General features: G+C 74.5%; 47 protein-coding genes and 2 pseudogenes. 28 read left to right on the forward strand and 21 right to left on the reverse strand.

From position 1 onward, the window contains the following. Positions 1-434: 434 nt before the first annotated feature. The 9 genes from FB454_RS29515 (at position 435) to FB454_RS29555 (ending at position 11,156) form a co-directional block, all read left to right on the forward strand. Positions 435-2,183 (forward strand): ATP-binding protein, encoded by a 1,749-nt coding sequence (locus tag FB454_RS29515; RefSeq protein ID WP_013474546.1) that lies wholly within the window; start codon positions 435-437, stop codon positions 2,181-2,183. 11 nt (positions 2,184-2,194) lie between these two features. Next, the gene (locus tag FB454_RS29520; protein WP_145823909.1) at positions 2,195-3,343 is read left to right on the forward strand and encodes a metallophosphoesterase family protein; all 1,149 of its coding nucleotides are present in this window, start codon (positions 2,195-2,197) and stop codon (positions 3,341-3,343) included. Then, entirely contained in the window at positions 3,343-5,817 is a 2,475-nt protein-coding gene (locus tag FB454_RS29525; RefSeq protein WP_145823910.1) for an AAA family ATPase, read from the forward strand. The genes FB454_RS29520 and FB454_RS29525 overlap by 1 nt, the downstream gene beginning before the upstream one ends. A gap of 25 nt (positions 5,818-5,842) precedes the next feature. After that, positions 5,843-6,814, forward strand: coding sequence for a hypothetical protein (locus FB454_RS29530; RefSeq protein WP_013284849.1), 972 nt, complete (start codon positions 5,843-5,845; stop codon positions 6,812-6,814). Further along, entirely contained in the window at positions 6,814-7,671 is an 858-nt protein-coding gene (locus FB454_RS29535; RefSeq protein ID WP_013474544.1) for a spermidine synthase, read from the forward strand. The genes FB454_RS29530 and FB454_RS29535 overlap by 1 nt, the downstream gene beginning before the upstream one ends. A gap of 82 nt (positions 7,672-7,753) precedes the next feature. Next, a complete protein-coding gene (locus tag FB454_RS29540; RefSeq protein WP_047893132.1) occupies positions 7,754-8,452 on the forward strand; it encodes a sigma-70 family RNA polymerase sigma factor in 699 nt (232 codons plus the stop codon). Continuing rightward, on the forward strand, positions 8,449-9,228 hold the full coding sequence (locus FB454_RS29545; protein WP_013284846.1) for an anti-sigma factor family protein: 780 nt from the start codon (positions 8,449-8,451) through the stop codon (positions 9,226-9,228). The genes FB454_RS29540 and FB454_RS29545 overlap by 4 nt, the downstream gene beginning before the upstream one ends. Positions 9,229-9,433: 205 nt before the next feature. Continuing rightward, positions 9,434-10,093 (forward strand): COG4315 family predicted lipoprotein, encoded by a 660-nt coding sequence (locus tag FB454_RS29550; RefSeq protein WP_013284845.1) that lies wholly within the window; start codon positions 9,434-9,436, stop codon positions 10,091-10,093. A gap of 148 nt (positions 10,094-10,241) precedes the next feature. Further along, positions 10,242-11,156, forward strand: a complete 915-nt coding sequence (locus FB454_RS29555; protein WP_013284844.1) for a DNA-3-methyladenine glycosylase family protein — start codon at positions 10,242-10,244, stop codon at positions 11,154-11,156. 4 nt (positions 11,157-11,160) lie between these two features. On the opposite strand, the gene FB454_RS29560 is transcribed toward FB454_RS29555, so the two are convergent. After that, positions 11,161-11,682 carry a DUF1990 domain-containing protein gene (locus FB454_RS29560; protein WP_013284843.1) on the reverse strand — a complete coding sequence of 174 codons (522 nt, stop codon included), beginning with the start codon at positions 11,680-11,682 and terminating at the stop codon, positions 11,161-11,163. A 55-nt stretch (positions 11,683-11,737) separates the two neighbouring features. On the opposite strand from FB454_RS29560, the gene FB454_RS29565 reads away from it, so the two are divergent. Beyond that, positions 11,738-12,226 (forward strand): GNAT family N-acetyltransferase, encoded by a 489-nt coding sequence (locus tag FB454_RS29565; protein ID WP_013284842.1) that lies wholly within the window; start codon positions 11,738-11,740, stop codon positions 12,224-12,226. A 60-nt stretch (positions 12,227-12,286) separates the two neighbouring features. Here the strand turns inward: FB454_RS29565 and FB454_RS29570 are convergent, their stop codons facing one another. Together FB454_RS29570 and FB454_RS29575 are read right to left on the reverse strand one after the other, a co-directional pair. Then, positions 12,287-12,709, reverse strand: a complete 423-nt coding sequence (locus FB454_RS29570) for an SRPBCC family protein (protein WP_145823911.1) — start codon at positions 12,707-12,709, stop codon at positions 12,287-12,289. Between the two features lie 253 nt (positions 12,710-12,962). Beyond that, entirely contained in the window at positions 12,963-13,175 is a 213-nt protein-coding gene (locus tag FB454_RS29575) for a hypothetical protein (RefSeq protein WP_013284840.1), read from the reverse strand. A 136-nt stretch (positions 13,176-13,311) separates the two neighbouring features. Between FB454_RS29575 and FB454_RS29580 the strand changes: the two genes are divergently transcribed. Further along, positions 13,312-14,424, forward strand: coding sequence for an ATP-dependent DNA ligase (locus FB454_RS29580; protein WP_091329494.1), 1,113 nt, complete (start codon positions 13,312-13,314; stop codon positions 14,422-14,424). A 19-nt stretch (positions 14,425-14,443) separates the two neighbouring features. Beyond that, positions 14,444-16,048, forward strand: coding sequence for an alpha/beta hydrolase (locus tag FB454_RS29585; RefSeq protein WP_186461677.1), 1,605 nt, complete (start codon positions 14,444-14,446; stop codon positions 16,046-16,048). Positions 16,049-16,093: 45 nt separating this feature from the next. On the opposite strand, the gene FB454_RS29590 is transcribed toward FB454_RS29585, so the two are convergent. Further along, on the reverse strand, positions 16,094-17,371 hold the full coding sequence (locus FB454_RS29590) for a beta-propeller fold lactonase family protein (RefSeq protein WP_145823913.1): 1,278 nt from the start codon (positions 17,369-17,371) through the stop codon (positions 16,094-16,096). Positions 17,372-17,543: 172 nt separating this feature from the next. On the opposite strand from FB454_RS29590, the gene FB454_RS29595 reads away from it, so the two are divergent. Together FB454_RS29595 and FB454_RS29600 are read left to right on the forward strand one after the other, a co-directional pair. Next, entirely contained in the window at positions 17,544-18,692 is a 1,149-nt protein-coding gene (locus FB454_RS29595) for an RsbRD N-terminal domain-containing protein (RefSeq protein ID WP_030274702.1), read from the forward strand. A 47-nt stretch (positions 18,693-18,739) separates the two neighbouring features. Next, positions 18,740-19,192, forward strand: coding sequence for a GNAT family N-acetyltransferase (locus FB454_RS29600; RefSeq protein WP_030274704.1), 453 nt, complete (start codon positions 18,740-18,742; stop codon positions 19,190-19,192). Positions 19,193-19,238: 46 nt separating this feature from the next. Here the strand turns inward: FB454_RS29600 and FB454_RS29605 are convergent, their stop codons facing one another. From FB454_RS29605 to FB454_RS29620, 4 genes are read right to left on the reverse strand one after another with little or no spacing between them, the layout of a single operon-like run. Next, the gene (locus FB454_RS29605) at positions 19,239-19,964 is read right to left on the reverse strand and encodes an ABC transporter ATP-binding protein (RefSeq protein WP_030274707.1); all 726 of its coding nucleotides are present in this window, start codon (positions 19,962-19,964) and stop codon (positions 19,239-19,241) included. Then, the gene (locus FB454_RS29610) at positions 19,964-20,998 is read right to left on the reverse strand and encodes an ABC transporter ATP-binding protein (RefSeq protein ID WP_013284833.1); all 1,035 of its coding nucleotides are present in this window, start codon (positions 20,996-20,998) and stop codon (positions 19,964-19,966) included. The genes FB454_RS29605 and FB454_RS29610 overlap by 1 nt, the downstream gene beginning before the upstream one ends. Before the next feature lies 1 nt (position 20,999). Next, complete coding sequence (locus FB454_RS29615) at positions 21,000-23,729, reverse strand: FtsX-like permease family protein (protein ID WP_145823914.1); 2,730 nt, start codon at positions 23,727-23,729, stop codon at positions 21,000-21,002. After that, on the reverse strand, positions 23,726-26,911 hold the full coding sequence (locus FB454_RS29620; protein ID WP_145823915.1) for an FtsX-like permease family protein: 3,186 nt from the start codon (positions 26,909-26,911) through the stop codon (positions 23,726-23,728). The genes FB454_RS29615 and FB454_RS29620 overlap by 4 nt, the downstream gene beginning before the upstream one ends. Positions 26,912-27,136: 225 nt before the next feature. On the opposite strand from FB454_RS29620, the pseudogene FB454_RS29625 reads away from it, so the two are divergent. From FB454_RS29625 to FB454_RS29645, 8 genes and pseudogenes are all read left to right on the forward strand, one after another. After that, positions 27,137-27,331: pseudogene (locus FB454_RS29625) on the forward strand (DivIVA domain-containing protein); the annotation flags it as partial. A 65-nt stretch (positions 27,332-27,396) separates the two neighbouring features. Next, positions 27,397-27,825 carry a hypothetical protein gene (locus FB454_RS35545; RefSeq protein ID WP_486485478.1) on the forward strand — a complete coding sequence of 143 codons (429 nt, stop codon included), beginning with the start codon at positions 27,397-27,399 and terminating at the stop codon, positions 27,823-27,825. Continuing rightward, on the forward strand, positions 27,788-28,120 hold the full coding sequence (locus FB454_RS29635) for a hypothetical protein (protein WP_145823916.1): 333 nt from the start codon (positions 27,788-27,790) through the stop codon (positions 28,118-28,120). The genes FB454_RS35545 and FB454_RS29635 overlap by 38 nt, the downstream gene beginning before the upstream one ends. 246 nt (positions 28,121-28,366) lie before the next feature. After that, the gene (locus FB454_RS35070) at positions 28,367-28,900 is read left to right on the forward strand and encodes a hypothetical protein (RefSeq protein WP_186461678.1); all 534 of its coding nucleotides are present in this window, start codon (positions 28,367-28,369) and stop codon (positions 28,898-28,900) included. After that, the gene (locus tag FB454_RS35075; protein WP_186461679.1) at positions 28,897-29,145 is read left to right on the forward strand and encodes a hypothetical protein; all 249 of its coding nucleotides are present in this window, start codon (positions 28,897-28,899) and stop codon (positions 29,143-29,145) included. Before FB454_RS35070 ends, FB454_RS35075 begins: the two co-directional genes overlap by 4 nt. Continuing rightward, positions 29,142-29,630, forward strand: a complete 489-nt coding sequence (locus FB454_RS35080) for a hypothetical protein (RefSeq protein WP_186461680.1) — start codon at positions 29,142-29,144, stop codon at positions 29,628-29,630. The genes FB454_RS35075 and FB454_RS35080 overlap by 4 nt, the downstream gene beginning before the upstream one ends. Continuing rightward, positions 29,627-30,277, forward strand: coding sequence for a helix-turn-helix domain-containing protein (locus FB454_RS29640; protein ID WP_145823917.1), 651 nt, complete (start codon positions 29,627-29,629; stop codon positions 30,275-30,277). Before FB454_RS35080 ends, FB454_RS29640 begins: the two co-directional genes overlap by 4 nt. Before the next feature lie 23 nt (positions 30,278-30,300). Next, a pseudogene (locus FB454_RS29645) lies at positions 30,301-30,771 on the forward strand (DUF2637 domain-containing protein); the annotation flags it as partial. Between the two features lie 289 nt (positions 30,772-31,060). On the opposite strand, the gene FB454_RS29650 reads toward FB454_RS29645, so the two are convergent. The 9 genes from FB454_RS29650 to ligD form a co-directional block, all read right to left on the reverse strand. Then, positions 31,061-33,196: a hypothetical protein gene (locus FB454_RS29650; protein ID WP_145823918.1), complete on the reverse strand. Its 2,136-nt coding sequence runs from the start codon at positions 33,194-33,196 to the stop codon at positions 31,061-31,063. A 365-nt stretch (positions 33,197-33,561) separates the two neighbouring features. Continuing rightward, complete coding sequence (locus FB454_RS29655; RefSeq protein ID WP_145823919.1) at positions 33,562-34,134, reverse strand: hypothetical protein; 573 nt, start codon at positions 34,132-34,134, stop codon at positions 33,562-33,564. Positions 34,135-34,145: 11 nt separating this feature from the next. Continuing rightward, on the reverse strand, positions 34,146-34,463 hold the full coding sequence (locus tag FB454_RS29660) for a hypothetical protein (protein WP_145823920.1): 318 nt from the start codon (positions 34,461-34,463) through the stop codon (positions 34,146-34,148). A 20-nt stretch (positions 34,464-34,483) separates the two neighbouring features. Continuing rightward, positions 34,484-34,876, reverse strand: coding sequence for a hypothetical protein (locus FB454_RS29665; RefSeq protein ID WP_145823921.1), 393 nt, complete (start codon positions 34,874-34,876; stop codon positions 34,484-34,486). Between the two features lie 2 nt (positions 34,877-34,878). Further along, the gene (locus tag FB454_RS29670) at positions 34,879-35,103 is read right to left on the reverse strand and encodes a hypothetical protein (protein WP_145823922.1); all 225 of its coding nucleotides are present in this window, start codon (positions 35,101-35,103) and stop codon (positions 34,879-34,881) included. Then, the gene (locus FB454_RS29675; protein ID WP_145823923.1) at positions 35,100-36,173 is read right to left on the reverse strand and encodes an HNH endonuclease; all 1,074 of its coding nucleotides are present in this window, start codon (positions 36,171-36,173) and stop codon (positions 35,100-35,102) included. The genes FB454_RS29670 and FB454_RS29675 overlap by 4 nt, the downstream gene beginning before the upstream one ends. A gap of 117 nt (positions 36,174-36,290) precedes the next feature. Further along, positions 36,291-36,566 carry a hypothetical protein gene (locus tag FB454_RS29680; protein WP_145823924.1) on the reverse strand — a complete coding sequence of 92 codons (276 nt, stop codon included), beginning with the start codon at positions 36,564-36,566 and terminating at the stop codon, positions 36,291-36,293. A gap of 293 nt (positions 36,567-36,859) precedes the next feature. Continuing rightward, positions 36,860-37,789, reverse strand: coding sequence for a tyrosine-type recombinase/integrase (locus FB454_RS29685; RefSeq protein ID WP_145823925.1), 930 nt, complete (start codon positions 37,787-37,789; stop codon positions 36,860-36,862). Between the two features lie 52 nt (positions 37,790-37,841). Then, positions 37,842-38,876 (reverse strand): non-homologous end-joining DNA ligase, encoded by a 1,035-nt coding sequence (gene ligD, locus FB454_RS29690; RefSeq protein ID WP_145823926.1) that lies wholly within the window; start codon positions 38,874-38,876, stop codon positions 37,842-37,844. Between the two features lie 47 nt (positions 38,877-38,923). Here ligD and msrB point away from each other — a divergent pair, with 47 nt between their 5' ends. Next, positions 38,924-39,334 carry a peptide-methionine (R)-S-oxide reductase MsrB gene (gene msrB / locus FB454_RS29695; protein WP_013284828.1) on the forward strand — a complete coding sequence of 137 codons (411 nt, stop codon included), beginning with the start codon at positions 38,924-38,926 and terminating at the stop codon, positions 39,332-39,334. Positions 39,335-39,342: 8 nt separating this feature from the next. Here the strand turns inward: msrB and FB454_RS29700 are convergent, their stop codons facing one another. After that, on the reverse strand, positions 39,343-39,618 hold the full coding sequence (locus FB454_RS29700; protein WP_013284827.1) for an isoamylase early set domain-containing protein: 276 nt from the start codon (positions 39,616-39,618) through the stop codon (positions 39,343-39,345). Positions 39,619-39,773: 155 nt separating this feature from the next. Between FB454_RS29700 and FB454_RS29705 the strand changes: the two genes are divergently transcribed. From FB454_RS29705 to FB454_RS29720, 4 genes are all read left to right on the forward strand, one after another. Beyond that, positions 39,774-40,034 carry a hypothetical protein gene (locus FB454_RS29705; RefSeq protein ID WP_013284826.1) on the forward strand — a complete coding sequence of 87 codons (261 nt, stop codon included), beginning with the start codon at positions 39,774-39,776 and terminating at the stop codon, positions 40,032-40,034. Positions 40,035-40,087: 53 nt separating this feature from the next. Beyond that, complete coding sequence (locus FB454_RS29710) at positions 40,088-40,759, forward strand: hypothetical protein (RefSeq protein ID WP_030274521.1); 672 nt, start codon at positions 40,088-40,090, stop codon at positions 40,757-40,759. 137 nt (positions 40,760-40,896) lie between these two features. Next, positions 40,897-41,340, forward strand: coding sequence for a GNAT family N-acetyltransferase (locus FB454_RS29715; protein WP_071096216.1), 444 nt, complete (start codon positions 40,897-40,899; stop codon positions 41,338-41,340). Between the two features lie 104 nt (positions 41,341-41,444). Beyond that, complete coding sequence (locus FB454_RS29720) at positions 41,445-42,545, forward strand: lytic polysaccharide monooxygenase (RefSeq protein ID WP_145823927.1); 1,101 nt, start codon at positions 41,445-41,447, stop codon at positions 42,543-42,545. Positions 42,546-42,640: 95 nt separating this feature from the next. Here the strand turns inward: FB454_RS29720 and hemQ are convergent, their stop codons facing one another. From hemQ to hemE, 3 genes are read right to left on the reverse strand one after another with little or no spacing between them, the layout of a single operon-like run. Further along, a complete protein-coding gene (gene hemQ / locus FB454_RS29725; RefSeq protein WP_013474527.1) occupies positions 42,641-43,342 on the reverse strand; it encodes a hydrogen peroxide-dependent heme synthase in 702 nt (233 codons plus the stop codon). Further along, a complete protein-coding gene (hemG, locus tag FB454_RS29730) occupies positions 43,339-44,748 on the reverse strand; it encodes a protoporphyrinogen oxidase (RefSeq protein WP_013284821.1) in 1,410 nt (469 codons plus the stop codon). The genes hemQ and hemG overlap by 4 nt, the downstream gene beginning before the upstream one ends. Before the next feature lie 9 nt (positions 44,749-44,757). Continuing rightward, complete coding sequence (gene hemE, locus FB454_RS29735; RefSeq protein ID WP_030274526.1) at positions 44,758-45,849, reverse strand: uroporphyrinogen decarboxylase; 1,092 nt, start codon at positions 45,847-45,849, stop codon at positions 44,758-44,760. Positions 45,850-46,022: 173 nt separating this feature from the next. Between hemE and FB454_RS29740 the strand changes: the two genes are divergently transcribed. After that, positions 46,023-46,595 (forward strand): DUF3000 domain-containing protein, encoded by a 573-nt coding sequence (locus tag FB454_RS29740; RefSeq protein ID WP_013284819.1) that lies wholly within the window; start codon positions 46,023-46,025, stop codon positions 46,593-46,595. Positions 46,596-46,756 lie beyond the last annotated feature (161 nt).

The raw sequence follows: 46,756 nt of genomic DNA on the forward strand, positions 1-46,756 counted from the left end.
TGGAACGCCATGGGTGTCATCGGCCTGCGGAGGCACCCGTGGTGTTCCACCGAGCGGCCGGGCCGGGCCGCGCCGGGCCGGGCCGGGCCGGGCCGGGCCGCATCTCGGCCACCCGACGGCATCGCTGGCGGTTATCGGGCGGGCCGCCCGGGAGCCGGCAGCGTTGGCGCGGCAGACGGCCCGCAGCGGCGGGCGGCGGGCGGCGCGGCAGGCTGCGGGCGGGGCGGCCCGACGGGCTGCGGGCGGGGCGGCGGGCGGCGGAGGGGTGAACGTGGAGGAAAGGCACGCATCGTGATCGGGCGGATTCGGGTGGCTACCGTTCGGCGCACGGGTGACGTGGCGTCCGCCGCGTCGCGTGGCAACCTGTCGCATCCCTCGGGCAGGATGCACGACGTGCACCGCCAACGGTACGACCAGCCGACCGGAGACCGCCGATGACCGACGATCAGCTCGACGGGCCCGGCGAGGGTGTCGGCCGGGTGCTCGGCACCGCCGACGCCACCCCGCTCACCTTCTGGACCGCCGTCGCGCCGGGCAGCTACCTGCAACTCGACGACGTGGTGGTGACCCGTCGCGACCTGCCCGACCGTGAGCCGGTGACGATCGCCGGGGTGGTGACCCAGGTGCGCGCCCGGCACGAGGGGGCGCAGTTCGACTCCGACGTCTTCGCCATCGCCGACGGCACGCTGCCGGCGCAGGTGCAGGAGGCGGCCGAGGTGACCACCACGCGGGTCGACCCGGAGTTCTACGTGCCGCCCACGCCGGGCGCGGTGGTGCACCGGGCCGAGGGTGACGCGCGGGCGCGGGCGCTGCACTTCGACCGGATGGAGCGGCGGATCCCGATGGGGATGGGCCGCGACGGCGTGCCGGTCTACCTCAACGCCGACTTCCTCGACGGCACCCGCGGCGCGCACGTGTCGATCTCCGGCATCTCCGGTGTCGCCACCAAGACCAGCTTCGCCACATTCCTGCTCTACTCGGTGTTCCGCTCCGGCGTGCTGGGCGGCGACGCCGTGAACGCCAAGGCGCTGATCTTCAACGTGAAGGGCGAGGACCTGCTCTTCCTCGACCACCCGAACAGCCGGCTCGACGACCCGACCCGGGCCGCGTACGCGAAGCTGGGCCTGGACGCCGGGGCGTTCCCGGACGTGCGGGTGTACGCCCCGCCGCGGGTCGGCGACTCCTCCGGCACGCCGGATGTGAGCAGCCGGCTCACCGGCGTGGACAGCTTCTACTGGACGCTGACCGAGTTCTGCGCCGACCGGCTCCTGCCGTACGTGTTCGCCGACGCGGACGACGAGCGCCAGCAGTACACGATGGTGGTCCACTCGGTCGCCGCGCACCTGGCCCGCTACGCCCAGCCGGCCGACGGCGGGGTGAGCATCGACGGGGTGCGGCTCGGCTCGTACGCCGATCTGGTCGACCACGTGGTCGAGCAGCTCAACGACGACGAGACACGCGGCGAGTGGGCGGGCAGCGCGGTCGGGCTGGGCACCGTCAACGCGTTCGCCCGCCGGCTCATCGGCAGCAAGAAGGACCTGGGCCGGCTCATCCGGGGCGACCTGGCGATGCGCCGCCCGCACTCGATCAACACGGCGGAGAGCGCCCAGGTCACAGTGGTCGACCTGCACAACCTGCCGGATCGCGCGCAGCGGTTCGTGGTCGGCGTGACGCTCAAGAGCGAGTTCGAGCGCAAGGAGAAGGCCGGCACCGCCAAGCCGCTGCTGTTCGTCGTGCTCGACGAGCTGAACAAGTACGCGCCACGGGAGGGCTCGTCGCCGATCAAGGAGGTGCTGCTCGACATCGCCGAGCGGGGCCGCTCACTGGGCGTGATCCTGGTCGGCGCGCAGCAGACCGCCAGCGAGGTGGAACGGCGGATCGTCACCAACTCGGCGATCCGGGTGGTGGGCCGGCTCGACCCGGCCGAGGCGTCCCGCCCGGAGTACGGCTTCCTGCCGCCCGCCCAGCGGCAGCGGGCGCTGCTGGCCAAGCCGGGCACGATGTTCGTCAACCAGCCGGACATCCCGGTGCCGCTCTGCCTGGAGTTCCCGTTCCCGGCGTGGGCCACCCGGGTCTCGGAGGCGGGCCGCGCGCCCTCGGAGACGCTACGGTCGATCACGCAGGCCGCCGATCCGTTCGCGGTGGTCGGCTCCGGCTCCTCCGACGACGACATCCCGTTCTAGGCGGCACCCAGATGAAGATCCTGCACACCTCGGACTGGCACGTCGGCAAGGTCCTCAAGGGGCAGTCCCGGGCCGAGGAGCACAAGCAGGTCCTCGCCCAGGTCATCGACATCGCCCAGCGTGAGCGGCCCGACCTGGTGATCGTCGCCGGTGACCTGTACGACACCGCCGCGCCGACCCCGGAGGCGACCCGGCTGGTCACCCGGGCGCTGACCGCGCTGCGGCGAACCGGGGCCGACGTGGTGGCGATCGGCGGCAACCACGACAACGGCGCGGCGCTGGACGCGCTGCGGCCGTGGGCCGAGGCCGCCGGGATCACGCTGCGCGGCAGCGTCCGGGAGAACCCGGACGAGCACGTCGTCGACGGGGTCACCGCCGGCGGGGAGCGCTGGCGGCTCGCCGCGCTGCCGTTCCTGTCCCAGCGGTACGCGGTGCGCGCGGTGGAGATGTACACGCTCACCCCGGCCGAGGCCAACCAGACGTACGCCGACCACCTGGGGCGGGTGCTGGACCGGCTCGCCGAGGGGTTCACCGAGCCGGACCGCGTGCACCTGGTGACGGCGCACCTGACTGTGGTCGGGGCGAGCACCGGCGGCGGTGAGCGGGACGCGCACACGGTGCTCGGATACGCGGTTCCGGCGACAGTCTTCCCCGGCAACGCGCACTACGTGGCGCTGGGTCACCTGCACCGCTCGCAGCGGGTCATCGGCCCGTGCCCGATCCGCTACAGCGGCAGTCCGCTCGCCGTCGACTTCGGCGAGCAGGAGAACGTCGGCTCGGTGACGATCGTGGAGGTGACAGCCACCACCGCCGCCCGTATCCGCGAGGTGCCGGTGCCGGGCGCGGTGCCGCTGCGCACGGTACGCGGCACGCTCGCGCAGCTCGCCGAGATCGAGGCGCCGGAGGGCTGGCTGCGCGTCTACGTCCGGGAGCAGCCCCGGGCCGGGCTGCGCGAGGACGTGCAGGAGCTGCTGCCCCGGGCGCTGGAGATCCGGATCGATCCGGAGCTGGTGCCCGCTCCGGGCAGCGGGACACGGACGGCTCAGCGGGCCGGCCGGTCGCCGGGCGAGTTGTTCGGCGACTACCTGGACAGCCGCGGGCACGCCGACGAGGGTGTCCGGGAACTCTTCGACGAGCTGCTCGAGGAGGTGGAGCACTGATGCGGCCGATGCGGCTGGACATGGCCGGGTTCACGGTGTTCCGCGACGAGACGACTGTCGACTTCACCGACGCGGACTTCTTCGCGCTGGTCGGGCCGACCGGTTCGGGCAAGTCGACGGTGCTCGACGCGATCTGTTTCGCCCTCTACGGGACGGTGCCGCGCTGGGGCGGCGCCCGGGGGCTGGCGAACGCGCTGGCGCCGTCGGCGACCGAGGCGCGGGTCCGGCTGGTCTTCGAGTCCGCCGGGGACCGCTACGTGGCGACCCGGGTGGTGCGCCGCGACGGCCGGGGCACTGTGAAGACCGCGAACGCCGGTCTGCAGCTCATGCCGCCGGGGTTCGACGTCACCAAGCTCGACACCGGGCTCAGCCCGGACGATCTGGGCGAGGTGGTGGCGGGCACCCCGGCCGAGATGGAGCAGGCGGTGCTGGACGCGGTGGGGCTGCCGTACGAGCAGTTCACCTCGTGCGTGGTGCTGCCGCAGGGACAGTTCGCCGACTTCCTGCACGCCAAGCCGGCCACCCGCCAGCAGATCCTGGTGAACCTGCTCGGGCTGGGCGTCTACGAGTCGGTGCAGAAGAAGGCGGTCGAGCGGGCCGGGCAGGCCGAGGCGAAGCTGGAGACTGTCGACAAGATGCTCGGCGGGCTCGCCGACGTCGACGACGAGAGTCTGGCCGCCGCCCGGGAGCGGGTGGACGCGATGCGGGAACTGGCCGCAGCGGTCGCTGCCGCCGTACCCGAATGGGAGCGGGCCCGTGCGACGGCGGGTGAGCGGGCCGCGGCGCTTGCCGCCCTCGACGCCGAGCTGGGTGTGCTGGCCGGGGTGCGGCCGCCGGACGGCACCGCCGAGCTGGCGCGGGCGGTGGCGCAGGCCCGGGTCGCCGCCGACGAGGCGGCGGCCGCGGTCGGGCTGGCCGAGGAGCGCGAGGAGAAGCTGCGCGGGGAGCTGGCCGCCGCCGGTGACGAGAGCGCGCTGCGGCTGCACCTGAAGGCGTACGCGGACCGGGACCGGCTGACCGCGGAGGCGGCGACGGTCCGCGCGGCGGTGGACGCGGCGCGGACCGAGCACGAGGCGGCGGTGGAGGCGCTGGCGGCGGCGCGGGCGGACGCGCAGCGGGCCGAGACGGAGCTGGAGTCGGCGTTCCGCGCGCACGAGGACGCGAAGGCCGCCGACCAGGCGGTGGCGCTGCGGGCGCACCTGGTCGGCGGCGCGCCGTGCCCGGTGTGCGAGCAGACCGTCACCGCGGTGCCGGCGGTGCCGAAGGGTTCGGCGGTGAGCCGGGCGATCGAGGCGGGCAAGGCCGCGCGCGCGGCGAGCGAGGCGGCCAAGCGGGTGGTGCAGGAACGCGACACCGCGGCCCGTGACTCCGACCGGGTGCTGCTGCGCGCCCGGACCCAGCACGACCAGTTCGGCGCGCGCCTGGCCGAGCTGGACGAGCAGCTCACGGACGCGCCCGCGCCGGAGCGGCTGCGCGAGTCGCTGGCCGAGCACGCGCGGCTGCGGACGGCACTGGAGGAGGCGGCGGGCGCGGTGCGGGCCGGCCGGGAGGCGGCCCGGCGGGCGCGGGGCGCGCTCGACGCCGCGCAGGAGCGGCTGCGCCGGGCCTGGCGTGACTTCGACGCGGTACGCGACGGGCTGGCCCGGTTCGGGCCGCCGGCCGCCGACCGGGACGACGTGGCGGCGGCGTGGGCGGCGCTGGCCGGCTGGGCGGGCGAGCAGGCGCAGGCGCGGCGCGCGGAACGGGACGGGCTGGCCGACTCGGTGGAGGCGGCGCAGCGGGCCGCGGCCGAGGTCGCCGACGGGATCGCCGCGTTGTTCACCGCGGCGGGGCTGGACGCCCCCCAGGACGCGCCGCGCGACGTGGCGGTGGCGGTGGAGCGGGCCGAGGCGGAGTTGCGCCGGCTCGACGAGCGCCGCGAGCAGGCCGCCGGGCTGCGGGAGCAGCGGGCCGGGCACGAGCACGAGGCCCGGGTGGCGCGGGCGCTCGCCTCGCACCTGCGGGCCAACAACTTCGAGCGCTGGCTGCTCACCGAGGCGCTGGACCTGCTGGTCGACGGCGCGTCGGGGATCCTGCGGGAGCTGTCCGGCGGGCAGTACGACCTGGTGCACGACAAGGGTGAGTTCTTCGTGGTCGACCACCACGACGCCGGGCTGCGGCGCGGGGTGCGCACGCTGTCCGGCGGGGAGACGTTCCAGGCGTCGCTGGCGTTGGCGCTGGCGCTGTCCGAGCAGCTCGCCGGCATGTCCACCACCGCCGCGAGCCTGGAGTCGATCGTCCTGGACGAGGGTTTCGGCACGCTCGACGCGGCGACGCTCGACACGGTCGCGGCGACGCTGGAGAACCTGGCCGCCCGGGGCGACCGGATGGTCGGCGTGGTCACCCACGTGCCGGCGCTGGCCGAGCGCATCCCGGTCCGGTTCGAGGTCCGCAAGGACGCGCGGACGGCCCGGGTGGAACGGACCGGCCTGTGACCGGCACGGGCCGGCGGAGCGCCGCGTGACCGGGCCGTCGCCGGCGTTCTTCGTCGACGCGTGGGATCCGTCGTACGGCGCGTCGTTCGAGGCGGCCGGCGGCTCCGGGCCGGCCGCGCCGAGCAGCGCGCAGGTCGACGCCGACGTCGAACTGCCGGCCACCGACTGGCGGGCGATCGGCCCGCGCGCGGGCGTGCGGGCGCCGGACGTGGTGCTGCTCGTCGACGGGGTACGCCGGATCGACGCCAGCGTCTGGACGGCCGAGGAGGACGGCGGTTCGTTCCCCGGCATCGCCGCCTCGTACGCGGCCGGTGTGGTCCGCTGCGACCTCGACCGGGGCGCCGCCGAGATGGCCGGTTCCCGGGTGGGCCGTGGCCTGTTCACGGCGAGCCCGTCGGCGCAGGACGTGGTCGCCGGGACGGTCCGCTACCCGGTGCACCGGGTCAGCGGCACCGGTGAGCTGAGCAAGCTGCCCGCGGCGGTGCAGGCGCCGCTGACCGCGCTGGAGGTGGCCGTCTCCGACGCGGTACGCACCGACGGCGACCTGCTGGTGGTGGACGGCCCGCTGCGCAGCCGGCGGAACCTGCCGCGCACGCTCGGGTACATCAAGACGCAGCACAGCCAGTACCTGGACGCCCGGCTCACCGCTGTGGTGACCGGGCTGGCGCCGGGCGAGCGCTGCCCGGTGTTCCGGCTGGGCACGGCCTGGGGCGGCTGGTCGTGGTATCTGCGGCTGCCGGTGCGCGCCGGCGCGCCCTGGGCGGGCATCGTGCGGGTGGAGTGCTCCGCCGACCTGACCGTGCCGGAGGCGATCGCGCTGGCCGACCTGTCGCTGGTGACGCTGCCCCGGTTCGCCTCCACCCCGTACAAGGATCCGCGCGCCCCGCAGAACCTGGTGCCGATCGCCGGGCTGGAACGCCGCCTGCGCGGGATGCTCGGCGATGCGCGGCTGCTGCACCGGGTGCTCACCGCCGCGGCGCGCGGGATGCGGCGCTGATGGGCCGGCGACGCGACTCCGACCGGGTGACGGCCGACGTCGACACCGGCCGGGCCGAGCTGGTGCCGGACGCCGACCGTCCGGGCTCCTGGACGCTGCTGCTCGACGGCGCGCCGCAGTCGCATGTGGACCTCGACGACCCGTCGCACCTGGAGTTCGAGTACGTCCGGCGGCTGGCCGCCGCGCTGGACCTGGTGGCGCCGGCCGGGACACCGCTGCGGGTGCTGCACCTGGGTGGCGGCGCGCTGACCCTGCCCCGCTACGTGCAGGCCACCCGGCCCGGTTCGACGCAGCGGGTGTCCGAGGTGGACGGCGCGCTGGTGGAGCTGGTCCGCCGCGAGCTGCCCTGGCCGTCGGATCCGCGCCTGAAGGTCCGGGTGGCCGACGCGCGGGCGACGCTGACGTCGAGCCGGGACGGCGCATACGACGTGATCGTGGCCGACGTGTTCGCCGGCGCCCGTACCCCCGCGCATCTGACCTCGGTGGAGTACGCCGCCGAGGTGGCCCGGGTGCTCGCGCCCGGCGGCAGCTACCTGGCGAACGTGGCCGACGGCCCGCCGCTGCGGCACGCCCGCGCCCAGGTCGCGACGGTGCGTACCGTGCTGCCCCGGGCCTGCCTGGTCGGCGACGCGGCGGTGCTGCGCGGCCGGCGCTACGGCAACCTGGTGCTGGTGGCGTCCCGGGTGGAACCGCCGGTGCCGGAGCTGACCCGGCGGGCGGCGGGTGACTGGTTCCCCGGCCGGGTGCTGGCCGGTGCCGAGCTGGACCGGTTCACCGGCGGCGCGGCGGTGGTCCACGACGCGGACGCCGTCGACTCCACTCCCCCACCGCCGGGAATTTTTTCGGTCAAACGTTGATCCGATCGGCTGATCGCTGCGTATCCCCGGGCGGCCATGCCCGTGGGGGGCCGGCTGATGTCATTGGACAGCGGAGGTCTGCATGCATGCGGTGGCGGCCGGCTGGCACGGCGAGGTGGCGCGGCCCGAGTGGATGTTCGCCCGGGCACAACCACACTCGCGCGCCTCGCGTTCGGGCCGGGGGGTCGACGCCCGGTCTGCCGATCGCCAGAATGACCCGGTGCCGCCGCGACCCGCTCCCGGACGCCACCAGGCGACCTCCGCCGAGGCCAGCCACTCCGACCAGTTGATCCGCCTGCTGTACGCCGAGCACGCCGGCCCGCTGCTGATGTTCGTGATGCGGCTGACCGGCGGGGACCGGCAGCGCGCCGAGGACATCGTGCAGGAGACGCTGCTGCGGGCCTGGCGCAACGCGCACCGGCTCGGCGTGCAGGGCCAGGGCTCGCTGCGCCCCTGGCTCGTCACTGTGGCCCGGCGGATCGCCATCGACGAGCACCGCAGTGAGCAGGCCCGCCCACCCGAGACTTACGACCGGGATCTGACCATGTTCGCCGAGTCGGACAGCACCGACCGGGTGCTGCGCACGATGACCGTAGCGGACGCGCTGCGTACGCTGAGCCAGTCGCACCGGGAGATCCTGGTGGCGACCTACTTCCGGGGGCGCACCGTGCCGGAGGCGGCCGAGGAGCTGGGGCTCCCGCTCGGTACCGCCAAGTCACGGGTCTACTACGCGCTGCGCGCGTTGCGCACGGCTCTGCAGGAGAGGGGGGTGACCGAATGAGCCGGGCCGATCACATGGACGTCGCCGCGTACGCGCTCGGCGTACTGGACGCGCAGGACGCGGAGCGGTTCGAGGAGCACCTGGCCACCTGCTGGGCCTGCGCGGCGGAACTGGAGACGATGGTCCCGGTGGTGGGACTGCTCTCCGGCATCGACGGCGAGGCGATGGCCGCGCTGGAGCAGACGCACACCGATCCGGCGCTGCTGGACCGGACACTGATGGCGGTACGGCGGGACCGCCGTCGTACCCGGGTGCGGCAGTTGCTGGCGACGGCGGCGGCCGTGGTGGTGTTCGGCGGCGCGAGCGCGGCGGCGGCCGGGATGCTCGGCGACGATCCGGCGCCGCCGCAGGCCGGGCCGACGCAGGCCGCGCCGAGCGTGGCGCCGAGCGGCGAGCCGGGCAACCCGAACGACCCGGGCGTCGGCGGGAAAGAGGACATCGAGGGCGACCAGCACAACGCGACCGACCCGGGGACCGGCGTGCAGACCACGATGTGGCTGGCCCGCAAGGAGTACGGCACGCAGATCGCGGTGCAGCTCAGCCGTCTGCCGGGGCCGCGCACGTGCCGGCTGGTGGTGGTCCGCAAGAACGCCACGAGCGAGGTGATCTCCACCTGGTCGGTGCCGGTCGGCGGCTACGGGACGAACCAGAACCAGCTTCCGCTGGAGCTGAGCGCGTCCACCTCGGCCCCGGTGCGCGACATCGACAAGCTCCAGGTGCAGTCGGTCGACGCGAACGGCGTGGCCAGCACGCTGGTGACGGTGGACGACATCTGATCTGGTGTGCCGACGGCGCCGGGTGGCTGAGCCACCCGGCGCCGTCGCGTCGTGCCCGGGCCGGCGGACCCCCTCGTGCTGACGCACGCATGCCGGCTTCCATCGGTTCAATCGGTCCACTGTGAAATGTGCCACCCTTGCGGGTTCAACCTTGACAGCACCGCGCCCGTACTACTCGGCGAACTGCCAAGAACGAGGAGGGCACGTGGCACACCACAAGCGGACGACCGTCATCGTCGCGAGCGCGATGGTCGCACTTACGGCCTGCGCCCCAGCGGGCTACAACGGGGCGAACTCGGGCGCGGCCGAGCCGGTCGCCGTCGCCGCGGCCGAACCCACCGCGGCGGCCGAACCGGAGGCGTCGGCGGCTCCCGAGGAGGAGCCGGTCGCGGACAAGGCGCCCCCGGCCAACGTGAAGATCACCGACGAGCTGGTCGGCAAGAAGCTGCCGCGGATGGGCCGCGTCGTCACCGACCAGGACGGCTGGGTGCTGTACCGGTTCGACAAGGACTCCGACGACCCGCCGCAGTCCAACTGCGTGGACAAGTGCGCCGAGGTGTGGCCGCCGTCGCTCACCGACGGCAACCCGCAGCTGCGTGGCGTCTCCGACGACAAGGTCGGCACCATCACCCGTCAGGACGGCACCCGGCAGCTCACCATCGGCGGCTGGCCGGTCTACCGCTACATCGGCGACAAGAAGCCCGGCCAGTGGAAGGGCCAGGGCGTCGGCGGCACCTGGTTCGTGGTCGACCCGAACGGCAAGAAGAACCTGACCTGCCTGCCGACCGGCACGCCCAAGGCGGTCGTGCCGCCCGCGGCGGGCAGCTCGGACAGCTCCGGCGGCGGCTCGGACTACTCGTACTGACACCGCAGGACACGGTGACCGGTCGCCGCCGGGGAGGGCGCGGCCGGTCACCGTCGCGAACCCCGGGAGGCGGGCCGCACCGGCATCGGCCCGCCTCCCGGCCAGGCGTGCCCGGCGTCACGGCCGGGCCGCGTGGCAGAGTGGCCTGGTGACCTCGCCCGACGCCCGCCGTACGCTGCGCCCGCCGGCCGGCTACCGCCTGGCCCCGTCGGTGCGGGCGCTCACGTTCAGCCCGTACGACCCGTGTGCGCGGATCGCCGCCGGCACGTTCTGGTGGGCCACCCGCACCCCGGACGGCCCGGCCACGCTGGCGCTGCGCCCGTCCGCCGGCGACCTGCTGGCCGAGGGGTACGGCCCCGGCGCGGCCTGGGTGGTCGACCGGGCCGACCGGATCGCCGGGCTCTGCGACGACCTGACCGGGTTCGCCGCGCTCGCCGGTACGCACCCGCTGGTGGCCCGCCTGGCCCACACGCACCACGGGCTGCGGATGCCCGCCACCGGCCAGATCTTCCCCCGGCTGCTGCGGGCGGTCTTCGAGCAGAAGGTCACCGGCAAGGAGGCGTACCGGGCGTACGCCGCCACAGTGCGGCACTTCCGGGAACCGGCGCCCGGCCCGCTGCAACCACTGCTGCTGCCGCCGGAGCCCGCCGCGGTGGCGGCCACGCCGTACTGGGTGTTCCACCCGTTCGGGGTCGAGCAGCGGCGCGCCGACACGCTGCGCCGCGCGGCGGCCGTCGCGGACCGGCTGGAACGCTGCGCCGACTCGGCGGAGGCCACCCGGCGGCTCACCGCCATCCCCGGCATCGGGCCGTGGACCGCTGCCGAGGTGGTGCGGATCGCGTACGGCGACGCGGACGCGGTGAGCGTCGGCGACTACCACGTGCCGAACACCGTGGCGTGGGCGCTGGCCGGTGAGGCGCGCGGCGACGACGCCCGGATGCTGGCGCTGCTGGAGCCGTTCCGGGGGCACCGCGGCCGGGTGTGCGTGCTGCTGGAGGCGGCAGGCGTCCAGGCCCCGAAGTACGGCCCGCGCGCCCCGATCCGCTCCTTCGCCCGCTACTGACCGGTCAGCGCCGCCGGCACAGCCGCCGCAGCGTCCGCCCCAGCCACCAGGCGTACGCCCGCTGGAAACCCGGCACGACCGGCCCGCCGGCCCGCACGTACCAGTGCGCCGGGCGGCTGAACGCGGTCACCTCGAACCAGACGCCGTCGACGCCCCGGGTCACCAGGAACGCCTCCTCACCGACCTCCGGATGCCCGGGCAGCGTGCCGTAGCCGAACCCGGCCCGGTCCGGTTCCTCCACCGTCCAGACCACCTCGGTCGGGCCCCACAGCCGCACCGGGCCGACGCCCAGCCCCGGCGTGACCCGTACCCCGGGTGCCGCGCGCGGCGCGTCCGCGCGCATCACCACGCCGGCCGCGCGGTGCAGCCGCCAGCCCAGCACCGCGTCCGCCGCCAGCGGGAAACCGCCGTCCGGCAGCCGGACCCGGTGGCGCAGGTGGTGGTAACCGGCCGGCAGGGCGCCGTCGCGGGTCGCGCCCACCTCCGGGTACGTCAGCTCCGGCACGCCGGTCACCTCCACGCTCATGGGAACACCCCAGCCAGCGTACGGCCGCCCGGGAACGCTGTGGTGAGCTGAGCCGGTGACCGACGTGACCATCGCCCCCGCCGGCCCCGCCGACGCCGGGGAGATCCTCACCGTGCAGCGTGCCGCGTACCTGGTGGAGGCGCAGCGCTACCGCGACGTGTTCCTGCCGCCGCTGACCGAGACGCTGGACGAGGTACGGGCGGCGCTGACCGGGCCGGACGTGGTGCTCGCCGCCCGGCGCGGCACCCGCCTGGTCGGCTCGGTCCGCGCCCGCCTCGACGGCGACACCGCCCACGTGGGCCGTCTCTCGGTCGCCCCCGACCAGCAGGGCCGGGGCGTCGGCGGACGGCTGCTGGACGCCGTCGAGCACGCCTGCGCCGGCCGGGTGACCCGGTTCGCGCTGTTCACCGGCGCGGACAGCGCGGCGAACCTGTCCCTGTACGCGGGCCGCGGCTACCGGGTGGTGGCGCACCGGCCGGACGAGAACGGCAACCGCCTGGCCGTGCTGGAAAAGACGGTCCCTGAACCTCCGGACGGCGCCTGAGCGGGCGCTCCGGCCCCGGTCAGCGGGCCTCGCAGCGGTGCCCGAGGCCGTCCGCCTCGGTCAGTTCCGCGCACAACGGCGCCTGAGCCCGTCCGCCTCCTGCCGCAGGTAGCGGCGCATGGTGGAGCCGCCGAGCAACCCGACCAGCCAGGCCAGCGGACCGGTCTGCACCAGGATCAGCTCGGCCCGGGTCCGCCCGTCCTCCAGCGGGATCAGCCGGTGCTCACCCCGGGTGCGCACGCCGGGGCTCGCCGACTCCCAGGCGAACGAGTACGGCGGATAGATCTCCACGACCCGCCACACGGCCGGGCGCAGCCGGGGCTGCTCCAGCCGGGCCGTCGAGCCGAGGAGCAGCGGACCGGGCTCCAGCCGACGGGCGGCGGTGACCGACGGCGTCCACTCGGGCCAGCGCTCGACGTCGCTCTGCACCTCCCAGACCCGGTCGACGTCGGCGGCGATCTCGACGGACTCGGCGAACCGCATGGGCTTCTTCCCTCCCCCGTGGACGGTCCACTCAGCCTATGCCCGCCCTCCGCTCGCGCGCCGCCCCTCGCCCTCGCTCGCCCGCTCTCGTCGATCTTGGAGTTGTGGCGCCCAGGATGTCCGTTCGGCGAAGTCTATGAGGTGCCACAACTCCAAGATCGGCGGTTCGCCCGGGCCGGAGATGCCCGGCCCCAGGGGTCACCCGGCGTTCCGCCGCTCGGTGCCGGCCGACAGGCGGTTCGCCCCGGCCGGGTCAGGCGGCCTCGTGGAGATCGGCCAGGGAGACCGGGGCGTACCGCTTCAGCAGGTGTTCCAGCTCGGCGACCGAGCCGACCTCGCCGAGGACGTTCGCGCCGCCGCCGTGCTCCGGCGGGTAGCGGTGCGACAGCCGGTAGCGGTAGCGGCCGCGGACCAGCTCGACGCTGACCCGCCAGCGCCCGCAGCATTCGCAACTCCACTCCGGCACGCCGCGACGGTAGCTCTGACCTGCGGTTCCACCATTCGGGCGGCGGTGACGAACGCGGCCGGGACGGGACACGCCACCCGGCCACCGGCGGTGATCTGCCTCACCACTGTCGGTGGGGTCTGGTTGACTGGTCGCCGTGGACCTGCCGATCAACCCTCCGGTCGAGCCGATGCTCGCCAAGAGCGTCGCCGAGCTGCCCACCGATGCCGGTCTGACCTACGAGCCGAAGTGGGACGGCTTCCGCTGCATCGTGTTCCGCGACGGCGACGAGGTCGAGCTGGCCAGCCGGGGCGGCAAGTCGATGACGCGCTACTTCCCCGAGGTGGTCGAGCAGGCCCGCCGGCAGCTCCCGGCCCGGTGCGCGGTCGACGGCGAGCTGATCGTGATCCGCCGGGACGGCCCGGGTGGGCAGCCTCGGCTCGACTTCGAGCTGCTGGCCCAGCGGATCCATCCGGCCGCCTCCCGGGTGAAGCTGCTGGCCGAGACCACCCCGGCCGACTTCGTCGCGTTCGACCTGCTGGCGATCGACGACGAGCTGCTCGTCGACCAGCCCTATCCCCGGCGGCGGGAGCGGCTGGAGCAGGCGCTGTCCGGGGTGCGCCCGCCGGTGCACGTGACGCAGGTGACCACCGACCCGGAGACGGCCCGGCGCTGGTTCGACGTGTTCGAGGGCGCCGGGCTGGACGGGCTGATCGTCAAGCCGGCCGACCTGCCGTACGAGCCGGGCAAGCGGCTCATGTTCAAGGTCAAGCACGCCCGCACGATGGACGCGGTGGTGGCCGGTTTCCGTTGGCACAAGTCCGGTCCGGTCGTCGGCTCGCTGCTGCTCGGCCTCTATGACGACAACGGCGTGCTGCACCACATCGGCGTCAGCTCCTCGTTCACCATGGCCCGCCGCAAGGAGCTGCTCGACGAGCTGGAGCCCTACCGCGACGTCGGCGGCGAGCACCCGTGGGTGCACGGCGACCACGAGCGGGGCCAGCGCATCCCGGGCGGGGTGAGCCGGTGGACCGGCGGCAAGAACCTGGAGTGGGAGCCGCTGCGTCCGGCACTGGTGGTCGAGGTGGCGTACGACGCGATGGAGGGCGACCGGCTGCGGCACACCGCCCGGTTCCTGCGCTGGCGACCCGACCGTGATCCCCGCTCCTGCGACTACGGTCAGCTCGACCGCCCGATCCGTTACGACGTCGACGAGGTGCTGCGCGGCGATCCGGCGGCGACGGTCGGTGACACCCGCGGCCGGGCGTAGCCTGACGGTCGACACGATCATGGAGGGCGCCCACGTGACCCGCTTCCCCGAACGGACCCGCCGGTTCCGGCCCGTCCTGGCCGCGTTCGTCGCGGCGGTGGTGCTCACCGCCGGCTGCACGCTGCCGGCGTTCGCCCCGCGCGCCGAGAGCGAGGGCGAGGCCGCCCCGCCGGGTACCGCGCCGGAGTGGCGGGCCTGCCCGGAGGTGCCCGACGAGCTGGTCGGCCGGGGCGCGGCGGACATGCGCTACGACTGCGCCCGGATCGCCGTGCCGCGCAACTGGGGCACCGGGGCCACCACCGGCGCGACCGCCGGGCCGGGCGCCGGTGAGACGTTCGAGATCGCGCTGATCCGGGCCCGCTCGACCAAGCAGCGCGACCGGATCGGCTCGCTTGTCATCAACCCGGGCGGTCCCGGCGCGTCCGGCGTCGACACCGCCGTCTACCTGTCATTCGGCCCGGCGTTCGGCGGCCTGCCGACGGCGATCACCGACCGGTTCGACATCGTCGGCTTCGACCCACGCGGGGTGGCCCGGTCCAGCCCGGTCAAGTGCATCTCCGACGCCGACCTGGACGCCAGCTTCGGCTACGACCCCGACCCGGAGAGCCAGTCGTCGTTCGACGGCTTCGTCGGCCTCAACCGGCGGGTCGGCGAGCGCTGCGGCGCGAAGTACGGCGACCAGCTCCCGCTCTACGGCACCGAGCAGGCCGCGCGGGACATGGACGCGGTCCGCGCGGCGGTCGGCGACGACAAGCTCACCTACCTCGGCTACTCCTACGGCACGCTGCTCGGCGCCACCTACGCGCAGCTCTACCCGCAGCGCGTGCGCGCCCTGGTGCTCGACGGCGCGGTCGACCCGCAGCAGAAGCTGATCGCCGGGTCGGAGAGCCAGGCGAAGGGCTTCGAACGGGCGTTCGACAACTTCACCAGGTGGTGCGCGGCGAACGCGGGCCGCTGCCCGATCGCCCCGGACGCCCGCGGTGCGGTCACCGACGCGATCGCCAAGGCGAAGAACTCTCCGGTACGCGCGCAGGACGGCCGCAAGGCCACCGCCGGCTGGGTCTTCTACGCGGTGATCTCGTCGCTCTACACCGAGCAGGGCTGGCAGGAGCTGGCCCGGGCGATCGACGACCTCCAGGGCGGCGACCCGGACGGCGTGTTCAAGCTGGCCGACGCGTACGCGGGCCGCGAGCCCGACGGGCACTACTCGAACCTGTTCGACGCCAACCTGGCTGTCAACTGCGCCGACGAGACCGAGAAGCCGTCGCGCGAGCAGGTCCGCTCGCTCCAGTCGCAGTGGCGGCAGAAGTATCCGCTGTTCGGTCCCGCCCTGGCGGTGGGGATGCTGGGCTGCGTGGAGTGGCCGGGCGAGCGGGATCCGTATCCGACCGGCCGGGCGAACGGCGCCCCGCCGATCCTGGTGGTCGGCACCACCGGTGACCCGGCCACGCCGTACGAGCAGACGCCCGCGCTCGCGTCGATGCTCGGCGTGGGACGGGTGCTGACCTGGGAGGGCGAGGGGCACACCGCCTACCCGCAGACCTCGTGCGTGACGTCTGCGGTCGACGCGTACCTGATCTCGCTCACCGTCCCCCGGGAGGGGCTGCGCTGCCCCGCCCGGTGACGGCGCGGCCGGCGGCCGGGGTCCGGACGCCGGCCGGGCCGCCGGTCAGCCGGCGGCCGGGGGCGTCCAGCCCTCCGGGATGTGTCCGATACGGACGCGCTGGGGGTGGTCGCCGACCGGGACGCTCACGACCTTCTGCCCGGTGGCGAAGTTGATCGCGGTGACCTGGTCCGCGCCGGATTCGGAGATCACGCAGTCCCGGCCGTCCCCGCTGACGGTGGCCCAGTACGGCTTGCTCGCGGGCACCAGCGGTCCCTCGCGCAGCGTGGCCCGGTCCAGCACCGTGGCGTAGTCGTCCATGGTGCCGGCGACGCAGATCCGGGTGCCGTCGGGGCTCATCGACAGGCCGTGGTGCCGGGAGTCGTTGACCCAGGTGGTGCGGTCCTCGCTGGTGGCCGGGTTCTTCGGCAGCGTGGCGACGCGGGTGACCCGGTCGGTGGCCACGTCGTACTCGACGACGCCGTTGAAGAAGGACACCTGGAAGTAGAGCCGGCTGCCGTCCGGGGTGAAGACGGCGGGGCGGACCGCGTCGGAGAGGTCCCGGCGGCCGGCGGCGTCCAGCCGGTCCCGCATGTCGATCACCTTGACCACCTGGTACGTGCTGGTGTCGGCGACTGTGATCCGGCGGTCGCCCTTGGTCCAGTCGAGCCACGGCGCGTCCAGGTCGGTGTTGACCTCGCCGATGGACATGTTCCACAGCCGGGTGCCGCCGTCGGTGTAGATGTTCTCGTGCGGCTTGTCGCCGGCGCCGAACGAGCCGAGTTGCGCGCCGGTGCGGATGTCCAGCACGTGCACGGTGTTGGAGGTGGAGGCGGAGACCGCGACGCGGGTGCCGTCGGGCGAGACGGCCATGTGGTCGGCGCGGTAGCCGGAGACCGGGAACCGCCAGCGCAGCGCGCCGGTGGCCAGGTCGATCGAGACGACGTCGGCGAAGCTGGGCCGGGACACCACGAGCGCGGTGCCGTCCGGCGTGGTGTACATGTCGTCGATGAGCTGGTCGTGGCCCTCCCCCGGGCCCTGCCGGATGCCGAGGAAGAACGCCAGCTTGATCGGGTTGAGGTAGATCTCGCGCAGCCGCGCGGCGCGGTCCGGGATCACGTTGATCCGGCCGAGCCTGGCGTAGTCGCCGCGGGACCGGATCACGTCGGCGGTGCCGTCCCAGTTGTTGCCGACGAACATCACCTCCTGGAGCGCCGCCGCGGCGGCGGCCGGCGCGGGCGCGGTCACCAGCGGCGCCGGCGCGACCAGGGCGAGCGCGGCCAGCACGGCCAGGCCGGCGCGGCGGCGGCGGGTACGGGACGGGTGCTGTGGCACGGGTGTCATGGACGCCTCCTGGCAGCCGGTACGACATCGACGTTTCTCAGTGGCGCGAGCGGTGTTACCTTGCGGTAACAACCAGGAGAGCAACCGGCCGCCCGCCCGGGCTAGGGACCTGACGCCAACGCCCGCGCGGCCCGGTTGTGCCGCGTCGACAACCGGAGGGCGGCGGACGCCGATGACCCGGATCGGACAGGCCCCGACGTTCGGCGCGCTGCTGCGCGACCTGTCCGCCGATCCGGCCGCTGTCGACGAGGTGGCGCGGGCGGCCCGCGCGGACTCCCCCGAGGTGGCCCGGCTTCCGGCCGACGAGGTACGCCGCCAGGTCGTGCTGCTGCTGACCAGTGGCCTGGGTGCGCTGGAACGCCGCGAGGACCCGGCCGGACGCGACTTCGCCGAGGCCCGGCGGCTGGGCGCGGACCGGGCGGCGCAGGGCGTCTCGGTGGCCGGTCTGCTGCGCGGGGTGCAGGCCGGGCGGGACCGGGCGGTGGAGCTGGTGGTCCGGCACGGGCGGGCCGCCGGCATCCCGGACGAGGTGCTGCTGGAAGGGCTGCTCACCATCGGCCGGTACGCCGCGGCGGTGGAGCGGGCGGTGGTTGACGGGCACCGCGGCGCCGAACGGGAACTGGCACGTACCGGCGCGGCTGCCCGGGCTCACCTGCTGCGGCGGCTGCTGCGCGACGGTCCGGCGGGCCTGCAACCGGCCGAGCTGACCCGGTTCGGGCTGCGGCCGGACGGGCGCTACCACTGCCTGGTCGCCGCGCCGCCCGACCCGGTCCGGGCGTACGCGCTGCACCGGCAGCTCACCGCGCGGGGCGGCCTGCTCGGCACGGTCGGGGACCGGCTGGCCGGGCTGCTGCCGCGACCGCCCGACGCCGCGCCGGCCGACATGCTGACGCTGGTGGCGCCGGCGCAGCCGCTGGCACGGGCCCCGGACATGTACGCGCTCTGCCTGGCGGCGCTGGCCACGGCCGCCAATCGGCGGCTGCGCGGGCTGCGTCAGGTCACCGACCTGGCCGGGGAGACCGCGCTCGCCGCCCAGCCGTTGCTGGCCGAACTGCTGCGGGGCACGCTGCTCGGCGCGCTCGACCCGGCCGACGAGTTCCACCGGGAGCTGGCGGGCACCGCGCTCGCCTGGCTGCACCACGGCCAGCGCCTGGACCAGACGGCCGCCGAGCTGCACGTCCACCCGAACACGGTGCGCTACCGGCTGCGGCGGCTGCGGGAGCTGACCGGCGGGCCGCCGGTCGAGGAGGGCGCCCGGTGCACGGTGCCGGAGACCGTGCACTGGTGGTGGGCGCTGCGGAGCTGGCTGGACGACGGCTGACGCCGCCCGGGCCACACCGGCGCGCGGCGCTGTGCCAGGCTGGCCCGGTGACCGAGGTGATCTTCCGGGAGGCGGTCCGCGCCGACCTGCCCGCCGTGCTCGCGCTGCTCGCCGACGACGTGCTGGGCCGCACCCGCGACCTGCCCGAGGTGGACGGGGCGTACGAGCGTGCCTTCGCCGACCTCGACGCCGACCCGCGCAACCATCTGATCGTCGCTGACGACGGCGGGGAACTGGTGGGCTGCTTCCAGCTCACGTACATCCCGGGGCTGGGCCGGCACGGCGCCGAACGCTGCCTGATCGAGTCGGTGCGGGTCCGCTCCGACCGGCGCGGCCGCGGTCTGGGCCGGACGATGATGCGCTGGGCGATCGACAGGGCCCGGGAGCACGGCTGCGCGCTGGTGCAGCTCACCACCGACAAGCAGCGCGCCGACGCGCACCGGTTCTACCGCGACCTGGGCTTCGTGGCCAGCCACGAGGGCATGAAGCTGGCGCTCTGACCCGGCACCGGGCCGCCGCACGGAGGCGCGCGGCCCGGCACCCGGATCAGTCCTCCGACACCAGCCGGCCGTCGCGCAGTGTGAGCGTACGGTCGGCCAGCTCGATGAGCGCCGGGTCGTGCGTGGCGACGAGCGCTGTCATGCCCCGGGCGTGCACCACCGCACGCAGCAGGTCCATGATCGACCGCCCGGTCTCGGAGTCGAGCTGACCGGTCGGCTCGTCGGCGATCAGCAGGTCCGGTTCGTTCGCCAGCGCCCGGGCCACCGCCACCCGCTGCTGCTGCCCGCCGGACAGCTCGTACGGGCGCTGCGCCGCGTGCCCGCCCAGCCCGACCAGCTCCAGCAGCACCGCGACCCGCTGCTCCCGCTCGGCCGCCGGCACCTTGGCCAGCCGCAGCGGCACCCCGACGTTCTCCGCCGCGGACAGGATCGGCACCAGGCCGAACGTCTGGAACACGAACCCGATGGTGCCCCGGCGCAACGACAGCAGCTCCCGCTCACCTGCGGCTGTGACGTCGTGCCCGGCCACCCGGATCCGCCCGGCGTCCGGCCGGTCCAGGCCGCCGACCAGGTTCAGCAGCGTGGTCTTGCCGGCGCCGGAGCGGCCCCGGACGGCGACCAGCTCGCCGCGTCCCGCAGTGAACGAGACGTCCCGCACGGCGAGCACCGCGTGCTCCCCCTTGCCGAAGGTGCGGCTCACCCCCTCGACCCGGACCACGTCGTCGACGGCCGTCCCCGGCACCGCCGGCAGCACCACTGTCTGGTCGGTCATCACTCACTCTCCTCGCCGTGCGCCCGGTCGCCGGGGCGCACCTCGACGTGGTCGGGTTCCAGGTTGAGCCGGACCCGGTCGCGCAGGGACAGCGCCTCCACGAACTGCGCCGGCAGTTGCATCCGGCCGGTGCGATCGAGCACCGCGTACTCCTCGCTGACCATCTCGGTGCCGCCGTCGGCGGTGACGCGCGCGGTCCGGCGTACCTCGGAGGCGGTCCGGCCGTCGCGGATCGCGACGGTACGGCGGACCTGGCCGGCCACGGCGTGGTCGTGGGTGACCACCACGATGGTGACCCCCAGTTCGGCGTTGATGGTGCGCAGCGCGGCGAAGACCTCGGCGCCGGTGGCCTCGTCCAGCTCACCGGTCGGCTCGTCGGCGAAGAGGATCTCCGGGTCGTTCGCCACCGCCACGGCGACGGCGCAGCGCTGCTGCTCGCCGCCGCTCATCTGGCCCGGCCTGCGGTCGGCGCAGTAGCCGACGCCCACCATGTCCAGCAGCTCACGGGCGCGTTCCCGCCGCTTGCGCCCTCCGCCGGCCCGGCCGGCCAGCTTCATCGGCAGTTCCACGTTCTCCAGCGCGGTCAGGTACGGCAGCAGGTTGCGGCCGGTCTGCTGCCAGATGAAGCCGACCACGTCGCGCCGGTACGCGAGCCGCCGCTTGTTCGACAGCGACAGCAGGTCGTAGTCGGCGACCCGGGCGATGCCCGCAGTCGGGGTGTCCAGCCCGGACAGGATGTTCAGCAGCGTCGACTTGCCGGAGCCGGACGCGCCGACGATCGCGACCAGTTCGCCCCGGTCGATGACCAGGTCGAGGCCCTGGAGCGCGACGACCTCGACGCCCTCGGTCTTGAAGATGCGCACCAGGCCGTCGCAGACGATGTGCCCGCGCAGCCGGTCGCGCCCGCCGGCCCGTTCGGCGGCCCGCTGGGCGGCGCGCTGTTGCAGCGACGCCAGGTCCGGTACGGCGGACGACGGTTCGTCACGCGGCGTGAGACGCGCCGGGCCCGGGTGGCCGGAAGCGGTCGCGGTCATGTCAGCTCTCCTCTCCGAGCCGCAGCACCTCGCCGAGGCGCAACCGGCGGTTGTTCACGGCTTCCACGGTGATCGCGAAGCCGAGGGCCAGCATGGCCAGGACCGACACCCCGGCCACCAGGCCGGGTTCGAAACTCGGGCGCACGTCCACGCCCCCGGTGAAGGCGGGCAGCCCGAGCACCGGTGTGAGCAGCAGCGGCAGCAACGCGCCGACCACCGCTCCGGTGAGCACCGACACCAGCACCAGCGGCGTCAGCTCCACCATCAGCAGTCCGCGCCACTGGCGGCGGGACAGGCCCATCGTGCGCAGCCGCGACAGCACCTGCCCGCGCGAGCGGGCCCCGGCGAGCACGGCGAGCGCGAGCCCCAGCAGCCCCAGCGCGGCGCCGCCCCCGGCGCCGAGCACGAACCCGAACACCAGCAGGCCGTTCACGCCGCTGCCGCCCAGGTCGGCACGCACTGCCGAACGGGTCGTCACCTCAGGCGCGCGGGCCTTGTCCCCGGCGTCGACCTCGCCGATGCGCAGGTAGCGCCGCTGCCCGTCGCTCGCGACCCGGTCCACCTCGGCCGCGTCCACGCCGGACCCGGCGAGCACGAAACCGGTCGGCGCGAGCTGGTGCGGGGCGTCGGCCGGCAACGCCGGCCACGGCAGCACCACGAACCGGCGTATGCCCTCGCCCACGAGCGCGAACTCGTCGACTGTGGCGGCGGTCCGCACCGGCAGCCGGTTGCCCTGCACGTCCAGCCAGGCGGGCCGCTCACCACGGGCGTCGGCGAGCCCGGCGTCGGCCAGTTCCCCGGCCACCGCCGGAGACACCAGCGCCGGCAGCGGCGTGCTCCCGTCGGTGCGGGCCCGCACCGGGTCGGGCACGTCCACCGGTACGCCGGCCTGCCGCGCCACCTCGGCGAACCGCTCGCCGTCCACGAGCACCACGCGCAGCTCGGTGACCGGGGCGGGGCGTCCGGCGCGGTCGGCGTACGGACGTTCGGCCGGCACTGTGAGCAGCGGCGCGACAGCGCGTACCCCGGGCAGCGCGGCCAGCTTCTCCGCGGTGTCCGGCGTGAAGCGCTCCCCGCGTACCAGCAGGTCACCGGGCACGGCCTGGGCGGCGGCGGTGTCCCGGCCGGTCTCGATGCCGGTCGCCACCACGCCGCAGAACGCGGCGGTGGCGACGGCCAGCACCACCACGACCAGCGGCCCGGTGGTCGCGGCCCGGCCCGCCCGGGCGGTGCCGAGGAACGCGACGCTGCCGCGCGCCCGGGCGGCGACGCGGCTGACCAGCCGCAACGGCCAGGGGTACGCGCGCAGCGCCAGCAGCGCCGCCGCGATCGCCAGCAGCACCGGCACGGAGACCAGCAGCGGGTCCACCGAACCGGCGGTGAGCCCGCGGCGGCGCAGCAGGAACGCGCCGAGCACGGCGAGCCCGAGCACTACCACCTCGACGGTGAGCCGGACGGCGGGTGACCGGCCGCCCAGGTCGGCACGTCCACCGGCCCGGCGGCCGACGGCGAGCGCGGCGAGCGGCGGCAGCAGCGTGGCCAGGAGCGCGGCGATCACCACCCAGCGCCACGACGCCCCGGTGCCGGGCAGCAGCCCGCCGAGCAGCCAGCCGATCCCGGCCGCGGCCGGCAGCACCAGCAGCGACTCGGCCAGGCCGCGGCGCAGGACCGCGCCGGTCGAGCCGCCGCGTGCCCGGATCAGGTGGAACTCGGCGCGGCGGCGGCGCGCGGCCAGCCGGGCGGCCAGCAGCGTCAGCCCGGCCAGCGTGGCGAGCAGCCCGGCCGCGATGACCGCGAGCAGGGTACGCGCGGCGGCCAGCGCGTCGGCGAAGCGCCGCAGCGGGATGTCCACGCCCTGGGTGAGGGTCATCTCGATCTGGGCGGGCCGGGCCCGGTCCAGCCCGTCGACGCCGGCGATCAGCGCGTCGAGGCGGCCCGGTTCGAGCCGGTCCGGGGCGATCCGGTACCGCCAGCCGAAGCTCACCGGCCAGCCGGTCGCGACGGCCTCGTCGACGCCGCCGTCGGCGGTGTAGGCGACGCCCACGAACGGGTCGCCGTCGCCCTCGGGCGGGGAGAGCTTGAGCATCGACGGCAGCGTGTCCCAGACACCGTCGGCCGGGTCGTTCGGCCGCCACACACCGACCAGGTGGACCGGGAGGGACTTGAGCACGTTGTCGTCCGGGTCGAGCATCAGGAGCAGGAACCGGTCGCCGGTCTTCACGCCGAGCGTGCCGGCGATCGTCTCGGCGAGCGTCACCTCGACCGTGCGGGCCGGGGCGACGGGGCGTTCCGGCCACCGCCCGTCGACCAGTGTGGCCGCCTCCTTGATGCCGGTACCGGCGCGCAGGTGCACGTCGATCAGGCCCTTCTCGGGGGCGAGCGTCGGGCCGCGCAGCCGTCCGGGCACGGTCTGGGCGACGTACCAACGCTGGCCGATGGTGTCCCGGACCACGCCGGGCATCGCCTCCTCGATCCCCGCCAGCTCGGCCGCGTGACCGGTCACGGCGGTCCGGGTCGACGGCGGGAACGCGGTCGGCGCGGTGCTGTACGTGAGGTCGCGGCGGGCCACCGGCTGCCCTGCGACGTACTCGGTGAGCCCCTGCCCGGTCAGCCGGTCGGCGACCCGGGGCACGCCGGTGATCAGCAGGGCGGTCACCAGGGTCAGGACGGCGAGCAGCAGGAACTGCCCTCCGTATGCGCGTACCCGGCGCGCGGCACCAGGAAGGCTCATCGTTCTCCTCCGATCCGGAGCTGCGCGGCGGCGACCCGCTGGCGGATGCCTGTGGTGATGAGGGCGGCGAAGGCGAGCGCGGCGAGCAGCAGCCCGGCGGCTGTCGTCCCGATCGGCAGCCAGGGCACTGTGAAGGCCGCCTCGGGCACCGGCCGGCCGGCGGCCGGGGTGAGGATCACCAGCGGCACCATGGTGGCCGCGACGAGGGCGCCGACGAGCATCCCGACGCCGACGCCGATCGCGGCCAGGAAGGTCTGTTCGGCGAGGTACGCGCGGGCGAGCAGCCGGGTGTTCGCGCCGAGCGTGTTGAACACGGCGAACTCGGTGAGCCGGCGCCGGGTGGTGGCCCAGACGTCGACCGCCAGACCGACCAGGGCGAGCAGCACCGAGCCGAGCGCAGCGGCCAGCAGCCCGGTGCGCGCGCCCTGCCAGTACGGATCCTCCGCGGCCTCCGCGGCCACCGCCCGCCGGTCGAGCAGCACCGTGCCGCCGGTCGAGGCGAGCGCGTCAGCGGCGGCGGTGTGCCCGCCGGGCGTGGTGCCCAGCCACCACTCGGCCACCGGCCGGACGCCGCCGCTGCGTTCGAGGAGTTGTGTGGTGGCGGTGGGCAGGTCCAGCAGCACCCCGTCGCCCCCGGTGCCGGGCACCGCGGCGACCTGGCCGACCACTGTGACCTCGACCGTCACCTCGGCGACCGACAGCTTGACGGTGTCGCCGGTCTTGAGGCTCATCGCGGCGGCCACGCCGGGGGTGACGAGCACCGGCACCGGACGGTCCGGCGCCTGCGGCACCAGCGCGAACCGGGACGAGGGCACCCGGGCGAACTGCAACAGCCCGGCCGGCACGTCGAAGCCCTGCGTCCCGTCGATCCGGGTCGGGCTCGCCTCGGCGGTGTCGCGCGGCCCGGCGCCCGGGTCGATCACCCGCCAGGACCCCTCCACCGGCAGCTTCAGGGCCGCCCCGGCGGCGTCGGTGAGCCGCAGCTCGTCCAGGAGCAGCCGGTACGAGCTGCCGGTGGCGTCACCGCCGTCGGCCTCGAAACCGGCCAGGCGCAGCGGGACGCCGCCGCTGTCCGGCAGCGGCACCGAGAAGCGCACCGGCTTGCCGTCGCCGTCCCCCTCGGCGAGCCGGACCCGCCAGGTGGCCCCGGCGTCGGTGGCGAACAACGCGGTGACAGCCACCCGGGGCCGCTCGTACATGCTCTCGACCGGGGTGCGCACGGTGCCGGACAGCGTCTTCGCCCCCTCGGGCAGGACGCCGCCGGCCGGCGCGGTCCGGCCGTTCGCGAGCCGGTCCAGCAGGGCGCCGGTGGACGCGTCACCACCGGCGTCGTCGAGCCGGATCATCCCCTTCGCGGCGGCGGCGTCGAATGCCACCACTGTGGCCGGCCGGGCCTCACGGCCCAGGCGTACGTCGTCGCGCCAGGCCGGCAGCACCCGGTCCACGCCGGGCACGGCGGCCAGCTGGGCGGCCCGGTCCGCGGGGGCGGTGCCGTCCCGTTCGGTCAGCCGCAGGTCCGCGCCGACCGTGTGCTGTGCCTGGTCCCGCTGCGAGCGTTCCCAGGAGGCCACCAGCGACCAGGCGAGTGTGCTGCCGCCGACGGCGAGCGCGAGCAGCAGCACCGGTCCGGCGTGCGGGCGCCGGCCCGCCTGCCACATGCCGAACATGGTGGCGTTCCACGTCCGCCGGTCGACGAAGCGTTCCGCGAGCCGGGTGGTCGGCGGCAGCAGCCGCAGCGCGATCACCGCGCCGGCCAGCACGCCGATGGTGGGCGCGGCGGCCAGCAGCGGGTCGATGCCGAGGCTGCCGTTCGCGCCGGCGAGCGGCGAGGAGTACTGCCGCAGCTGCGTCCAGGCGAGCACGGCGAGGGCCACCAGCGCCACGTCGACGCTCGCCCGCTGCACGGCCGCTCCCCGGGAGGGCCGCGACCGGGACGCCATGTCCGCGACGTACGTGCCCGCCCGGCGCATCGCCGGCAGCACCATGGCGAGCAGGCAGCCCACCGCCGCGCCGACCGCGACCATCCACACCCGGGCCAGATCGCCGTCGGCCAGCCCCAGGTCCGCGCCCAGGTAGTGGATCGCCTGCCCGGTCAGCGCCGGAGCCAGCAGCAGCGCCGGCGCCACCACGAGCGTCGCCTCGCGTACGGCCAGCCCGGCGATCTGCCCCCGGGCGGCGCCCCGGGCCCGCAGCAGTGCGGTCTGCGCCCGCCGGTCCTCGTTGAGCAGCGCGGCCACCAGCACCAGCGCGTACCCGCCGAGCACCACGATCAGCAGCAGCGGGGTGAGCAGTGCGGACCGGCCCACCAGGTCGGCCCGGCTGAGCCGGTCGACGAGCCGGTCCAGGTGGCTGACCTGCTGTGTCGAGGAGCCCAGGCCGGTGGCCTCGGGCAGCTTCCCGGTGATCTCGTCGAGCGCTGTGGTCACGGCGGGCAGCCGGGCCGGCTCGACCGCCACCAGGTCGGGGTCGACCACCCAGGCCGCCGAGGTGGAGCCCGTGAAGGTGCGGGCGAAGTCGGCCGGGTCGAGCGCGAACGGCCCGTACGACGTGATCTCCGCGTCGCCCTGGCTCTCCCCCACCCCGGGGGCGAGACGCCAGTACGCCTCGGACGCGTCCCGCGGCCGCCACGTGCCGACGACCACCACGGTGCCGGCGCGCTCCGCGCCCCGGTCGTACAGCGGCACCCGCTCCCCGACCTCCAGGCTCAGTTGCGCGGCCACCTTCTCCGGCAACGTCACCTGCAACGGGTTGCTGCCGGGCACCGGCCACGCCCCGGCGGCCAGCTCGGCGTGCGCGGGCAGGTCGTCGAGCGTGGCCAGGTTGGCGAACATCGGATCGTCGTCGGTACGGGCGGCGCCCACGTCACCGGTCAGCTCCCGCCCGGTCCCGGAGCGGCTCGCGGCCACTGTGACCGGGGCGCCGCCGAGCCCCTTCGCGAACTGTTCCCGTACCGCCCGGTCCCGCTCGGCGAACGCGGCGGCGTCGGCGCCACCGGAGCCGCTGATCAGCAGGCTGCGTTCCTCGGCCGGTGCGGCGTCGAGCACCGCCCGGGCGCCCGCCTCGACGGCCCGGCGGTTGTAGTCGGAGAGCCCGGTGACCAACGCGACCGCGACGAGTGCCGCGACAGCGGCGGCGAGCAGCAGCCCACGGGCCTCTATCGCCCGCCTCCACACCAGCTTCATCCGACATCCTCTCCTGGCCCCGGCGGGCCGATGCCGAGAGAGAGCAGTGACGCCCACCAAAAGGTTCGCGCCCGTTACATGATCGTTATCGGCCTTCCCGCGCGGATATCCGGGGGAGGCAGCCGGCGGATGTGCCCACGACCGGGGCCGGCGGGTGCTCGACCTGCGCGGGCTCACCGACCGGCAGATCCACACGCTCGTCGCCGAGCAGACGGCGCCCGTGCGGTGATCTACGTGACCGGGGAACGCCTGCTCCCGCACCACGTCCGCGCTGCCTTCTTCGACCGGCGCTGGCGCGGTCTCGACCCGGCCCAGGTACGCGACCACCTCGACCGGGCGGCCGACGAACTCGAACGTCTGAGCCGTGAGCTGGTCACCACGCGGACCGAGGCCGAGCGCGTCCGCCAGGCGCTGCGGCAGTGACAGTCCCAGCATCGCGCCTGCCGCCTCCGTGACCCGGACGCCCCGCCGGGCGGGTGGCCACGATGATCGAGCAACGCTGGATCATTCACCTGCCCACCACGCTGACCAGCGCCGACGAGGCAGCCGCCCTCGCGGTGACGCTGCGCGAGTCGCTCGGCCACGTCACGGTCATCGACTTCGGCGAGACCACGCTGAGCGAGGAGGACAGCCAGTTCGCGCGTACCCGGGTCTGGTGCGACGCCCGGCTCGACGGCGCCGGCCGGTGCGGCCACCGCAACGACCACGACGGTTCGTGCGGCGCGCGACCCGACACGCCAGGCGCACGCCGAGCCGTGCCGGCCCGCGTCGGGTGGAACGTCATGGGTGTCTCCGCGGCCCGTAGGCACCCGTGGTGTTCCACTCGCGAACGCGCGCCGGGCCGGGCGAGCGGCGTACCGTCGGTAGCATCCGGGGATGGGCAGGTTCCTTGCACTCTTCAACGGCGCCGCTGACGAGGCCGGCAAGGCCGACCTCACCGAACAGCAGCAGACCGACTTCATGAACGCCTGGGCGGCATGGGCGCAGGCCAACGAGAGCGCCCTCGTCGACCCCGGCGCTCCCCTGTATGGGAAGAAGCTGGTCACGGCGCGGGGCGTCGAGGACTTCACGGACAACCTGGTCGCCTACGCGATCGTGGAGGCGTACTCGCACGACGAGGCGGTCCGGATCTTCTCCGGGCACCCGCACCTGGGGCTGTTCGCCGGGAACTCGATCGCCGTGCTGGAGTGTCCGCCTCCGCCCGTCTGACCGCTGCTGGGGGGGCGTCAGGAGCGGGGGCGGTCGCGGTCCTTCGAGGGCTGGACCCGCTTCGGCTCGCCGGGCATCTTCGGGGAGCCCCACATCTAGCGACATGCTAGCCAGCGTTTGACCTGGACAGACCACGAGCGAAGTACGGGAGGTTATCGGGCGGATCCAGCCGCCCGAAAGGACGGGCCCGGACGCGGAGATTCCAGCTCCGGCCGGGCCCTTGATCGCGAAGCGAGGTCGCGACCCATGGGCAATCTACCGTTCACCCTGCCCGCGTGCGATCGGCCGGCCACAGTGCGGCTGGAGGTGTTCAGCAACACCAGCGAGGGCCTGCCGGGTTCGTTGGACGCCTCGGTCTACACGTGCGAGCAGCACGCCGATCCGGCGACGGACGCCATCGAGGGCACGAACCGCACGGCTCACCGGCTGCGGATGGCGCCGGACGTGCAGCGCACGTGCGGGCACGTCTACCTGTTCCCCACCGGGCAGCTGGCCGGGCACCCGGCGTGGTGCGACCTGGACGACTGCGGCCGCCGGTTGGAGCACCGTTCGGCGGTGGCGCACGTGGAGACGGGCCGCCCGGAGCCGGTGATCGTGGACGTGGCGCTGGTCCAGGCGGTGAGCGAGGGCGCGGAGCCCGCGCTGTCGCTGACGGTCGTGGACGGGCGGCGTACGCCGGTCCCGGCGTCGGAGCGCGTGCTGCTGTCCACGGGGCAGGCCACCGCGTTGGTGTACCGGGTGCGGCAGCTGGTCGACGCGGCCCGGGGCGGTCGGCGGTGAGCGGGCCGGCGGCGGTGGCCGCGGCGGCCGAGGCCGCGCCGGGCGTGGTGGCGCAGTTGCTGCGCTCGGTCGACGGGCGGCCGCGGGTGGAGGTGTTGCAGTGGCACCCGGTCGGGGAGCCGGGCGCGCCGGCGCACGACCCGGCCGCGCCGGACGGGGTGCTGATCCTGTCCACCGGTGCGGCGGTGCGGCTGGCCGGGGTGCTGCTGGACCTGGCGGCGGCGGCCCGGGTGGGTGCGCGGTGAGCGGGCGGCGGGTGGCGGTCGTGGGCCGGCCGGACGACGAGCGGCGGGCGCCGCGCTCCACGCCGAGGCAGCGGCCGTTGCGGCACCGGCCCGGTGGCCGGATGCACACGGCGAAGGACCTCACCGAGGCGTTCACCCTCGGCCTGACCATCGGTGAGCAGAAGCGCGTGACCAGCGAGGAAGAGGCCGAAGAGCTGTACCTCAGCGCCTATGAGGCGGGCCGGCGCGACGAGCAGCAGCGGTACGAGAGGCTGCTGGAGCAGCTGCGGCGGCTGCGGGAGGCGTGCCGGGCTGCGGAGGACGGCGACCCGGGGCCGGTCCTGGAGCTGGGCCGCCAGGCGGCCGCGCAGGATCTGACTGAGGTGTCGGTCGCGGACGGGGGGCAGCTGGCCGGCGAGGTGGAGCAGTGGCTGTCCGGCCGGTCTCCCACGGGTGGGGAAGCCCAGCCCGGCGCCGTCGACGAGGAAGGCGGGCCACAGCGGTGAGCGTGCGGGTGATGTCGTGGGTGTGGGACCACTCGCCGGTCGGCGGCACGGAGCGGCTGGTGCTGCTGGCGATCGCGGACTGCGCGGACGACGCCGGCGCCAATGCGTGGCCCTCAGTGGCCACCCTGGCGCGCAAGGTCCGGCTCGACGAGCGGACTGTGCAGCGGGTGATCCGGCGGCTGGTCGACGGCGGGCACCTCGCGGTGTCCGCCTCGGCCGGCGGCCGGTCCTCCAACCGGTACACGGTGATCATCCGGGAGGAGCCCGCGGCCGCGCCGGCGGGCCCCGCGGACGGGTCAGGTGTTCAGAATCGAACACCTGACGGGATCGACGGCGGCGAGTATCCACACCCCCGGCAGGATGCCACCCCCGGCGACTTGCCACCCCGGCGCAGCGCCACCGCTGGGGTGGCGCTAGACGCCACCGCTGGGGTGGCGCAGCTGTGCCACCCGAACGTCCTTGAACGTCCTAGAACCATCCGGGCGCGCGAGCGGCGCCGGGCCGGCGGCCCGGCCGCGCCGCCGCGCGGCGTTCCTCGAGCGCCGGCGCCGCCGCCGGCGCGGTGCCCGGATCACCCGGGCCAGTACGCGGGGCACTGCGGGCCGTGCCGGTCGGAGCGGATCGCGCCGGTGGAGTCCGGCCGGTGAGCGGGCGGGAGCAGCTGGGCCGGATGCGGTGGGCGGTGCGCGGCACCCTCGCGCTGGGTGTGGCCGCGTCGGTGGCCGCGAACGTGCTGCACGCGCAGCCGAACCCGGTCAGCCAGACGATCGCGGGGTGGCCGCCGCTGGCGCTGTTGGTGACCATCGAGCTCATCTCCCGGGTGCCCGTGCACCGGCGCGGCCTGGCGGCCGTACGGCTGGCGGCCGCCGCGGTGCTGGCCGGGATCGCGGCGTGGGTGTCGTATTGGCACATGGTCGCGGTGGTGGCCCGGTACGGGGAGACGGGCGCGGCGCCGTACCTGATCCCGGTCAGTGTGGACGGCCTGGTCGTGGTGGCCAGCGTGTGCCTGGTCGAGCTGGCCGGCCGGATCCGGACCGCTGAGAGCGTCCAGGCGCCGTCAGGCGGGGGCGATGGGACCGTGGGTCAGCAGGTCGCCGTTAGCGCGCCTGAGCGGCCCGCTGACGCTCCTGGGGTGACTGACCTGGCTGCCGTGCCAGGACGCGCCTCGGGGGGCCTGAGCCGGCTGCTGAGGCGCTCGCCGGGGAGCATGTGCCTGCGGTGCGGCCGCGAGCCCGGCGGCGCGGCGAGGCCGCAAGGGCGGTTGCTCGGGTGCTCTCCGAGCGGCCGGACATGTCCGCGGCGGAGGTAGCCGCGGCGGCCGGGGTGTCCGAGCGGCACGCGCGGCGGTTGGTCGGCGCGGCGAGGGCCTGACGGTCACCGAGGGCCCGCGCCCCGGGTGGGGGTGCGGGCCCTCGGTCACGAGACGCGGCTCACCGCGGCCGGCCCAGCCGCGTGAGCGTGTCCTGACGCGCCTGGAAGGCCTGGAAGTCCGCCATCGTGGCCGTCGCTGTCCTCGGCTGCCAGTAGTAGTGGTTGTTGATCGGCTGGCCGCTGGCCGTCGACGTGGTCGCGGGGACGACCTGCTGGCCGTACCAGCGGGCGGCGCGCTGGAGGATGTCCACCGAGCGGCCCGGGTCGCCGAAGCGTGGGATGAAGGCCTCCCCGCCGGTGGCCGGCTCGGCCCAGGCGTAGCGGGCCGGGGCGACCGGGGCGGCGATCTGTGCCTCCCGCAGGCGGCCCCACTGGGCGTGCTCGACGATGCCGCCCCACCGGCGCAGCTGAGTACCGACGCCGGGGATGTACTCCCCGGCGGAGGTGATCCGGGTCCGGACGGTGATGACCCGGCCGTCGAGCTGCCGGATGCGCTTCTCGAAGCCGATGATCTGTCCGGTGGCCTCGTCGGTCAGCGCGCGAACCTTGGTCTCCACCTTGGCCGGGATCGCGAACAGCTGGTTGGCCAGCCGCAGCGCCTCGCCCCTCTCGACGCCCATCGCGGTGGCTGTCTGCAGGAACTTCTTCCGGCCGCGCTCGCTGGCCTCGGCGGCCATCTGGTGCGAGCCTGTCTGGCGCAGGATCGCCTCTGAGCTGGCCTGGGCGGCCTCGGCGATGCCGAGCAGCGCGGTGCGGTTACGCTGGCCGGCCTTGGTGTTCGGATCGATGCCCTTGTCCGCGCCGTCCTTGGCCGCCTCGGCGGCCCGGTCGATGGCTTCCTCTAGCCGCAGGTTGGCCTGCTCGGCGTTGATGTTCTCGGCTGTCATCCGCCGCAGCGCCTCGTCGAAGGTCTCGACCTCGACCGTGGCGGTCGACGCCGCGTCACTGGCGCTGCCGAAGGAGTCGACCAGATCTTGCAGTTCCTCGGACAGGCCGCCGCTGGAGCCCCTCGCGGCCTCCTGCTCGGCGACCAGCCGCGCGAGCTGGGCCACGTCGCCGGACAGCATCGCCCCCAGCTTCTCCATCCAGCCGTACGCGACGGTGAGCATCTCGATCGTCCCGGCAATCGACCGGATGCCGTATTCGAAGATCGTCCACAGCATCAGCAGGGCGTGGCCGCCCTCGGTGGAGTGCTCGGCCAGCCCCTCGAAGGTGTCCCCGAGCAGGTCGCCGGCACGGCGGCCGATCTCCCCGAGAGCGTCGACAGCGGGCCCGGCCTGCTCGGCAGCGTTGGCGAAGCCCTCCACGGCCCGCTCCGCCCCGGACAGGAAATCCTCCGTCAGCGGCGACAGGTAGCGCGACGTCGCCGAGAACGCCCGTTCGAGGTCGTCCTCCATGTCGCCGATTCCGTCGCGCACCTGACTCAGGGCGCTGAGCGTGGCCGGCACGAAGGACACCCCGGCGCGCTCCATGGTGTCGGCGAACAGCTCGCCGGTCTCGGTGGCCGCTGCCTTGACCAGCGGGTGACGAGCGGCCACCGCGATGCCGCCGGCGATGCCGCCGGCGCCGAGGCCGCCGACGATCGCCCCGCCGACAGCGCCGCCGACCAGCGGCGCCACCGACGCCACGGCGGCCACCACCCCGGCGCCGATCGCGGCCTGTGCCTGGGGCGGCAGCCCGCCGAACACCGACTCCAGGGCCGACGAGACCGGCCCGCCGGCGCGGGCCAGCCCGGAGGCAAGGCCCTCGGCGAACCGGGCGCCGTACCGGACACCCTGCTCGATGCCCTCGTTGTCGTTGAAGTCGATCAGCTTGCGCAGGTCCACCTGCTTGCGCTGCTTGACCCGCTCCAGGTCCAGCTTCTCCGCCAGCCGGGCACGCTCGGCCTCGTCCGCAGTGGCGGCGATCTCCCGGGCCAGCGTCCGGATACTGTCGGCGGTCTCGTCGATCTGCCGGTCCAGGCGGGCAGCATCAGCGCGCAGCCGGTTGAGGTCCTCGCCGCTGTCCTTGGCCGAGCCGCCGAGATCCTCGGTGGCCTCCCTCGCTCTGCCGATCGCCGCGGTGGTGTCCGTCGCGGAGCCGGTGACATCGTCCAGGGCATCTTCCAGGTCTTCGGCCGCCTCGGTCGCGCGGGCGAAGCCGCGGGTGAACGGCCGCTCGTCGACGTCCAGGCCGACCTTGACTGTGCGGGTCATGCCGTGCCTCCAAATGGTGCTGGCCCGACTCCAGCGGAGCCGGGCAGATGCGTTACGTAGAGTGATGGGCTGAGGTGAGGTCGGAACTCCCAGACCCGTACACGGGAATCTCTACCTCCCCGGCGGTACCGGCGACCTGGGGCGTTGGGGGTCACCCCCCACCCCTCCGACCGGCACCCGCATTCCGTCACCGAAAGTGACGGCCGGCGGGTGGAGGCGGCGCGCTCGGCTGCCGCCTCCACCCGGCCGTGGGCGCTGGTGGGTCGCCGCGCGAAAGGGAGTGACGCGCTCGCCACCATCCATCCGCGGGCCTGGCGCGTACGCCTGCCAGCCGCGGTGAGGTTAACGCCCGGGTGCGACATCGGTCAGGCGGCCTGAGCCTCGGCCGCCGCCGGCGGCCGTTCCAGCTGTTCGCGGGTGTCGAGCATCCACGCCTGCCGGATCGCCGTCTCGGCCTGGACGATGGCGTTCTGCAGGAAGGTGGGGAAGTCCTCCGGCGCCATCGTGTCGTCCCGTCCGCTGGGGTCGTAGGTGGCGGGCGGGCCCCACGAACCGGGCGGGGTCGGCCGTCCGGTCGACCCCTGGTAGAGGCTGGCGACCGCGTCCCAGCGGCCGCGGTTCGCCGCGCGCAGACGGCGGTAGCGCAGCCACGCCTCCAGCGCCGGCTCCGACCCGGTGCGCACCGCCTCGATCGCGGCCACCCGGGCATCGGCCACTTCGGTGGTGAGGCGGGTCAGCAGCTCGAAGATGTGCGGCGCCGGGGACTTGGTGGCCTGGTCGGCCAGACGGGCGGCCTCGGCCGCCTCGGCCGCCTCACGCTCGGCCGCGTCGACAGCAGCGGCAGCGCGCTGCGCGCCAGCACGCTGCGCGGCCGCCTCGTCCTGGGATCGCCGCAGCGCGGCGGCCAGGTCCTCGACGGTGGTGGGCTCGGTGATCATCGTGGGTCCTTTCACGCCGCGGGCGGCATCGGGTTACGGGGCGGGGTATGCGCGGCTCTGGTTTGGGCGATCAACGCCACCTTCGCCAGGCCGGGCGGGACGGGTCGTGGGTCTCCGGCGCTCGGTGCGCTACCCCGGCTGCCCTGGGACGGATCGGGCGCGGGGTTGCGCGGGCTGGCCGGTTCAGCCGGGGCGGGCTCGGTGCCGCCGGCGGCCGGCTCGGCGGGCAGGTCGACCGGTCGGCCGTTGTGGTCGGCGGGGCGGCGCTTGGCCACCTCGGTGGCCACCTGCTCGCGGATGATCCGGAGCCGGTCAGCGGGATCGGGCATGGTGGTGTCCTTTCGTGCGGTCACGCCGCCGCGGTGGCGGCGGGGTGCTCGTGGTCGACGTCGCCGGCGGCCGGCCGCAGCGCGGCCGCCAGAACCGGGCCGCCGTACTCCACGGCGAGCAGCTGCGCGGCGGCCAGCAGCAGCCGTGCGGCGGTCTGTCGCTGTGCCCCGCGGGGCAGGCTGGCGATCCGGGCGGCGAGCTGCTCCAGGTAGTCCGAGGCGAACTGGTCGACCTCGGCACCGAGCAGCCGGGGCCGGCAGTCCGAGCACGGGGCGCCGCCGTCGACCAGGACGCCGAGGCGGCCGTAGCCGAGCATCGCGGTGCCGCACGTCGAGCAGAGGCCGACCGGCCACTGCGGGTCCATCGGGGCGATGGTCACGGCGCCCGGGCGGACGCGGCGGAGCTTGCGCATGATCACTCCTGTTCGTCGTGTTCGCCGAGGCGGCGGCGCTCGATCGCGGCCACCTCCGGCGGGGTGTCTGGGTAGGTGGGGACGGGGTGCCGGGCGTCGCCGGACTGGCCGAGCAGCCGGCAGCGCTGGCAGACCTGGCGGCCGCGCCAGTCGGCTGGCACCCGGGGGTCCGGGGTGAACGGGTGGGGACGGACCGAGGACCGGGCGGGCTGGCGGCGGGCGCTCACGACAGGGGTCCCGGGTGGACGGGTCCGCCGGGGCTGCGGGAGCGCCGGTGGTAGATGTCGGGTGCGCCAGGTGGGCGGGTGGGTTGAGGTGGGCGAGGCGGCACCGGATCACCACCATGGGCGGGGTGCCCGACCCGACCCGAGTCGAGACCCTTCCCAGACCACGGCGTCGCTGTTTCTGATCCCTGTACGGCCTGATCAGGGCGCAGTGATCCCGTGGTGTTGTCGATCGGATCAGCGTCGGGATCACTGATCGGACCACTGACGGGATCACTGATCCGATCAGTGGTCTGTCGGTGGTTCGTCGGTGGTTCGTCGGTGGTTTGTGCGTGATCGGTGGTCGTGCCCACGGCCGCGCCGGGCACGCTGCCGGGCAGGTCAAACAGGGCCAGGCCGCGGGCCGTCCAGGCCGCTACCTCATCGACGGTTGGCGGGTCCAGCAGCTGCATGTCCGCCTCGTCCGGGGTGCGGTGCCCCTTGTACTCGTTGCAGCGGCCGCAGACCGTGACGAGGTTGCCGCCGTCCGGAGTGGCCGACTGGTCGGGATCGACGTGATCGAACTGGAGCACCTTGCGCCGCTCGCGTGCGCGGCCTGCCTTGGCCAGCAGCGGCCCAGAGCGGCAGTAGCGGCAGCAAGCGCCGTCGCGCTCCAGGACCAAGGCCTTCAGCCTGGCGTCGCGCAGGTCGGCCTTCTGGGCCCGGTTCCGGTCTGTTTCCGTTCGGGACGGGTTGCGTTTGAGGAAGGCGTGCAGCCGGTAGGCGTAGCCGTCGATCCACGAGTCACCGAGGCACGGGCAGTCGTCGCCGCGCTGGTGCAGCAGAGGTGGCCGGTCCAGCACGGAGGTGCACAGCGCATCGAGCACTGGACGGCGCCCGCGGCACTGCTCAAGGGCGCGGCCGGCCGTGAGGTAGCCGTCCCGCCGCAGATGCGCGGCGGCGGCCATCAGGCGCAGCCACGCCGCCTGGAGCTGGTCGACGCGATCCCACGCCACCCGGCCGGCCTTGTCGGTGGCCAGGACCTCCCACACCGGATCCCGGTCGACGTCATCCGACGCGAGCCAGTACGTCACCCGTCACCGCCGCGCCCACGCGGACGGCCGCCATCAGACGGGCGAGCAGTTACGCTGGTTGCGACAGCTTCGCCGGCCGTCGTTGAGGTCGCCCCGTTTCCCGCGGGGCGGCTTTTTTCATGCGGCCGCACGGCCACCACCGGCGGACTTGCGGCCAGCGCGGGCCTTGGACGACGCGAGCGCCAGGCGCTGCATGTGGGCGCGGCGAGCGGACTCAGCGCGACGCTCCCGCTCGGCCGCAGGCAGCTCGTTGTTCGGGTCCACCTGGCGGCGAAACTTGTCCATCAGCCCGGCCTGAGCACGGGCGATGGTGGGGGCAGGGTCTTCCTTGGACCAGCGGGCGTGAGCGGCGATGCGGGCACGGATGCTGCGTTGCTCAGGCGTCAGGGCCATAGCGCGTTGCTCCTGAGATGCAGGAACGCCGAGCCAAGAAGAGACAGGCCCCCTGATAGGCCTTGTTGTCTCCGCTCGGATCGGCGTCGCGCCTGATCACCTTCCGGCTGCTCTCCGGGGCATCGCACCCCGTACCCGCATCGGTTGGTTCCGTGCCCTCGGGTCGCTCGGCATCGCGCCGGCGTTCACCTCGGGCTAGCTGCTCGGTGTTCAGTTGATGATCGAGAAAATAGCATGGCGTTCTGCTCAGACAACTGAGCCGCCGGCAGGGCGTGTCGCGCTGCGGGTGGCCTCTACAGCCGTTCGCCGAGGCCGAGGCGACGGTGAGCAGCGTGGGCACGCTCGACGGCGGTGGAGCGGGCGTAGACCTGGAGCATGGAGTCGGAGCGCCAGCCCATGATGTGCATGAGGTCGCGCTCCTGGCCGCCGGCGGCGAGCCAGCGGTGGGCGGCGGTGTGGCGTAGCGCGTGGGGGTGCAGCCCATCAACGCCCGCGGCCTGCCCGAGCACCTCCAACCGCCAGCGGATCCCGTCCGGGGACATCGGGCCCCGCTCGCCGAGCAGCAGCCGATCGGTGGCGGCGGCCCGGCGGTGCGCGCCGCGGACGCGGACGTAGCGGTCGATCGCCTGACCGGTACGGGCGCCGTAGGGCACGGCGCGCGGCCGGGAGCCCTTGCCCATCACATAGGCGATCTCGCGGTCCTGGTCGAGGTCTGAAAGGGTCAGCGCGGCCAGCTCGGAGACCCGTACGCCGCAGTCGGCGAGCAGCCGGAGCATCACCTCGTCGCGGCGGCCGTCGAAGATACGCCGATCGAACTGCCCGGCGCGGCCGCGGGGTACCTGGCAGACCTTCAGCAACGCGGCCAGCTCGTCGTCGGTGAGCACCCGGACGGGCTTCTCGGTCGCCTTGGGCATCTCGACGCCGGCGGTTGGCGCGGTGTCCACCTCGCCCTCGGCCTCCAGCCACCGGCAGAACCGGCGCATGCCGCGCAGCCGGGTGCGGACAGTCTCGATGTCCACCCGCTCGGCAAGGTCGGCGAGCCAGGCTGCGATTGCGTGCCGGGTCAGTTCGTCCAGCGTGGTCGGTCGGCCGCGTTCGGTCAGCCAGTCGCAGAAGAACCGGATCGACTGGCCGTAGAGGCGGAGCGTGCCCTCCGCCTTGCCGGCGGCGCGCAGATGTCGGCGGAACGACGCCGCCAGATCCTCGATTCGGGGGGAAGCCACGGGGGTAGGTTATCGGGCGGGTAAGCGCTATGCTACCCCTCAAGTTCGGCGGTCAGTCCACATCAGCGCTGGTGGGACGCTTCGCGCGGCTCGGTTGAACCCTCGGCGGTTCGCCCGGCATCTTCGGGTATTCCGGCGGGTAGGGCATGTCGCCCAGCCCGTCGGCGGCGTCCCGCTCGGCCCACTCCAGCAGCGGCGTGATGTCCCACGGGGCGTCGTCGATGCCGGCGTGCGGGTCGCCGCGCTCGGCGAATCGGGCCGGCACCGTGCCCAGGTGGAAGTCGTCCGGGTCGACCTCGGGCAGCTCGTCCCAGTCGACGGGGGTGGAGACGGTGGCGCGGGCGTTGGCGCGCAGCGAGTACGCGCAGGCGATGGTGCGGTCCCGCGCCATCTGGTTGAAGTCGACGAAGACGCGCTCGCCGCGCTCCTCCTTCCACCAGGCGGTGGTGACCAGCTCGGGGCGACGGCGTTCCAGCTCCCGGGCCAGCGCGATGGTGGCGCGGCGTACCTCCACGAACGTCCAGCGCGGCTGGATGCGCAGGTAGACGTGCACGCCCCGGCCGCCGGAGGTCTTCGGCCAGCCGGGCACGCCCAGCTCGTCGAGCAGACCGCGCAGCTCAGCGGCGGCGGTCACCGCGTCGGCGAAGTCGGTGCCGGGCTGCGGGTCGAGGTCGACGCGCAGCTCGTCGGGGCGGTCGGTGTCGGTGGCGCGCACCGGCCACGGGTGGAACACCACCGTGCCCATCTGCGCCGCCCAGGCCACGTGCGCCAGGTCGGCCGGGCACAGCTCGTCGGCCGGGCGGCCGCTGGGGAAGGCGATCCGCGCGGTGCTGACCCACGGGGGCACGCCCCGCTGCGGCACCCGCTTCTGGAAGAACATCTCCCCCTCGATGCCGTCGGGGAAGCGCTGGAGCGTGGTCGGCCGGTCGCGCAGGGCGCGCATGATCCCGTCGCCGACGGCCAGGTAGTAGCGGAAGACGTCGGCCTTCGTGAAGCCCCGCTGCGGGAAGATCACCCGATCGGGGCTGCTCAGCCGCACCGTGTGCCCGGCCACCTCGATCTCCTCGACCGCACCCTTGCCCGCCATCACGCGACCATATGCGATGCCACCGACACCCGACGTACCGTGGAACGGTGAGTCTTTCCGACAACGAACTGCCCCGTACCGAGGACGAATGGCGCGTCCGGCTGAGCCCCGAGGAGTTCCGGGTGCTCCGCGAGGCCGGCACCGAGGCGCCCTGGACCGGTGAGTACGTCGACACCAAGACCCCCGGCGTCTACCACTGCCGGGCCTGCGGGCTCGAACTGTTCCGCAGCCAGGACAAGTTCGACTCGCACTGCGGCTGGCCGAGCTTCGACGACGCCATCCCGGGCGCGGTCAAGGAGATCCCGGACAACACGCTCGGCATGCGGCGCGTGGAGATCCGCTGCGCGCGCTGCGACAGCCACCTCGGGCACGTCTTCGAGGGTGAGGGCTTCACCCCGAAGGACACCCGGCACTGCGTCAACTCGATCTCGGTGCGGCTGGAGCCCAGCGCCGGCTGACGGCGGCGTCACAGCCGCAGCAGGCCGCCGGCCTCGTCCACCTGGTCGGCGGCCTCGTCGTCCAGCCACACCCCGCCGGTGGCGAGGTAGCGGAAGCGGTACTCCCCCGGCTTCAGCCGGACCGTCACGGTACGCGTGCCGTCACGGCGCGGCACCAGCTCGTGCCGGCCGGGCTCCCAGCCGTTGAAGCAGCCGACCACGCTCACCGTGCCGGCCGGGGTGTCCCGGGGCAGCGAGAACGTCACCCGGGTCTGGTTGCCGAAGAGCTTGTTGCGCTTGATCACGAATCCTCCGGGGATTTTCGGCGGTCACAGCAGTCAACGCGCGACACGCCGGGAGCGACTCGCCGTGGGGCCGGATCAGGTTCGCCGGTTCCGGTTGCCCGATGGTGTCGTCTGCGCGACTCTCGGATGACAGGTCCGTTTTCGGGGGGTTTCGCATGGCTGCCTGCGAGGTTTGCGGCAACGACTACTGGATGGCGTTCGAGGTGCGCACCGTCGACGGGTCGCGGCACACGTTCGACTGTTTCGAGTGCGCGGTGCACAAGATGGCGCCGATCTGCGAGCACTGCCAGATCAAGATCGTCGGTCACGGCGTCGAGGTCTCCGGCCGCTTCTTCTGCTGCGCCCACTGCGCCCGCGCCGTCGAGGGCGAGCAGGGCGCCGAGGTACGCGACGCGGTCGGCGCCCGCCCCGCCTGACGCGGGCGCTCCCGGGGCGGCACCGGCGTCGATCTCCGTCTAGCATCCCTCCGGTGTCCCGACGGTTGATCATCGCGGTGGCCCTGGTCGCCGTCCTCGCCGGCTGCGGTTCCACCACCGAGCCCGCCACCGCCCCCGCGCCGGCCCTGGCCGCGCCCTCGCCCACCGACGGCGGGGCCGCCGCGGCGCTGCGCGACCGTTACGCCGCGACCGGCGACCTGGCCGGCCTGGCCGAGAAGCCCGAGCACGCCAGTGAGCGGCTCGACTCCGACGGTGTCGTCTGCGGTCGCCCGCTGCCCCTGCTCGACCGGCGGCTCGTCGCGTCCACCCGGGTCTTCGTCACGCCGGAGGGCACCCCGGCCGGCGAGTTCGTCGAGATCGCCCAGGAGACGGTGGTCTACCCGGACGAGGCGGCCGCCGCGGACGCGGTACGGCAGGTCTTCGGCCTGCTGGAGGCGTGCGAGCGCGACGAGGAGGAGGGCCAGGTGACCACCGGGCACACCGCGGGGGACCTGCCCGCCGGGCTGGGCGTGCCGGGCCGGGTGGTGTCGGCGACCATGACCGTGTCCGACGGCACGCGTTTCCCGCACCGCTACGGCTGCCTGCGCCACGGCCGGGTGACCCAGTGCGTCGCGGTCTGGACCCGCTCGGCGGCCGACACCGGCACCTGGTTCGAGCGCGCCGTCACCGCCACCGCCACCGGGCTGCGCACGTCGAAGGGCTGAGCAGCGCCGGCCCGGCCACGCCGAACCGCCGCGCGTTGAGCCGGCACACCGGGACCGCGCCGGCCCGGCGCGCCGAGCCGACGTGCCGCGCCAGGGGGAGCACGACCGGGCGGAGACGCGCCGCCTACCCTGGGCCGATGCCCGTCGAGTCCCACCTGGCAAGCTTCGCCGACCTGGACACCAGCACCTTCCACGACCTGCTCCGGCTGCGCATCGACGTGTTCGTGGTCGAGCAGTCCTGCCCGTACCCGGAACTGGACGGCCGGGACGTCGAACCCGGCACCCGCCACCTGTGGCTGAGCCGCGACGGCGCCGTGGTCGCGTACCTGCGGATCCTGGCCGACCCCGGCGGCGTGGCACGGATCGGGCGGGTGGTGGTGGCGCCGGTGGCCCGCGGTGCGGGCCTGGCCGGCGCGCTGATGACCGAGGCGCTCGCCGTGGTGGGTGACCGGCCGTGCGTGCTCGACGCGCAGACGCATCTGGTCGGCTTCTACGAAGGGCTCGGCTTCGAGGTCAGCGGCCCCGGCTACGTCGAGGACGGCATCCCGCACACTCCGATGCGCCGCGACCCGACTCATTGACGTTTGTCGCTTTCTGTGGCAGCGTGCGGGCGGAGCCGCCACGCGGGAGAGGGCAACTCCCGAGTCCGGGCGTCGTGCACCGACACCCTTCCCGGAGGCTTTCCATGTCCACTCCGTACCGCCGCCCGCTACCGCTCGCGGCGGCGATCCTCGGCGTCTGCGCGGTCGTCGCGGCGCTGCTCACCACCGCGTTCTCCGGCCCGGCCTCGGCGCACGGGTCGGTGGTCGACCCGGCGTCGCGCAGCTACAGCTGCTGGCAGCGTTGGGGCGGTGACTTTCAGAACCCGGCCATGGCCACCCAGGATCCGATGTGCTGGCAGGCGTGGCAGGCCGACCCGAACGCCATGTGGAACTGGAACGGCCTGTTCCGCGAGGGCGTGGCCGGCAACCACCAGGGCGCCATCCCGGACGGGCAGCTCTGCAGCGGCGGCCGCACCCAGAGCGGCCGGTACAACGCGCTCGACACGGTCGGCGCCTGGAAGACCGTGCCGGTGACCAACAACTTCCGGGTCAAGTTCTTCGACCAGGCCAGCCACGGTGCCGACTACATCCGGGTGTACGTGACCAAGCAGGGCTACAACGCGCTCACCTCGCCGTTGCGCTGGAGCGACCTGGAACTGGTCGGCCAGATCGGCAACACGCCGGCCAGCCAGTGGACACGTGAGGTGGACGGCGTGTCCATCCAGATCCCGGCGAACGCCCCGGGCCGCACCGGCCGGCACGTCGTCTACACGATCTGGCAGGCCAGCCACCTGGATCAGTCCTACTACCTGTGCAGCGACGTGGACTTCGGCGGGTCCGGCCCGACCACCCCGCCGACCAGCACGCCGCCCACCAGCACCCCGCCGACGAGCACGCCGCCCACCAGCCCGCCGCCGACCACGCCGAGCCCGGCCGGTGGCTGCACCGCGACGTACGCGATCACCGGTTCGTGGGGTGGCGGTTTCCAGGCCGACGTGAAGGTGACGAACGGCAGCGGTTCGCCGATCCGCGGCTGGTCGGTGAGCTGGAACTACCAGAACGGCCAGCAGGTCAACTCGGCGTGGAACGCCACTGTGACAACGAGCGGAACGCTCGTCACGGCACGCAACGTGGCCTACAACGGCTCGCTCGCGCCGGGTGCGAGCACCTCGTTCGGCTTCACCGGCTCGGCCGGTGCGACGAACCCGGTGCCCAGCATCGTGTCCTGCACGACGACCTCCTGACGACCGCCGTCCCGGTTGGGGCCCTGCTCGACACCGTCGCGGTGTTAAGCAGGGCCCCTTCCTCTACCGCAGGCGTTAAGAAGGTGCCCTTCCTTTCACACCAGGCAGTTGACGATGTCGGCGACCGAGCGGCGGCGGCCGGTGTAGAACGGGATCTCCTCCCGTACGTGCCGGCGGGCGCCGGAGGCGCGCAGGTCACGCATCAGGTCCACGATCCGGTGCAGCTCGTCGGCCTCGAACGCCAGCATCCACTCGTAGTCGCCGAGCGCGAACGAGGCGACCGTGTTGGCCCGCACGTCCGGGTAGCCCCGGGCCATCTTGCCGTGCTCGGCCAGCAGCTCGCGCCGCTCGGCGTCGGGCAGCAGGTACCACTCGTACGAGCGCACGAACGGGTAGACGCACAGGTAGGCGCGGGGCTCCTCGTCGTTCAGGAAAGCCGGGATGTGGCTCTTGTTGAACTCGGCCGGGCGGTGCAGCGCCATCTGCGACCAGACCGGGGTGAGCGCCCGGCCCAGCGTGGTCCGGCGGAACCGCAGGTACGCGTCCTGCAGCGCGTCGCTGGACGACGAGTGCCACCAGATCATCAGGTCGGCGTCGGCGCGCAGCCCGGCCACGTCGTACGTGCCCCGGATCGTGACGTCCTTGCCGGCCAGCTCGGTGAAGAGCGACTCGACCTCGTCGACGACGTTCTCCCGCAGCGACGGCAGCGGGCTGGTGGCCCGGTACACCGACCACATCGTGTAGCGGATGGTCTCGTTGAGCTCGCGCAGCCGCGCCGCGTTGGTCTGCTCGGTCATGCTGCCGATCCTTCCAGTGCCGTGATGATCTCTTCGGCCGCCGTCTCGCCGGAGCGGACGCACACCGGGATGCCGACGCCGTCGTAACCGGCCCCGGCCACTGCAAGCGTCGGGTGGGCGGCGCGCAGCGCCGTCCGGACCGCCGCCACCCGGGCGGTGTGCCCGGGCGTGTACTGGGGCAGCGCGCCACCCCACCGCTGCACGTGCCGGGCCACCGGCGCCGGCAGCGGCGCGCCGAGCACCGCCGACAGCTCCCGGTGCACCGTGTCGGCCAGGTCGTCGTCGGTGAGCTGCAGCGACGTCTCGTCGCCGTACCGGCCCACCGAGGCGCGCACCAGCGCCAGCCCGTCCGGCCGCCGCAGGTGCCCCCACTTGGTGGTGAAGAACGTGGACGCCTTGATCGTCAGCCCTTCGCCGGCCGGCACCAGGAAGCCGGACAGCTCCGGCAGGGCCGGCCCCGGCAGCGCGAGGGTGATCAGGGCGACGCTCGCGTAGTCGAGCGCGCCCACCGTGCCGGCCGCCTCGGGCGCGGCGGCGGCGAGCAGCCGGGCGGCCGGGCGGGCCGGCACCGCGAGCACCACCGCGTCCGCCTCGACGTGCTCGGCGTCGCGGGTCGGCCCGACTGTGAGCCGCCAGCCGTCCGGGGTGCGGCGCAACTCGCGTACCGCGGCGCCCCGGCGGATCGTCGCCCCGCTCGCCGCCGCCGCCGCCTCGACCAGCGTGCTCAGCCCACCGGCGAGCGTGCCGAAGACCGGTGCGCCGGGCGCGCGCGGCGCGGCGGCCTGCGCGGCGCGTACCGCACCGACCAGCGTGTGCTCGGCGCGGGCCGCGCGGGCCAGCGCCGGCATCGTGGTGACGAGCGACAGGTCGTCGGCCCGCCCGGCATACACGCCGCCGAGCATCGGGTCGACCAGCCGCTCCACCACCGCGTCTCCGAGACGCTTGCGGACCAGCTCACCGACCGAGGTGTCCTCACCCTCGGCCAGCAGCGGGTGGCCCGCGTCGCGGTCGGCGTCCGCGGCCGGCGGCGCGACCGCCGCCACCTTGTCCAGATCCCCGGGTACGCCGACGAGCGTCCCGCCCGGGACCTGGCGCAACGTGCCGTCGACGAGCAGGGCCGCCTGCCCGACGGTCGGGTGCACGATCGACGCGTCCAGTCCGAGGCGGCGGGCCAGCGTCACCGCCGCCGACTCGCCACCGGCCGGGTCGCGCATCAGGAACGACTCCGCGCCGAACTCGACCGGGCCGCCGGCCAGCTCACCGGTGTGCAGCTTGCCGCCGAGGCGGCCGGACTGCTCGTACACGGTGATCTCGGTGCCCTCGGGCGCCCGGTCGCGCAACCGGACGGCGGCGGCCAGCCCGGTGATCCCGCCACCGACGATCGCCACCCGCCACGGTCGCACCACTGTCTCCTCCTAGCGCTCCGGTCGCGCGGTCAGCTCGTGCACCAGCGCGACCACCCGGGTCAGCACCTCGGGGTCGGTCTCCGGCAGGACGCCGTGACCGAGGTTGAACACGTGGCCGGGAGCGGCCCGGCCCTGCTCGACGATGCGCCGCACCTCGGTCTCCACCACCGGCCATCCGGCGAGCAGCACCGTCGGGTCGAGGTTGCCCTGCACCGCCTTGTCCGGCCCGATCCGGCCGGTGGCGACGTCGAGCGGCGTCCGCCAGTCCACGCCCACCACGTCGGCGCCGGCCTCGCCCATCGCGCCGAGCAGCTCGCCGGTGCCCACCCCGAAGTGGATCCGCGGCACACCGGCGTCGGCGAGGCCGCCCAGCACGTACGTCGAGTGCGGCAACACGAAGCGGCGGTAGTCCGCCTCGGAGAGCGCGCCGGCCCACGAGTCGAACAGCTGCACCGCGGAGACCCCGGCGTCGATCTGCACCTGGAGGAACGCCAGCGTCACCTCGGCCAGCCGCGCGCACAGCGCGTGCCACAGCTCCGGGTCGCCGTACATCAGCGCCTTGGTCTTGGCGTGCGTACGCGACGGGCCGCCCTCGACCAGGTAGCTGGCGAGCGTGAACGGGGCGCCGGCGAAGCCGATCAGCGGGGTGTCGCCCAGCTCGACGACGAGCCGGCGGACCGCCTCGTCCACGTACGACACATCGTCGCGGCCGATCGGGGTGATCCGCTCGACGTCGGCGGCGGTACGGACCGGCTCGGCCACCACCGGGCCGGTGCCGGGCACGATGTCCAGGTCGATGCCGGCCGCGGCGACCGGCACCACGATGTCGCTGAACAGGATCGCCGCGTCCACGCCGTGCCGGCGCACCGGCTGGAGCGTGATCTCGGTGACCAGGTCGGGCCGGCGGCAGGACTCCAGCATCGGCACGTTGGCCCGGATCTCCCGGTACTCCGGCAGCGACCGGCCGGCCTGGCGCATGAACCAGACCGGGGTGTGCGGGCCCGGCTCGCGCCGGCAGGCGCGGACGAAGGGCGAGTCGGCCGGCCCGCCGCGGCGGGGTTCTCCGTCTCGGGCGGCAGTGCCCGTGGTGTCGGTGGTCATCGCGGCAATCGTGCCACGCCCCCGGTGCGCGCCCGCGTTCACCGTCCGCATTTGTGACGTAGAAGGAAGGGCCCCCGCTTAACGCCTCCGGTAGCGGAAGGGCCCCTTCTTAACCGTCGATCACCCGGCGCGCCGTCGCGCGCCGCGCGGTGAGCGCGGCATAGGCTGCCCGCATGGCCCCCCCGATCGCGCTCCCGGAAACGTTCGCCCGCGCGGTCGCGGGGCTGCGATCGGCCACACCCCGACCGGAGATCATCCTGGAGGAGGTCGGCGCGCCGCAGCGGCTGGCCCCGTACGCGTTCGCGCTCTCCGCCGCCGTGATGCGCGACGACGACGAGGTGGCCACCGGCCGGCTGATCCTGCTGCACGACCCGGCCGGGCACGAGGCGTGGCAGGGCACGCTGCGGCTGGTCACGTACGTCACCGCCGAGCTGGAGGTCGACCTGGCCAGCGATCCGCTGCTGCCCGGTGTCGGCTGGACCTGGCTGACCGACGCGCTCGACGCGCAGGGCGCCGGGCACCGGGCGATCGGCGGCACAGTCACCCAGACGCTCTCCACCCGCTTCGGCGAGCTGGCCGGGCCGCCCGCCGCCGGTGACATCGAGATCCGCGCCTCCTGGACGCCGCTGCGCGCCGACCTGGGCCCGCACCTGCTCGGCTGGTGCACGCTGCTGGCCTCCACGGCCGGCCTGCCGCCGCCCGGCGTCACCGCGCTGCCCACCCGCCGCTCCGCCGGCGCCGCCTGACCGCACCCCGCCCGGGGACACGCGAAAGGCCGCCCCGGACGAACCGGGACGGCCTTCGGTGGACGCCGGATGCTCCTATAGAAGTCAAGCGGTGTTGAGGGTGGTGAAGTCGGCGAGGAGGGCGGTGTGGATCTCGCGGACGATGTAGCGCTTGAGGCAGC

It is taken from the genome of Micromonospora sp. CNZ297, from assembly GCF_007827625.1.

Excerpts from the sequence above, each read along its gene's own strand:
- FB454_RS29515 (WP_013474546.1), top strand. The coding sequence starts at position 435 with ATGACCGACGATCAGCTCGACGGGCCCGGCGAGGGTGTCGGCCGGGTG.
- FB454_RS29520 (WP_145823909.1), top strand. The coding sequence starts at position 2,195 with ATGAAGATCCTGCACACCTCGGACTGGCACGTCGGCAAGGTCCTCAAG.
- FB454_RS29525 (WP_145823910.1), top strand. The coding sequence starts at position 3,343 with ATGCGGCCGATGCGGCTGGACATGGCCGGGTTCACGGTGTTCCGCGAC.
- FB454_RS29535 (WP_013474544.1), top strand. The coding sequence starts at position 6,814 with ATGGGCCGGCGACGCGACTCCGACCGGGTGACGGCCGACGTCGACACC.
- FB454_RS29540 (WP_047893132.1), top strand. The coding sequence starts at position 7,754 with ATGCATGCGGTGGCGGCCGGCTGGCACGGCGAGGTGGCGCGGCCCGAG.
- FB454_RS29545 (WP_013284846.1), top strand. The coding sequence starts at position 8,449 with ATGAGCCGGGCCGATCACATGGACGTCGCCGCGTACGCGCTCGGCGTA.
- FB454_RS29560 (WP_013284843.1), bottom strand. The coding sequence starts at position 11,682 with ATGAGCGTGGAGGTGACCGGCGTGCCGGAGCTGACGTACCCGGAGGTG.
- FB454_RS29570 (WP_145823911.1), bottom strand. The coding sequence starts at position 12,709 with ATGCGGTTCGCCGAGTCCGTCGAGATCGCCGCCGACGTCGACCGGGTC.
- FB454_RS29585 (WP_186461677.1), top strand. The coding sequence starts at position 14,444 with ATGGAGGGCGCCCACGTGACCCGCTTCCCCGAACGGACCCGCCGGTTC.
- FB454_RS29590 (WP_145823913.1), bottom strand. The coding sequence starts at position 17,371 with ATGACACCCGTGCCACAGCACCCGTCCCGTACCCGCCGCCGCCGCGCC.
- FB454_RS29595 (WP_030274702.1), top strand. The coding sequence starts at position 17,544 with ATGACCCGGATCGGACAGGCCCCGACGTTCGGCGCGCTGCTGCGCGAC.
- FB454_RS29605 (WP_030274707.1), bottom strand. The coding sequence starts at position 19,964 with ATGACCGACCAGACAGTGGTGCTGCCGGCGGTGCCGGGGACGGCCGTC.
- FB454_RS29610 (WP_013284833.1), bottom strand. The coding sequence starts at position 20,998 with ATGACCGCGACCGCTTCCGGCCACCCGGGCCCGGCGCGTCTCACGCCG.
- FB454_RS29615 (WP_145823914.1), bottom strand. The coding sequence starts at position 23,729 with ATGAGCCTTCCTGGTGCCGCGCGCCGGGTACGCGCATACGGAGGGCAG.
- FB454_RS29620 (WP_145823915.1), bottom strand. The coding sequence starts at position 26,911 with ATGAAGCTGGTGTGGAGGCGGGCGATAGAGGCCCGTGGGCTGCTGCTC.
- FB454_RS35545 (WP_486485478.1), top strand. The coding sequence starts at position 27,397 with ATGATCGAGCAACGCTGGATCATTCACCTGCCCACCACGCTGACCAGC.
- FB454_RS29635 (WP_145823916.1), top strand. The coding sequence starts at position 27,788 with ATGGGCAGGTTCCTTGCACTCTTCAACGGCGCCGCTGACGAGGCCGGC.
- FB454_RS35070 (WP_186461678.1), top strand. The coding sequence starts at position 28,367 with ATGGGCAATCTACCGTTCACCCTGCCCGCGTGCGATCGGCCGGCCACA.
- FB454_RS29650 (WP_145823918.1), bottom strand. The coding sequence starts at position 33,196 with ATGACCCGCACAGTCAAGGTCGGCCTGGACGTCGACGAGCGGCCGTTC.
- FB454_RS29655 (WP_145823919.1), bottom strand. The coding sequence starts at position 34,134 with ATGATCACCGAGCCCACCACCGTCGAGGACCTGGCCGCCGCGCTGCGG.
- FB454_RS29660 (WP_145823920.1), bottom strand. The coding sequence starts at position 34,463 with ATGCCCGATCCCGCTGACCGGCTCCGGATCATCCGCGAGCAGGTGGCC.
- FB454_RS29665 (WP_145823921.1), bottom strand. The coding sequence starts at position 34,876 with ATGCGCAAGCTCCGCCGCGTCCGCCCGGGCGCCGTGACCATCGCCCCG.
- FB454_RS29680 (WP_145823924.1), bottom strand. The coding sequence starts at position 36,566 with ATGGCCCTGACGCCTGAGCAACGCAGCATCCGTGCCCGCATCGCCGCT.
- ligD (WP_145823926.1), bottom strand. The coding sequence starts at position 38,876 with ATGGCGGGCAAGGGTGCGGTCGAGGAGATCGAGGTGGCCGGGCACACG.
- FB454_RS29705 (WP_013284826.1), top strand. The coding sequence starts at position 39,774 with ATGGCTGCCTGCGAGGTTTGCGGCAACGACTACTGGATGGCGTTCGAG.
- FB454_RS29715 (WP_071096216.1), top strand. The coding sequence starts at position 40,897 with ATGCCCGTCGAGTCCCACCTGGCAAGCTTCGCCGACCTGGACACCAGC.
- FB454_RS29720 (WP_145823927.1), top strand. The coding sequence starts at position 41,445 with ATGTCCACTCCGTACCGCCGCCCGCTACCGCTCGCGGCGGCGATCCTC.
- hemQ (WP_013474527.1), bottom strand. The coding sequence starts at position 43,342 with ATGACCGAGCAGACCAACGCGGCGCGGCTGCGCGAGCTCAACGAGACC.
- hemE (WP_030274526.1), bottom strand. The coding sequence starts at position 45,849 with ATGACCACCGACACCACGGGCACTGCCGCCCGAGACGGAGAACCCCGC.
- FB454_RS29740 (WP_013284819.1), top strand. The coding sequence starts at position 46,023 with ATGGCCCCCCCGATCGCGCTCCCGGAAACGTTCGCCCGCGCGGTCGCG.